Origin of the sequence: Pseudomonas sp. RW10S2, assembly GCF_014268985.1 — a bacterium.
GTDB lineage: Bacteria > Pseudomonadota > Gammaproteobacteria > Pseudomonadales > Pseudomonadaceae > Aquipseudomonas > Aquipseudomonas wayambapalatensis.
Genome location: NZ_JABWRO010000028.1, coordinates 1 through 47,993, shown reverse-complemented (window position 1 = coordinate 47,993; position 47,993 = coordinate 1). Strand labels below are relative to the sequence as shown.

Below are 47,993 nucleotides of genomic sequence, written 5' to 3'. Positions count from 1 at the left end.
AAAAAAGCCCGGCAGATGCCGGGCTTCTTCAGGTGCGGGGCATTGCAAGCCGGGGCTTACAGGATGCTCAGCGGGTACTCCACGATCAGACGCAGTTCGTCGATCGATGCGGAGCCGTAGTAGACGCCGTCGCTGGAGCGGTAGGTTGCTTGGCGTACGCGGAAGCTCAGGTCTTTCGCAGGACCTTCCTGCAGGACGTACTTGACGTCGATGTCGCGTTCCCATTCCTTGCCGTTGGTGGTGCCTTCGACGTGAGCACCGGTACCACGGGCGTAGCGGGTCATGAAGGTCAGGCCCGGAATGCCGTACTCGGCGAAGTTCAGGTCGTAGCGAGCCTGCCAGGACTTCTCGCCTTCGGCGTTGAAGTCGGAGCGGGCGATGGAGTTGGCGAGGAAGATGGTGCCGCCGCCGTCTACGCCGTAGGCGTAGTCGCCGTCACCGGTGACCTTCTGGTAGGCCAGGGTGAAGGTGTGAGCGCCAACGTTGTAGGCGCCGGACAGGCTGAATGCACGGTTGTCCAGTTTGTCGCCATCGAAGGCGCGTACCTTGCCTTCGCCATCGCTCTTGGTGTCATAGATGTTGAAGTCGAACACCAGGCCTTGTTTGTCGGACAGCGGCAGTGCCCAGTTGACGTTGGCGTAGTATTTACGCCAGTAGTCTTCGACTTTGGAATAGTAGAGGCTGGTGCTCAGACCGTCGGTCACGGCATAGGTGCCACCGAAGACGTTGGCTTCGGTCAGGCCTGGGTTCTTGATGCCGAGGTTGTTGCGACCGCCGATGCTGTCCTTGTAGCTCTGGGCTTGTGCGTCCAGACGGGTGAAGTGACCGGCGTTCAGCTCCAGGCCTTCGATTTCCTTGCTGGTCAGCAGGAAGCCTTCGGCGGCTTCCGGTAGCAGGCGGCTATCGTCAGTGGCGAAGACTGGCAGCGAGGTGAACTGGCCGCCGAACTTGAGGACGGTGTTCGAGATGCGTGCTTTGACGGCACCGTAGCCTTTCGAATAGGAATCTTCCGGGCGACCTTCGGAGTCGACAGGGAACAGGCCGGTGTTGGTGGTGCCACGACCGCCGTCGAGCTTGATGCCCAGCAGGCCGATGGCGTCGACGCCGACACCAACGGTGCCCTGGGTGAAGCCGGATTCGAAAGTGCCAATGAAGCCTTGGCCCCACTCGGCGCGACGGCTCTGTTCGTCGCTTGGGTTGTTGCGGAAGTCACGGCTGAAATACAGGTTACGCAGCTTCACGTTGAGCTTGCTGTCGTCGACGAACCCTTTGGATTCATCCTGCGACGACGCAACTGCCAGTCCGGAAGTCCCCGCTGCAACAGCCAGGGCGATCATGCTCCACTTCATCACGCGCATCGTGATTTGCTCCTTTGGTTTTAGGAAGAGTACCGCTGCGCCCAAGTGTTTTAGTTATATGGGGCAGCTCTTTCTTTTTATGTCGGCGAAAATGTATATCACGCTGACTGTACTTGGCGACATGAAAAACGGAACCTTTCGGTAAGTTTACGGTCGTGTCGCTTTTGGCTATTTCCATGTCGCAAATCACGTCCCGCTACAGGCGGGCCGTACACCCCAGCGCTGCTTCAAAGCCGTCACGATTCCGTAAAGAACACGTGCGTACTCGAAGCTCCCTGGTGAATCCCTTGTCGCTGTTGTTATTTGTCGCGTTCACCGGCTAATGCAGGTGCCGTGCCGACTTGGCGTAAAAAGAATGCAACAAGCGTGCACAAAAACGATCAGCGTTGATGAATTTTTCACAAATGCTCTCAAAACGTCCTGAAACCTCCGGAAACACGGGGTTCAGGTTGTCTGATGGTATTCCGCGATGTTGATTATCGTTTGCAAAATAAAGCTGGCTTGAAAGTCAAGGTGTTACCGCTGACTGTTGATGCTGAGTAGTTTGTACCGAGGTGGTGTGACAGGCGTATTTTTTGTTGCTTCATTTTGGTGCGAAAAGTAGCGCAGTGTTACCGCTTGTGGCACGTGCGTCTCGTTCGGGAGGCGGGCAAGGCAGTGGATCGTGTCTCGGGCTCTGCAAGCAAGGTATCCTTGCGCTCTGCCCGCGTTCGAGTCGGGTCGTGTCAGTCGATGGAGGTTTGCCGTGTTTGTCCTGGATTCGCGTCTGCAGCAGGATTCCCTGGTGCTGGGGGATTTCCCATTGTCCCGTCTTTTGCTGAGCAAGGATGCCAACTATCCCTGGTTCATTCTGGTGCCGCGCCGTGCTGATGTCAGTGAGCTCTTTGATCTGGATCTGGCCGACCAGCAGCAATTGTGGAAAGAGACCACTTTGCTCGCCGAGGCGCTCAAGGGTGAGTTCACGGCGGACAAGATGAATGTCGCCACGCTGGGCAATGTCGTCAGTCAGTTGCATATGCACGTGGTGGTGCGTCATCGCAGCGATGCGGCGTGGCCTGCGCCAGTGTGGGGCAAGGTGCCTGCGCTCGGCTACGCGCACGGGCAGGTCGATGCAATCCGCCAGCGCCTGCGTGGGTTGGCGCTTGAAGGTTTCGAGGAGGCCTGAGCCATGTCACTGGAAGCGAGAATCGTCGAGCTGGAGATGCGTCAGGCGTTTCAGGATGACACCCTTCAGGCGCTCAGCGACGAAGTGGCCGGTCAGAACCGGGTGATCGAGCGCCTGCAGTTGCAGATCGCCGAACTGATCAAGCGTCATGAAGAGATGGTCGGCCAATACGAGGCCGGAGGGGAGGAGCCTCCACCACCTCATTATTGAGGTGATGGAGGCGAGTGATCAGCGGCGTGAAACCGCGACCACGTCTTCGGCCTGCAGGCCTTTGTCGCGGTGCATTACCGAAAACTCCACGCGCTGGCCTTCCACCAGGACGCGATGGCCTTCGCCGCGGATGGCGCGAAAGTGCACGAAGATGTCATCGCCGGAGTCGCGGGAGATGAATCCGAAGCCTTTCGAGGTATTGAACCACTTCACGGTGCCGGTATCGCGCTTGCTGGCATCTTGCTGGCCCACCTGACTGGCTCGTGATTTGCGACCGCTGCGGGCGAAGCCGGCAGCCAGGTGCAGGGCCGTTGCCAGTGCCGCGCAGAGCAAGGCCGACAAGCTGCCGAGCTCTGGGCGGGCGAGGACGGTGATGGTTTGCAGGATCACCGCCAGCACCAGGAGTGCGCTGGCCAGATGTTGCAATTGCTGGCGCGCGCCGCGGTAGTAAAGCGGTACCACCGGTGCGAGGACCAGGTTGAGCAGGCCCAGGAATACCAGGTAGGCCGCTTCGGGTTGTTGCAGGAAGGGTGTGGCGTCGGTTCTGAGGCTGGGTATGAACGACAGCAGCAAAGCCGCAACGCCCGTCACCAGATGGACGATCTTGAACATTGGGTTGGCTCACATATATGGATAAGGCCGATCACGGAAGAGCTGGCAGCACGGTGCGCATGAGGTGTAGAGCGCGATCACGTGACTGTTCAGCCTATGCACCCGGCATTGTCAGTCCGCACGGGTGGCACCCTGCCTATTTAACAGCAAAGCCGGGGGCTTCTCAAACCGCAGGGGTGGTCGGGCGATGTGTTGCCTTGTGTCACATGCAGCTGCCTGCAAGTCTTGGTACAGTGTTTTCGCCCGCTTGATCGTCAAGCTTTATGGAAAGGGGAGATTCATGGCAATCGATATCGGTATCAGCGAAGAAGATCGCAAGTCCATCGTCGAAGGGTTGTCCCGCCTGCTGTCGGACACCTATGTGCTGTATCTGAAAACCCACAACTTCCACTGGAACGTCACCGGTCCGTCGTTCCGAACCCTGCACCTGATGTTCGAGGAGCAGTACAACGAGTTGGCCCTGGCGGTCGATTCGATCGCCGAACGTATTCGCGCGCTGGGGTTCCCGGCGCCGGGTTCCTATGCATTCTATGCGCGTCACTCCTCGATCAAGGAGGAAGAAGGGGTGCCTGCTGCCGATGAGATGATCCGCCAGCTGGTCCAGGGGCAAGAAGCGGTGGTGCGCACGGCGCGCAGCATCTTCCCGGTGGTGGACAAGGTCAGTGACGAGCCGACCGCCGACCTGCTCACCCAGCGCATGCAGGTGCACGAAAAGACCGCCTGGATGCTGCGAGTGCTGCTCGACGGCAAATAATGATGCGCTGGCCTGCGGCCAGACTTGTTCATAGAGCCCGGTATCGCCTAGCGATGCCGGGCTTTTTCATTATGGGGAAACCCTTGCTGCTGCTCTGCAACGCCGGAACGGCGCTTCATTGAAACACCCTGAGGCTTCTTGCGCAGGGCGTGAAGTGATCGGCAATAGGGAGCAGCACCATGGCGCAAGCAAACAGGCACGGCGGTTGGCCAGGCAGGGATTGTCATGATCCGTTCAGAGGTGATTTCGACATGTTGCAGATCGTACCGGTCTCGCGGTCGGTAAGGCTCAATGGGTTTGCCACTTGCCTTCGGCTCGAGGCGGTCTACTGGCGTATTCTGGAGCGTATCGCCGAGGCCAATCACTGTTCGGTGAGCGCTGTGCTGTCCTACGTTGATCGGGAGGTGCACCTGCGCCAGGGAGGGGTGCGTAATTTCAGTGGGCTGATTCGGGTCATCTGTGTGGCCTGGTTACTTGATCCGCCAAGTGCGCGCTGATCGCCGGGCGGGCTGCACAGCACTCCTTAACCATATATAATCCCGCTTTTTGCTGCCCCGGCAGCCAGCGTTGTGGTTGACGAGAGACTTCCATGCCCCTTTATGACTATCAATGTGCTTCCTGCGACCACCGCATGGAGGTGTTGCAGAAAATCAGCGCCGCGCCATTGACCGATTGTCCGGCATGCCAGGCGCCGGCCCTGAAAAAACTGTTGTCGGTACCCGGCTTTCGCCTGAGTGGCAATGGCTGGTACGAGACCGACTTCAAGACCGGGGCTAAGAAGAACCTGGCCGGCGACAAGGCCGACTGAGTTGAATTGCAGCGACAGGGTCTTGCACTATTAGCCCTCAGGGCGGACAAGACCTCCACCGAATACACGAATCACGAGAAGCGAAACCACGATCATGATGCGCAGCCATTATTGCGGCCAACTGAACGAGAGCCTGGACGGCCAGGAAGTCACCCTTTGCGGCTGGGTCCATCGTCGTCGCGACCACGGCGGGGTGATCTTCCTCGACATCCGTGACCGCGAAGGCATGGCCCAGGTCGTGTTCGATCCGGATCGCGCCGAAACCTTCGCCGCTGCCGACCGCGTGCGCAGCGAATACGTGGTGCAGATCACCGGCAAGGTGCGCAAGCGCCCGGACGGGGCGGTGAACGCGAACATGGCCTCCGGTGCCATCGAGATCCTCGGCTACCAGCTGAACGTGCTCAACGAAGCTGAAACCCCGCCATTCCCGCTGAACGAATACTCTGACGTCGGCGAAGAAACCCGCCTGCGCTATCGTTTCATCGACCTGCGTCGCCCGGAAATGGCCGACAAGCTGCGTCTGCGTTCGCGCATCACCAGCAGCATCCGCCGCTTCCTCGACGAGAACGGCTTCCTCGACGTCGAAACGCCGATCCTGACCCGTGCCACTCCGGAAGGCGCGCGCGACTACCTGGTGCCGAGCCGCACCCACGCAGGCAGCTTCTTCGCCCTGCCGCAGTCGCCCCAGCTGTTCAAGCAACTGCTGATGGTGGCCGGCTTCGACCGCTACTACCAGATTGCCAAGTGCTTCCGTGACGAAGACCTGCGCGCTGACCGCCAGCCGGAATTCACCCAGATCGACATCGAGACCAGCTTCCTCGACGAGTCCGAGATCATGGGCCTCACCGAGAGCATGATCCGCAAGCTGTTCAAGGAAGTGCTCGACCTCGAGTTCGGCGACTTCCCGCACATGACCTTCGAGGAAGCCATGCGTCGTTATGGCTCCGACAAGCCGGACCTGCGCATCCCGCTGGAACTGGTCGATGTTGCCGACCAGCTCAAGGACGTCGACTTCAAGGTCTTCGCAGGCCCTGCCAACGATCCGAAGTGCCGCGTCACTGCCCTGCGCCTGCCGGGTGGCGCTGCCATGCCGCGCAGCAAGATCGACGAGTACACCAAGTTCGTCGGCATCTACGGTGCCAAAGGCCTGGCGTACATCAAGGTCAACGAGCGCGCCAAGGGCGTCGAGGGCCTGCAGTCGCCGATCGTCAAGAACATCCCTGAGGCCAACCTCAACGTGATCCTCGATCGCGTCGGCGCGGTCGATGGCGACATCGTGTTCTTCGGTGCCGACAAGTTCAAGGTCGTCAGCGAGGCCCTGGGCGCGCTGCGTATCAAGCTGGGTCACGACTTCAACCTGCTCACCTGCGAGTGGGCACCGATGTGGGTCGTCGACTTCCCGATGTTCGAGGAGAACGAAGACGGCAGCTTCACCGCGCTGCACCACCCGTTCACTGCGCCCAAGTGCACCCCTGAAGAGCTGGAGGCCAACCCGGCCACCGCCTTGTCGCGTGCCTACGACATGGTGCTCAACGGCACCGAGCTGGGTGGCGGTTCGATCCGTATCCATCGCAAAGAAATGCAGCAGGCCGTCTTCCGCCTGTTGGGTATCGAGGCGGCGGAACAGGAAGAGAAGTTCGGCTTCCTGCTCGACGCCCTGAAGTTCGGCGCCCCGCCACACGGTGGCCTGGCCTTCGGCCTGGATCGCCTGGTCATGCTGATGACTGGCGCCCAGTCGATTCGCGAAGTGATCGCGTTCCCGAAAACCCAGAGCGCTGCGTGCGTCATGACCCAGGCCCCGGGCCTGGTCGATGCCAAGGCTCTGCGCGAGCTGCACATCCGTCTGCGTGAGCAGACCAAGGTCGAGTAACCAACCGCAGGCGCCCCGGATTCGGGGCGCTTCGCGCTTGTGCGCAGGATTTTCCGCGTTCCGCCCTTCGGGGCGGAACCTGTTTCTGTTTCAAGGATTTGGAGTCGTTATGGCCGGTCATTCCAAGTGGGCGAACATCAAGCACCGCAAAGAACGCCAGGATGCCAAGAGAGGCAAGATCTTCACTAAGTGGATTCGCGAACTGACCGTCGCTGCCAAGCAGGGTGGTGGTGATCCGGCCTCCAATCCCCGGCTGCGGTTGGCGCTGGACAAGGCGCTGGGTGCCAACATGAGCCGCGATATCATCGATCGTGCGGTCGCGCGCGGGGCCGGCACCAACGAAAGCGACAACGTCGAAGAGCTCAGCTACGAGGGTTACGGTCCCGGTGGCGTGGCGATCATGGTCGAGGCCATGACCGACAACCGCAACCGCACAGCAGCAGCTGTGCGCCATGCGTTCACCAAGTGCGGCGGCAACCTCGGTACCGATGGCTCGGTGGCCTATCTGTTCGAGCGCAAGGGGCAGATCAGCTTTGCGCCGGGCGTCGATGAAGAAGCGCTGATCGAAGCGGCCATGGAAGCCGATGCCGATGATGTGGTTGGCAATGACGATGGCTCCTTCGACGTCTTCACGTCCTTCAACAGCTTCTACGCCGTGCGCAATGCGCTGGAAGAGGCGGGCTTCAAGGCCGCCGACGCAGAAATCGTCATGCAGCCGACCACCAGCGCCGAGCTGGACCAGGACGGCGCAGAGAAGGTGCTCAAGCTGATCGATATGCTCGAGGACCTGGACGACGTGCAGAACGTCTACTCCAATGCGCAGATATCCGACGAGATCATGGAAAAACTCGGCTAAGGTTCTCCTTGGTCTTCAGGGTCTCTTCGCGGGCCAGTGAAATGTGTAAAGAACCGCAGGCTTTATGACGCTGATTCTTGGTATCGACCCCGGCTCGCGAATCACCGGTTATGGTGTGGTGCGCCACACGCCGCGGGGGTGCGAGTACGTGGCCTCCGGTTGCATCCGCACGGGGGGCGGCGAGTTGCATGAGCGGCTGCAGATCGTGTTTCGCGGCGTCAGCGAGGTGATTCGCCTGCATGGCCCCGTCACCATGGGCATCGAGCGGGTGTTCATGGCGCGCAATGCCGATTCGGCGCTCAAGCTTGGCCAGGCCCGTGGTGCAGCCATCGTCGCCGCCGCCGAGGCGGGCCTGGAGATCGCCGAATACACGGCCAGCCAGGTCAAGCAGTCAGTGGCCGGTACGGGCGGGGCGAACAAGGATCAGGTCATGCTGATGGTCATGCACCTGCTCAAGCTGACGCAGAAGCCGCAGATCGACGCCTCCGACGCCCTGGCCATCGCCCTGTGCCACGCCCATACACGCTCCAGCCTGGTGCCCCACGGCCTGGCCACTGCACGCCGGCGCGGTGGGCGCTTGCGTCTGTAACAGCTTCATGCCCTGATACACATTTTGTCCGGGTGACACGCTCACCCGCCGCATTTGCTGATAGGGTTGTCCGGTCACCGACCAGACGCCCGAGAGAAAGGATCCGAACGTGATTGGACGTTTGCGTGGCACCCTGGCGGAAAAACAACCGCCGCACCTGATTATCGATGTCAATGGCCTGGGTTATGAGCTGGAGGTGCCGATGACGACGCTGTACCGCCTGCCCAAGGTCGGCGAAGCGGTGACGCTGCACACCCATCTGGTGGTCCGCGAAGATGCCCACCTGCTCTATGGCTTCTTCGAGAAGCGCGAGCGTGAACTGTTCCGCGAGCTGATCCGCCTCAATGGCGTCGGCCCGAAGCTGGCTCTGGCGTTGATGTCGGGCCTCGAGGTCGATGAGCTGGTGCGCTGCGTGCAGGCCCAGGATGCGTCGGCTCTGGTGCGCGTACCGGGCGTTGGCAAGAAGACCGCCGAGCGCCTGCTGGTCGAGCTCAAGGACCGTTTCAAGGCTTGGGAAACCTCGCCGGCGATGTTCACCCTGGTGTCTGATGGCCCACTGCCGGTGGCCAGCACCTCCAGCGCCGAAGCCGATGCGGTCAGCGCCCTGATTTCGCTGGGCTACAAACCGCAGGAAGCGAGCAAGGCAGTGTCGGCGATCAAGGACAAGGCAAACATGAGCAGCGAGGAGCTGATTCGCCATAGCCTCAAAGGGATGATCGTCAAGTGATCGAAGCCGACCGCCTGATCGCCGCCAGCGGGCGCGACCGCGAAGAGGTCCAGGACCGCGCCATTCGCCCGTTGAGCCTGGACGAGTACATCGGCCAGCCGGTGGTGCGCGAGCAGATGGGCCTGTTCATCCAGGCCGCCCGTGGCCGCAACGAGTCCCTCGATCACACCTTGATCTTCGGTCCGCCCGGTCTGGGCAAGACCACCCTTGCCAATATCATCGCCCACGAGATGGGGGTTTCGGTCAAGAGCACGTCCGGCCCGATCCTCGAGCGTCCGGGTGATCTGGCGGCGATGCTGACCAATCTCGAGCCGCACGACGTGCTGTTCATCGATGAAATCCATCGCCTCTCGCCAGTGGTCGAGGAGGTGCTCTACCCGGCGATGGAGGACTTCCAGCTCGACATCATGATCGGTGAGGGGCCTGCCGCACGCTCGATCAAGCTCGACCTGCCGCCGTTCACCCTGGTTGGTGCGACCACCCGGGCCGGGATGCTCACCAACCCGCTGCGTGACCGTTTCGGCATCGTCCAGCGCCTGGAGTTCTACAGCAACCAGGACCTGGCGACCATCGTCAGCCGGTCGGCGAACATCCTGGGGCTTGCCATCGAAGACAAGGGCGCTTTCGAGATCGCCCGTCGCGCCCGCGGTACGCCGCGGATCGCCAACCGCCTGCTACGCCGCGTGCGTGACTACGCCGAGGTGCGTGCAAAGGGCCAGATCACCAAGGAGATCGCCGACAAGGCGTTGAACCTGCTGGATGTCGACGAGCGCGGTTTCGACCATTCCGACCGGCGCCTGCTGCTGACCATGATCGAGAAATTCGATGGCGGACCGGTCGGTGTGGACAACCTGGCGGCTGCGATCAGCGAAGAGCGGCACACCATCGAGGATGTCCTCGAGCCGTACCTGATCCAGCAGGGCTACATCATGCGTACACCGCGTGGCCGCGTGGTCACCCGTCACGCCTACCTGCATTTCGGCCTGAACATTCCGGGGCGCTTTGCAGAGGGCGGAGAATTTTCTGATCCTGACGATGAGTGACAGATCGAATTGGGGTTTTCGTGGTCCTAGCGCTGGCACTTTGCGATAGCGCTGGCAATACGACATTTCCCCTGAAAAAACAGTTGCCGGGGCGGATTGGCAAGCTGAGGAGTAAGCACTAGAGTATGCGCGCGCAAAATCGGCAGGACCCGTTCGCTCACCGTTGTCGCGTCTATTACGAGGATACTGACGCAGGCGGGGTGGTGTACTACGTCAACTACCTGAAATTCATGGAACGTGCGCGCACCGAGAGGTTGCGGCACCTGGGGTTTTCCCAGTCCGAGCTGGCGGAACAGAATCTATTGTTCGTCGTCCACTCCAGCGAGGCGCGCTACCACGCGCCGGCACGGTTGGACGATGCGTTGCGGGTAACCGCACAAGTACTTGAATTGAATCGCGCCAGCCTGCGCTTCGTGCAGCAGGTCTGGCGGGAAACGGATGAAACACTGCTTTGCGAAGGGCAGTTCCTGGTGGCCGCCGTGCGCGCCGACACTTTCAAACCCCGGGCCATTCCCCCTGAACTGCGCGACGCTTTCATGGCGGACGGCATGGGTACTCAATCGAACGCAGGAGAATAAGCGTGGAAGCAAACGTCGTCGACCATACCTCCATGTGGAGCCTGGTCGCCAATGCCAGTGTGGTGGTTCAACTGGTGATGCTGACTCTCGTGGCAGCCTCGGTGACCTCTTGGATCATGATCTTCCAGCGCAGCACCATGCTGCGCGCCGGTCGTCGTGCGCTGGACGCGTTCGAAGAGCGTTTCTGGTCGGGCATCGACCTGTCCAAACTGTATCGCCAGGCCGGCAGCAACCCTGATCCGGATTCGGGTGTCGAGCAGGTCTTCCGCGCCGGCTTCAAGGAGTTTTCGCGCCTGCGCCAGCAGCCGGGCGTCGACCCTGATGCGGTCATGGAAGGGGTGGGGCGCGCCATGCGTGTGGCCATCTCCCGCGAGGAAGAGAAACTCGAGCAGAGCCTGCCGTTCCTGGCTACCGTCGGTTCCACCAGCCCGTATATCGGTCTGTTCGGTACCGTATGGGGCATCATGAACTCCTTCCGTGGCCTGGCCAGCGCCCAGCAGGCCACCCTTGCCACCGTGGCGCCCGGCATTGCCGAGGCACTGATCGCCACCGCGATCGGCCTGTTCGCCGCGATCCCGGCAGTCATCGCCTACAACCGTTTCGCTGCACGCAGCGAAACACTGATCGGTCGCTACTACACGTTCGCCGATGAGTTCCAGGCGATCCTGCACCGCAAAGTACACACCAGCGAAGAGTGATCAGGTAGACATCCATGGCCCGAGTTCGCCACAAACGCAAGCCGGTCGCCGAGATGAACGTGGTGCCCTACATCGACGTGATGCTGGTGCTGCTGGTCATCTTCATGGTGACCGCACCCATGCTCAACCAGGGCGTGAAGGTCGACCTGCCCAAGGTTTCCAGCGAAGCCTTGCCGCAGGACAACAACGTCCAGATCCTCACCATCTCGATCAAGGCCGACAAAACCTACTACTGGAACCTCGGTAGCGAAGTCGATACCGACAAGCAGATGGACAAGGCGATGACCCTGCCGGAAATGACCAGCGCGGTGACCAAGATCATTGCTGCCGGCCGTGACCAGGGCAAACAGACCCAGGTGTTTATCCGGGGTGACAAGGCCGTCGACTACGGCGCGGTCATGGGCGCCATGGGCGGGTTGCAGAAAGCCGGTGTCGGTAACGTTGGCCTGATTACCGAGGCGCCCTGATGCAACAGCGAGAGCCATCTGCCTCGGAAAGCTACTTCTGGCCCAGCGTCTGGGCCATTGGCCTGCATGTGCTGGTGTTCGGCCTGCTGTTCGTCAGCTTCGCCATGACCCCCGAACTGCCGCCTTCCAAGCCTATCGTCCAGGCTACGCTCTATCAGCTCAAGTCCAAGAGTCAGGCGACCACCCAGACCAATCAGAAGATTGCCGGGGAAGCCAAGAAAACGGCTTCACGCCAGACTGAAGTCGAGCAGATGGAGCAGAAGAAGGTCGAGCAGGAAGCTGTGAAGGCCGCGGAACAAAAGAAAGCCGACGCCGCTCAAAAGGCCGAGGAAGCCCGCGAAGCCGCCGAGGCTAAGAAAGCTGAAGACGCCGCCAAGGCTGCGGAAGCGAAGAAAGCCGCCGAGCAGAAGAAGGCCGAGGAAGCGAAGAAGCAGCAAGCGGATATCGCCAAGAAGAAGGCCGAGGAAGAGGCCAAGAAGCAGGCTGAGGAAGAAGCCAAGAAAGCGGCCGCCGAGGAGGCGAAGAAGAAAGCCGCCGAAGACGCCAAGAAAAAAGCAGCCGAGGACGCCAAGAAGAAAGCAGCGGCGGCCGAGGAAGCGAAGAAGAAGGCAGCCGAAGAGGCGAAGAAGAAAGCCGCTGCGGATGCACAGAAGAAAAAGGCACAGGATGCGGCCCGCAAGGCGGCTGAAGACAAGAAGGCTCAGGCCCTGGCCGAGTTGCTGTCCGACACCACCGAGCGTCAGCAGGCACTGGCCGATGAGCAAGGCGACCAGGTGGCAGGTGATTTCGACGACCTCATCCGCATGCGTGCGGCCGAAGGTTGGGCGCGTCCGCCATCCGCGCGCAAGGGCATGACGGTAGTCCTGCAGATCAACATGCTGCCGGACGGCACGATCACCAATGTGAGCGTGGCCAAGTCCAGTGGCGACGGTCCGTTCGACAGCTCGGCCGTGGCCGCGGTGAAGAACATTGGCCGGTTGACTGAAATGCAGGGCTTGAAGCCGAACGAGTTCAATCCGTATCGTTCGTTCAAGATGACATTTACACCTGAGGATCTAGCGTTGTGATTAAACGTCTGAGAGGACTGCTGGTCATGCTCTGCTGCGTGGCAGGCATGGCCGTGGCAGAGGAAAAGAACATCCTGGTCACCAGCGGCAGCGACCGGGCCACGCCCATCGCGGTAGTGCCGTTCGGTCTGCAGGGTGGCAGCGTGCTGCCGGAAGACATGGCCGACATCATCGGCAACGATCTGCGCAACTCCGGCTACTACGCGCCCATCCCGCGGCAGAACATGATCAGCCAGCCGACCCAGGCCAGCGAAGTCATCTTCCGCGACTGGAAGGCGCTGGGTGCCCAGTACGTGATGGTCGGTAGCATCGTGCCGTCCGGTGGTCGCCTGCAGATCAGCTACGCGCTGTTCAACGTTGCAACCGAGCAACAGGTGCTGACCGGCAGTGTCGGTGGTGGCGTCGATCAGTTGCGCGACATGGCGCACTACATCGCCGACCAGTCGTTCGAGAAGCTCACCGGTATCAAGGGTGCGTTCTCCACTCGCATGCTGTACGTGACTGCCGAGCGATTCTCGACCAACAACACCCGCTACACCCTGCAGCGTTCCGACTATGACGGTGCCCGTGCAGTGACGCTGCTGCAGTCGCGCGAGCCCATCCTGTCGCCGCGTTTTGCACCTGATGGCAAGCGTATCGCCTATGTCTCGTTCGAGCAGAAGCGTCCACGTATCTTCGTCCAGCACATCGACACCGGTCGCCGCGAGCAGATCACCAACTTCGAAGGCCTTAACGGTGCACCAGCCTGGTCGCCCGATGGCAATCGTCTGGCGTTCGTGCTGTCCAAGGACGGCAACCCGGACATCTATGTGATGAACATGGGGTCGCGTCAGATCAGCCGTGTCACTGCAGGTCCTGGTATCAATACCGAGCCGTTCTGGGGCAAGGATGGCAACACGCTGTACTTCACTTCCGACCGTGGTGGCAAGCCACAGATCTACAAGACTTCGGTAGGTGGCGGTGGCGCCGAGCGTGTGACCTTCGTTGGCAACTACAATGCCAACCCGAAACTGTCGGCGGATGAAAAGACCCTGGTTATGATTCATCGCCAGGAAGGTTTCACCAACTTCAAGGTGGCTGCTCAGGACTTGCAACGGGGAAGTGTAAAGATTCTTTCTGAAACGAGTCTTGATGAGTCTCCCACTGTTGCGCCTAACGGCACCATGCTAATCTACGCCACCCGCCAGCAGGGCCGGGGAGTCTTGATGCTCGTGTCGCTTAACGGCCGTGTGAGGCTCCCACTTCCTACCGCTCAAGGCGAAGTCAGAGAACCGTCCTGGTCCCCCTACCTGAACTGATTGCGGCGTAACAATTTTGCTTAACACACTGGGGTTTCATTAGGAGTTTCACGATGGAAATGCTGAAGTTTGGTAAATTCGCTGCGCTGGCTCTGGCCATGGCCGTAGCTGTAGGTTGCTCCTCCAAGGGCGGTGACAACGCTGGCGAAGGCGCTGTTGACCCGAACGCTGGCTACGGTGCAAACACCGGCGCTGTTGACGGTTCCCTGAGCGAAGAAGCCGCCCTGCGCGCAATCACCACCTTCTACTTCGAATACGACAGCTCGGATCTGAAGCCAGAAGCCATGCGCGCCCTGGACGTTCACGCCAAGGACCTGAAAGCCAACGGCAACCGTGTTGTTCTGGAAGGTAACACCGACGAGCGCGGTACCCGCGAGTACAACATGGCTCTGGGCGAGCGTCGTGCCAAGGCCGTTCAGCGCTACCTGGTTCTGCAGGGCGTTTCCCCTGCTCAGCTGGAACTGGTTTCCTACGGCGAAGAGCGTCCAGTTGCTACCGGCAACGACGAGCAGTCCTGGGCTCAGAACCGCCGCGTAGAACTGCGTAAGTAAGTTCTTATGCGTATGTGCCGTCGTGTTGTAACCGTCCTCGCCCTCAGCCTGCCGCTTTCTGCGTGGGCTGCGGTTCCTGTAGTTGATGACAACGGAGGCAGCTATCCGCCTTCGGGTTATGGCACGAGCGGCGCCTATGCCGGGGCAGGGGCTTCGGCCCCTGCTTCTGCACAGGGTCAGTTGTTCATGCAACTGCAACAGATGCAGGACCAGATTTCCCGTCAGCAAGGCATCATCGAAGAGTTGCAGAACGATGTGTCGCGCATGAAGCAGGAAAACCTGGAGCGTTACCAGGATCTGGACCGCCGTATCAACAGTGGTGCCGCGCCAGCCGCTACACCCGATAATTCCTCCACCGGTGGCGCATCCGACGCCGCAGGTGCCGCTGCAGGCGCAAGCGCTGCGCAGCAACCGGCCGCCAGTGGCGAGCCGGCCGATCCGGCGAAAGAAAAGCTGTTCTACGATGCTGCTTTCGATCTGATCAAACAGAAAGACTTCGACAAGGCCAGCCAGGCCTTCAGTGCCTTCCTGCGCAAGTACCCCAACAGCCAGTACGCCGGCAACGCGCAGTACTGGCTGGGTGAGGTCAACCTCGCCAAAGGCGACCTGCAAGGTGCCGGTCAGGCCTTCGCCAAGGTCAGCCAGTTGTACCCCAAGCACAGCAAGGTGCCTGACTCGTTGTACAAGTTGGCCGATGTCGAACGTCGCATGGGCCACACCGACAAGGTCAAGGGTATCCTGCAGCAGGTCATCACCCAGTACCCCGGCACCTCTGCCGCGCAACTGGCCCAGCGAGACCTGCAGAAGCTCTAAACTGCATCGCTTGAAAGAAACCCGCGCCTGGCGCGGGGTTTTTCGTTAGAATCTCTGCCCTTTTTTCGTAAACACGCTGCTGCGGATAACGCTATGTCGAGTCTGCAGCAGTGCCTGACGGAGGCGGTCAGCCTGTATAGCTGTCACGCCCGTGGCGACCATGCAAGACACATTACGTATCACCGAAGTCTTTTACTCGTTACAGGGTGAAACGCGAACGGCTGGCTTGCCCACCGTGTTCGTGCGCCTGACCGGTTGCCCCCTGCGCTGCCAGTACTGCGACAGTGCCTATGCATTCAGTGGTGGCACACTGCGTACCCTCGACGACATTCTCGAGCAGGTTGCAGGTTTTCGCCCGCGCTATGTCTGCGTCACTGGCGGCGAACCGTTGGCCCAGCCCAACGCATTGCCTTTGCTTGAGCGCCTGTGCGATGCGGGCTATGAGGTTTCGCTGGAGACCAGCGGCGCGCTCGACATCTCTCGGGTGGACACGCGGGTCAGTCGCGTGGTCGACCTCAAGACCCCAGGTTCGGAAGAGGTTCACCGTAACCGCTACGAGAACATCGAACACCTGACGAGCAATGATCAGGTCAAGTTCGTCATCTGCTCCCGTGAGGACTACGACTGGGCAGTGTCCAAGCTGATCCAGTACAACCTCGAAGAACGGGCAGGTGAAGTCCTGTTCTCGCCCAGCCACCATCAGGTGAGCGCCAGCGACCTGGCCGACTGGATCGTCGCCGACAACCTGCCCGTGCGCTTCCAACTGCAACTGCACAAGTTGCTGTGGAACGACGAACCGGGCCGCTGATCAAGAGAGTGAATGACATGACTGAAAAACGTGCGGTAATCCTGCTGTCTGGCGGTCTGGACTCGGCCACTGTGGTCGCCATGGCCAAGGCCGAGGGCTACAGTTGCTACACCATGAGCTTCGATTACGGCCAGCGCCATCGCGCTGAGCTCAACGCAGCTGCGCGGGTGGCTCGCGATCTGGGCGTGGTCGAGCACAAGGTCATTGGCTTGAACCTCGATGGTATTGGCGGTTCGGCCCTCACCGACAGCAGTATCGATGTGCCTGAAGCACCTACCGAGGGTATTCCGGTCACCTACGTACCGGCGCGCAATACCGTATTCCTGTCGTTGGCGCTGGGCTGGGCAGAAGTGCTGCAAGCTCGTGACATCTTCATTGGCGTCAACGCTGTTGATTATTCGGGTTACCCCGATTGCCGCCCGGAGTTCGTCGAGGCCTTCGAGCGCATGGCCAACCTGGCTACCAAGGCGGGGGTGGAAGGTCAGGGGTTCCGCATCCAGGCGCCACTGCAGAACCTGAGCAAGGCGCAAATCGTCGAGGCCGGTATTGCCCGTGGGGTGGACTACAGCCTCACAGTATCCTGTTACCAGGCCGACGACGATGGCCGTGCCTGCGGCAAGTGCGATAGCTGCCGCCTGCGTGCTGAAGGCTTCAAGGCTGCCGGGATCGCTGATCCAACACGTTATTTTTGAAAATAATGCGATGGGGTGTTGATTTTCTCTGAGAAATCAGTAGTATACGCGCCATCCAACGGGTCGTTAGCTCAGTTGGTAGAGCAGTTGGCTTTTAACCAATTGGTCGTAGGTTCGAATCCTACACGACCCACCATATTCAGAGAAATACACGATGTACTAGGAAAGCGTGCTTAGCAGTCACTTTCTGTCATCCATATGAAGTGATGCTTCAGCGTGACTTTATATGAAATAGCCTGCCGCTTTCGGTGGGCTTTTTTGTTTATGGGTCAAAAAGTCAAAGGCATAGTGCATACTTGACCCGTCACAACTCAAATGACTGCCGATAGACCGTTGGGGCTGCGGGCTCTCCTTTCTTCATCGCATGCAGCGCTTCTTCACGTTGTCGAAGAGCGTTTTCATGGCAACGAGTTTCCAAGCTGTGCGCGACACATAAAATTGTACAGGTTGCAACGTCTGATATTGAAGCAGCATGCGTGGGCGTTTAGGTCGACGTCCTCAATAAAAACACTCGATTAGTGAATTCGGCCAGTGCATCGGATAGGTTGCATTCATTGGGCGCGATAGTGTTTTCACGTATCGATAGTACAGGCGATCAGTGGCTCTTTGTATTCTGAAATTAATAGTTATATCGCTCGTTTTCTATAATTTTCATGGCGGTTTTTTCGTGGCGCCAAACGGTTATCGCGCTTTTCGGCCGGCATACTTACTGTGTAGGTCTTTTAGATTCATGGCGTCACGTTTAGGGTTTATATTAAATGTTCGCAAGTATTCTCGACTGAACTGTGAAGGGCTTTCATAACCTACTTCATAAGCTGCCTCCGCCACACTTTTGGACTCAGATACCATTAGGCGTCGCGCCTCCAAAAGGCGTAAATTTTTCTGGTACTGTAGAGAAGTCGTCGATGTCGCAGCTTTGAAGTTTTTGCGAAAAGAAGAGGGGCTCATCTTTGCCACTTCGGCCAACTGTTTAATTGAAAGCTTTTTATTAAAGTTTTCTCTCAAAAACTCGATGGCTTTTGTGAGGCGCTGCATTTGGCTGTCTGGTATAGCGAGCTTACAGAACTCACTAGCGTAGGCTCCGTCTAGGAACCAGCAATATAACTCTTTCATCAGTGAAGGATAAAGAATCGGAAGTGAACTGGGGCGATCCAATAAATTTATCAGGCGCAGCAAACAATCTAAAAACATATCATCAAGCTTGACAACGAATGCACACGATTCGACGGGGTCACAAGAAGAAGATACTGCATCGAATTTCGCCACGACTTCGGCAACGTCGTCTTTATCAATATCCAGGGTTATGCCGATGAATGGCAAGCTCGGTGTCGCTTCGGCAATTCGTCCGCTAGCGGGTAACTCCATACTGACGACCAGGCACTCCAGCGCATGATAGTCGAGCATGTTTTCTCCAAAGAGAATCTGTTTAGAGCCTTGTAGCACCACACAAAGTTGGGGTCGATAAACTTGGCTTACCGGCATAACTTTTGCAAAAGTGCGGTGGAGGTTAAAGCCATCAATGCGTGTTGGGAAAATACCTTCGCCGCTGCCCTGGCTGTCGATGTAATTATTGACTTTCGAAAGCAAAAGGTCGATTTTTTTTTCATCTATAAGACCTACCATCACACGCCCCTCCGAAATCCAAACCTGTCAGCCAAGCCTGCCAACTCTCAAATTTGATACCAGTGCATCAGCTCGATAGGGCAGCACACCAGTCTATCTTGGCGCCACGGCCTTCAAAACACTGCTCGCTTAACTGCCTTCGATTTCCTCCAAGCCTACTAGCCCATGAGCTCAAAGCGCTTAGCACTGTTGGCCGCTATAGAGGAACTGTACCAAGGTACCGACCTCTTGATGAAGGTCATAATAGGCAAATTTTTTATCAGCTCTGGAAAAAAAATATTTAGAACAGGGTGCAGAATGCTGCTGTACAAACCCTACCTTATTGTTGCGTAAGTGGCAAACTTGTCTCCGAGTTCAGTCTGGCGGCTGAGTGGTGGATTATTGCTGTGGCTGGAAGGTGAGCAAGGGTTTAATTCAGGTGCATCTAAAGTCTTAAGAATTTCCGCCCCGTTGTCCAAGTCTGGAGGGACCATGAATCATATTTTTCGAGTCGTGTGGAGTACTGCATTGGGGCGACTTGTTGTTACGTCCGAGCATGCCGTGTCGCGGCGCTCTACAAGCAAATGTAGGGTGGCAGCAGTGGGTATCTATCTTCCTTTATTATGTGGCATGCCGGACTCCTCATCTGCGTATGAAGCAGGCGGGGGGGACGACTGTAATGGATCACCTACGAGGATCGCTATCGGTAGTAGTGCTACGGGTTGTAATGATAATGCCATTGCTATCGGTAGTGGCTCCGGCGCTTCGGGTGGTTCTGCCATCAGTCTAGGTGTCAACACGCGATCAACGGGATCTTTTTCATTGGCCATCGGTTCTGGTACACAAGCCACAGCTGATAACGCTTTTGCATTCGGGTCTGGATCGATGGCATCCGCCGCTAATACGGTTGCGATAGGACGTCTGGCAAGTGCTTCAGTGAGGGGGGGGAGTGCGCTTGGCGATAGAGCCAATGCCTCCGGTGTCATGGCTCTGTCTCTCGGTTCTTATTCTCAAGCGACTGCAGATCGCTCAATTGGATTGGGCTATAGCTCAAACGCGAGTGGCCCCGACTCATTCGCCGCGGGAAACAATGCGGCAGCCTCAGGCAGCCAATCGATAGCTTTGGGAGCAAACTCGGCAGCCACGTTCAATGGCGATATTGCCTTAGGTGATGGCGCCATGGCGTCGGGCTCCGACAACTACTCAGCTATCTCTATAGGGCGAGCATCGAGCGCGGTAGGGATGGATGCCATCGCTTACGGAAACTCTGCTAATGCTTCGGCAGACTATGCCATGGCAGTTGGAAACCTCTCAGCGGCAAGTGGTGAAGCCTCGTCTGCCTTCGGCACAGGCTCGAACGCCAGTGGAAGTTATTCCCTGGCGGCTGGCAGCAATTCGGAAGCAACTAGCCATTTGTCGACTGCTGTAGGTAATAATGCTCTGGTCATTGGGGAAGGCTCTTCGGCTTTTGGCCATGGTGCAACCGTCGGTATGCGAGACGGCGATGGCAATGACACTGCAGCTGATTTCGCGTTGGCCGTAGGCAGTAATGCGAGCGCCACTGCAACTGATGCGTCGGCAGTTGGAAACAACGCGACGGCTAGTGGAGAGGGATCTTCAGCATTCGGCTCTGAATCGCTGGCAAGTCAGCTATCGACGACCGCTATGGGTAGTGGTGCTCGTGCGCGCGCTGTGGGCAGCTCTGCGTTCGGTTCAGGCGCAGTAGCCGATGGTGAGAATTCCCTTGCCATAGGTGGCTCATCCTCATCTCAAGGCGCCAGGTCCATAGCTGTAGGCTATGGCTCTATCGCGACAGCTGCTGACGCGATTTCACTGGGTTATTTTTCCATCGTTGCGGGCCAGGGCTCTTTGAGTATTGGCACCGGTAACCAAGTTATCGGGGAGCGTTCAGGTGCAATCGGTGACCCCAGCTATGTAACGGGTAATGGGACCTATACGCTAGGTAATGATAACGGCAGTCCCAGCGCGGCCATCGCCGCCGATGATGCCGGTATTTTCGGTAATGGAAACTTTCTCGGCGATAACGCTACGGGTAGCCGCATCATCGGCAACAGTAATGGCACCGAAGATACCCCCATCAATGTCGCCGACGCTTTCATACTGGGGAACAATGCTTCAGTCACGGTGGCGAACAGCGTAGTACTAGGTTCGAACTCCATCGCCAACGGCAACACCCTCGGGGATTCACCCTTCCAGCCGCTGGATGCCGCTGGTAATACCATCGAGGTCGCAGGAACGGCACCGGTGGGGGAGGTTTCAGTCGGTGCAGCCGACAGTGAGCGGCGTATCACCAACGTTGCGGCAGGGTCGGCAGATACTGATGCCGTCAACGTTTCCCAGCTCTCCGCCGTCAACGAGAAAGCGGATTACGCGAGTCAAGGCTTTAATCTCGGTGTGAACGGGAGCAGCACAAGTAATGTTGCACCAGGTGAGGCTGTACGTTTTTTCGACGGCGCCAATATCGAACTTACCCAAGACGGCGCCAATATCACTATCGCGACCGCCCCAGACATCTCCATCGATAGTCTGTCGATCAATGGTGGTGGACCTTCTATCGACGCCAGCGGTATCGATATGGGCGGCAACACCATAACCGCGTTGGGTGACGGTGCCGTCAATGCGGATAGCACCGATGCCATCAACGGAAGCCAGCTATTCGGACAGGCCAGCAACCTAGGCAACATCATCGGTGGCAACACGACGATCAATCCGGACTCGGGCGAGATCTCCACGTCGAACCTGGGTGGAACTGGCGAAGACACTATCAATGGTGCGATTGGCGCTATCAATACCGCTGCCAACGCCGGCTGGAACTTGAGCGATGCTGAGGGTAACACCGCCAACATCGGTCCGAATGGCGGCGTGACTTTCTCCGGCGACGATAATCTTGAGGTGACGCAAACTGGCGAGGACGATAGGGGTCAGGTCGCCATCCGACTCAATCGCAATCTTGACCTCAACAGCGTCACGACCGGCAATAGCCGACTGGATGATGCCGGCTTGGAGGTAACCGCTATTAGTGACAGTGGCGATGTCACTAGCACAACGGTAGTCACCAGCGCTGGCGTCAATGTGAGCGGTGGCGAGGGTCGCGGTGGGAGCGCATTGACTCAAACTGGCCTGACCGTAGCGTCTGTGGAAGTCGATGGGGAGGGCAATCCGCTCAGCGCGGTAACCGTTGCTGCCGATGGCATTGATATGGGAGGAAGCACCATTACCGCATTGCGGGATGGGGCAGTCAATGCAAACAGCACCGAGGCCATCAATGGAAGCCAGCTATTCCGCCACGCCGCCAATGTCGGGGACATCATTGGTGGCAATACGACCATCGATCCGAACACGGGTGAAATTATCACTTCTAACTTGGGGGGCACGGGTGAAGACACCATCGATGCCGCATTGGCCAAGACTAGTAATGCGGCGAATGCAGGTTGGAACGTTACAGATGACTATGGTAACGCCGCTAACATCGGTCCGAACGGAAGCGTTGCCTTCACAGGTGACAACAACCTGAGTGTTGAACAAGTTGGTGATGATAACGACGGACAGGTTGCCATCAGGCTCAATCGGAACTTAGAGCTCGATAGTGTGACCCTACCCGGAGGCCTTAGTATCAACGCCGATGGGATCGATATGAATGGTCAAACTATCTCCAATCTTGGCGATCCTACTGCGCGGGGGGACGCCGTAAATCTGGCTTACTTCGATCGCAATCGTACGCGCTATTACAGCGTCAATGATGGTGGAGAAGAAGGCGGTAACTACGATAACAACGGAGCTACCGGCCGCGGCGCGATTGCCGTCGGTGTCGACGCCCAGGCCAGAGCCGAAAACGCGATTGCCATCGGTAGAGGAGCAACAGTAGGCACCAGCAATGGCATTGCTTTGGGCGCGGACTCGATCTCAGAGGAAGCGATCGCGACGGAAGGCAGCATGATTGCAGGGCAAATGTACACTTATGCTGGCTCGGCACCGGTCGGAAACGTGAGTTTGGGCTCTGCGGGAAAAGAGCGGACGCTGACAAATATTGCCGCTGGGCGCGTGACTTCCGAAAGCACAGACGCCGTGAATGGAAGCCAGCTATATGCAACCAATCAGGCTGTGGCAGCCGTACAGGATGATGTTTTCAGGGCACAAACTGATATCACAGCGCTCGATGGGCGTGTCACCAGCGTCGAGGGTAACATCACCAACTTGAGTGGAGACATCGAGCGCCTGGGTGACCAGGCCGTGCAGTACAGCACCAATGAAGATGGTAGCGTCGATTACAGCTCTGTCGAACTCAAGGGAGAAGGCGGAACAACCATCGGTAATTTAGCCGCTGGCGACATTGCCGAAAACAGCCGCGAGGCCGTCAATGGCAGTCAGCTTTGGGAAATGCAGAACGCCATTACTGATATCAACCAAGGTGGCAGCCGTTATTTTAGAGCGAACGCCGATGGCCCAGCCGCGCAGGCCAACGGCGCGAATAGTGTTGCCTCAGGGCCCAGTAGCGTCGCCAATGGTGACAACAGCGTTGCTATGGGTAACGGTGCGGTCGCCGAGGCAGAAGGCAGTATCGCGCTTGGAGCAGGCTCACGCGCCACCCGCGCAGGCATGAACGGTGCTGAGGAAGCCTTTTCCGGCCATAGCGTTGCATCGACTCAGGGCGCGGTTTCAGTCGGCAGCGAGAATAAAGAGCGTCAGATTACTAATGTGGCCGGCGGTACCGAGGCAACCGATGCAGTCAATGTTCGCCAATTGAGCTCGGTGCAGGCCGGGGCGGTGAATTACGACCGTCACGTAGATGGCAGTGTCAACTATAGCTCGGTCACGATGGGTCAAGCGGGCTCACCGACGCGGGTCCATAACGTCGCGTCGGGCGAGGCCGATACGGACGCGGCCAATGTAGGGCAGCTCAGGGCGATGGATCAAAATTATCGTCGCCAGATCGATGGGCTTGGAAGAAAGATCGACGATGTCAAAGATCAGGCCAATGCCGGTACGGCAAGCGCCCTGGCTGCGGCTGCCATTCCTCAAGCAACTATCGCGGGTAAAAGCATGATCGCCGTGGGCGGGGGAACGTATCAGGGAGAATCGGCAGTCGCTGTCGGCTTTTCCTGGCTATCGGATAACGGTCGGTGGACGACGCGTTTAAACCTCACGGGAGATACGCAAAACCACGCAGGCGCGGCTGTAGGCGTCGGCTTCCACTGGTAATCGAGACAAGGGGCCCTAAACCATGTCGATTCAACGGCATATTCGTTACGCAACCACCCTGGTGATGCTGGGGTGGGCCACCGTCGGCTGCTCAAGCGCAACGATTCAACAGCAAGAGCAAGAGTCGGTCTCTCCTCAAAAAAAGGCCATCGTCTTTCCCGATATGAAGAGTGCTTGGCAAACGCAAGGTAGTTATCCCAATTTGGCTAACCTTCGAACACTGCGTGACGGCATGAGCAAAGACCAGGTCTATGATTTACTGGGTCGCCCTCATTTTGATGAAGGCATGTTTGGAGAACATGAGTGGAACTTCATATTCCATATGCCCGATTACTTGGGGCGTTATCGAACCTGCCAATATCAGCTGCATTTTGATGATGATATGCTCGTGGATGGGCGATACTGGAAGGAGGGCGAGTGCGCGCGATCACTCGCGGAAGAAACGTCCGAGGATACGCGTGTCTCGGTCAGTGCCGATGCTTTATTTGACTTCGATAGTGACGCGCTTAGCCCGCAAGGCGAGCGCGAAATCGATGAGGTCGCATCGTGGGTCTTACAAGGGATGGCGGACGGATCATCGGTCGTCGTTATCGGGCATGCGGATCGACTAGGAGATGAAACCTATAACCAGTTACTCTCGGAGCGTCGGGCCGTAACTGTACGTCGTGCACTGATCAAGCGTGGCATTCGTGAGGATCGAATCTCATCATGGGGGGAAGGAGAGCGCCGGCCTGTCCAGCAGTGTTCAGAGGCCGCTTCGATAGGGGGGCAGCGTGCCTGCCTCGCGCCAAATCGTCGAGTCGATATTCAAATAACGGGTCATAGGGCGCGAAGATCGCACACCCCTTTAACAATCCAATAAGTCATTAATCCAGCAGTGACGAGGAGACCCACCCCAGTTGCTGGCTCGATTCAAGATAGACCTGCGTCCACCCCTGTCCCTCGCCCAAAACCGGAAGAGTCTGACCTCGCATCACTTGTGCAATTACCTTATAGGCCGTCGAGTTGCCCAATCGGATATTTGCAGTTTCGGTGGTCACTTGCTGACGTGGAAGGTGTGCGAGGTAAGTCTCTATGTTTTTTTGAGCTTCAGTGTTCCCTTGAGAAGCTGACATGGCAAACCAGAAAATCGCCCAGGCGTAGTCTTGCGGAACGCCCTTTCCTAAAGCGTACATTCTTCCCATATTGTTTTGACCATAAGAATCCCGAGCACGAGCCGCTCGCAAATACCACTGTGCAGCTAGCGTATCGTTTTTATCTAGACCATTTCCGGATTCATAGAGACTGCCCAAGTTATTTTGCGCTGCGGCGATCCTGTTTTGTGCCGCAAATCGATAATAAAAGATTGCTTTAGGTAAATCCCTTGCGACGCCAGCGCCAGCGTAGTAGAGATGGCCAAGCAAGAAAGCTGATTCGGCATCGCCCGAGTCAACCGCACGCTGCAGCCACCTCGCAGCCTGCCAAGGGTCTGGCTCCTGCCCATCGAGGCCCTGTAGATAGATTTTTGCCACATATCTTTGCGCTTCAACGTCACCACCATGAGCCGCAAGGGAGTACCACTTTTTCGCCAGATCAAACTGGCGTGGTACACCTTGTCCCCGTTCGTACATTTGTGCTAGTCGAAGCTGGGACCGAACTTCGCCTTCTTCGGCAGATTGCCGCCACTCATAAATCGCGGAAGCAAAGTTTTTCAGACGGTATTCGGACGCTCCTCTGTTATAGTCGGCTAGCGCGTGGTCGGGAAGTATCAAATAAATTAAGGCGGAGGTACTGATGGCGAAAAATTTCATAAGGTTATTTCATATTTGTGGATACTAAAAAATGGTCTTTTGTGTTGGGGGTTTATTTTTCGTGCGATGAAGGGAATTTTTCAGGTGCTTTGCTATCGCGCTGAATGCCTGTCAACGCACTGATACGTGCGTGTGTCATGATGCAAACAACACCCGCAGGATTCTCAAATATCGGGTAGTTGGTGTTGCAATACAGTGCTACAGAGTTAAGGACATTGTATGCTCGTGTTGTTAAGTCTGGCTGAGTAATTCTAGCCATGAAGAGCTGCCCCTCCGTGCACGCAAGAGCCTGTTTATCAGTCGTGGCCACGCAGATTTTTGCTTGATCCACTTTCGGGTCACGATCTGAGCTTTCACAGCCGAACGTCAGTATGGCCACTAATGGAAGAAGTACGTAGTTTTTCATGGGTTCCCTTACCTGGATAAGTCTGTCAACAGTCTGTTTAAATAGTTGTCAAAAAACACGGGATCGAAGGAGCGCATAAAATATTCAAAAGTAGCTCAAGGTAAAAAGCAAGTTTATTTTTGTATTTACAGTGAGGGGCTTGGAACTTTCTGGTGGATGACGTTTCAGGCAAATTTTTTATCATTGCTGGCATGTATTGGCTTTGGCAGTGGGTGGTCGTTGAATATAAGAAAAAGTATGATGGCGAGGCTGATCATCAATATCAGCTTCTCGGCTGGCTCCACGCAGGAACTTGAAATGTTCATCGCACTTCCGACTCTGCTCTCTGACGGAGAACCCACGCGTTCTTCTTTGTTCATGTCGGCGACCCAGTGCGTTGATACTGTAGGCATCCGCGCGGGACTATGCCGTCGCGAATTCCGGGCCTATGCTCAGCCTAAGTTCGATTTACATAGTCGGGTGGTGCACAGCGTGGAAGTTCTTGCGCGCTGGCAGCATCCCCAGTATGGCTTACTGCCTCCAGCGGCATTTATAGCCACGATGACCCGCGAACAGTTGCTGGATGATTTGTTCAGCGAGCTGCTGGAGCAGAGCCTGGCTTGCCAGATAAGACTCCATCGGCAGGGTTGGGAGCTGGGTTTTTCCTTGAACCTCAGTCTGCACCAACTGGCCACTCATGCTTTGTTTGATCGCTTGATCACGCGCCTGATGCAGCATCCGTTGCCGCTATCCTCGGTGACCCTAGAGATCACCGAGGACGCACCTGCTGTTCTTGCGCCTGATATCCGTCAGCGCCTCATGTGCCTGAAGACGATTGGTGTGCGCCTATCGATGGATGACTTCGGCACGGGGTACTCCTCGCTGTGGCGGCTCAGCGAAATCCCGTTCGAGGAACTCAAGTTGGCGGGGGAGTTCACTCGACAGCTCGAAGGTTCACCTCGCGCGCGTACGATTGTCCGCAATGCGTTGACGCTGGCAGAAGATTTGCATATGGAACTGATCGTCGAAGGCATCGAAACTCAGGAGCAGCGTTCGCTCCTGCTGGAACTCGGTGCCAATCACGGCCAGGGTTATTTCTGCGCCAAGCCCATGTCGATGGAATCACTGGTTATATGGCTGAAACGTCTGCAAAGATCCTAGCCCACGTTTAGGTTCAGCAGATCAGGCCCAACGGCGTTTCCCTAGGGTCTGTATGAAAAGCCTTGAGACGAAGGTCAGGCAAGGCGAAAACAGCCGAGGAACGGCCGGGGTCGCGCTCGACTTTACGGGTTGTAAATGAGCATTCCGACCGGGCTGGCGCACCAGGCTGTTTTCAACGCAGAATCACCGAGTATCAGGGTTTTTCATACAGACCCTAGGGCCTTCATGGAAAGTCTTGAGACGCTTCTTCGTCTGTGTCTCCGTAGTCCGTACCTGGTTTAACCAACGCGTGCAGATCCGGTGAGCGTGACAAACGGGAAAGCCTTGCAAATGACTTTAAAATGTTATGTTATAACCTTAATTGTAATCAGCTTTTGTCGACACGAGTGCCCTCCGCCATGGACAGACGCACCTTCCTGCAGCTGCTGTTTGCCGGCTGCACCTTGCCTGTCAGCCGCCTGGTGCTGGCCAATACCGCCGAGCAGGTTCGCGGTGCAGTATTGCGCCAGGGGGCAGAAGGCACGACCCTGCTGCTGGACCTCAGTGGCCCGATACCCGCTCGCACCTTCACCCTGGAAGCGCCACCGCGACTGGTTCTTGATCTGCAAGGCGCGGGGCTGGCGACTTCGCTTGATGGGCTGGCCCTCAAGGGCACGCCGATCAAGGCAATTCGCAGTGCAGCGACTGCAGACGGCGGCTTGCGCATTGTGCTGGACCTGCGCTCACCGGGAATTTCCGGCGAGTTGCAGACGCTCGCCCGCGGTCGGCAGTTGGCCCTGCGTCTTGGCGGATTGCCAGTTGCGGCCGCAGTGCCGACGGGCAAGACTGTCGGGAATATGGCACCGCCGCAGGGGCGTGACCTGTTGATCGTGATCGATGCCGGTCACGGCGGCAAGGACCCAGGTGCCGTCGGCAGTGGCGGTGAGCAGGAAAAGCTTGTAGCACTGGCCATCGCCCGCCTGCTGGCGCGACGCATCGATGCGCAGAAGGGCTTCAAGGCGCGCCTGGTGCGCAATCAGGACGTGTTTATCCCGCTGCGCAAACGTGCCGAAATGGCCCAACGGCTGAACGCCGACCTGTTCATTTCCGTGCATGCCGACGCGGCGCCGAGGCGCACCGCATCCGGTGCCTCGGTGTTCGCCCTGTCCGAGCATGGTGCTACTTCGACAGTGGCGCGCTGGATGGCACAACGCGAGAACGATGCCGATTTCGTCGGGGTATCCAGCGTGTTGAAAAAACCACCCAAGGACCCGGTGGTGGCAGGTGTGCTGCTGGACATGTCGATGAATGCGACCATCTCCACCAGCCTGGACCTGGGGCATTCGGTGCTTGGCCAGCTCGAAGGCGTGGCCGGTCTGCATCAGGCCCGGGTGGAGCAGGCGGGTTTCGCGGTGCTCAAGTCGCCCAGCGTGCCTTCGATCCTGGTGGAGACTGGCTTCATGTCCAATGCCCGGGATTGCCAGCGGCTGCAGGATCCTCGTCACCAGCGCAAGGTCGCCGAAGCTATTTTCGCCGGGCTCGACAAGCACTTTCGCAGGCGCGCCCCCGATGGCAGCTACCTGGCCGCGCTCGCCGCGTACCGCCTGGCCGAGCCTGGCGCCCAAGGCTGAAGCGGGCCGCTTCGAGAACGCAGCGGGCTTGCGTATACTGTGCGCCTTTACGGTCATGGGCTGAACCCTGCGACCCGCTCACGGATCGCGCACAGAGGCTTGCCAGTACGATGACGCAAGGATGGACTTCCACCACTGAGGCACCGTTGATCTCGGTCGTCGCCCCCTGCTACAACGCCGAGAAGTACCTGGAGGCGGCACTGGCGAGCATCTTTGCCCAGGACTACCCGAACTTCGAAGTCATCATCGTCGACGACGGCTCCAGCGACCGAAGCGTCGAGATGCTCCGCGCGTTGCAATCGACCTACGATTTCACCTTGCTGACCCAGGCCAACCAAGGGGTCAGTGGTGCGCTCAATACCGGCCTGCAGCATGCCCGTGGGGTCTATGTCTCGACCCCCGATCTCGACGACATCATGCTGCCGAACTCCCTGAGTGTTCGCGCCGCCTACCTGGACGCCCACCCAAAGGTCGGTTGTGTCGGTGCGTTGATCGTCTACATGGACACCGAAGGCCGCGACATCAAGGCGCAGCAACGCACCGAAATCAAGACCTTCGATTTCGCCGAGATCCTGCGTGACGCAGTGGTCGTCGGCGCGCCCGGCTCGCTGTACCGGATGGAAGCGATGCGCGCGGCTGATTTCTACGACCCGGCCATCAAGGTCCAGGATTTCCAGATGACCTTGCGCATTGCTGCCCAGGGTTACGAGATCCACGAGCTGCCGGTGTGCGTCACACGCTACCGCCGCCACCCCAACAACCTGTCGCGCAAGTTCAAGGTGCTGCTGGAGGCCGATCTCAAGGCCATCGCGCCCTACCAGCAGTATCCGGGCTATGCCCGTGGGCGCTCGGTGCTGGTGCACAAGGCGCTCAAGTATGCCGTGGTCGCCGACAAGGCCTACGCCTGGGATCTGCTGCGCAGCATTCCCCTGCGCCACTACAACAAGACCACCCTCAAGCGCATCAAGCGCCTGATGTTCCACCGTTGATGCCGATCTAGGAGCGCCTGCCGTGAAATTCTTCAGGAACCTGGCCGAGCGCCGCGAACGCAAGCGTCTGCGGGCGATGGACAAGCTTGAGCGCGTATCTGAAAAAATCCGCATGCGTTATCCACGATACAGTGTTGGCGTGGGCAGTTATGGCGTGCCAGAGGTCACAGAGTTCGGTGAGGACTCTGTGTTGCGTATTGGCAGCTACAGCTCCATTGCCGCTGGCGTGCAGATTCTGCTAGGGGGGGAGCATCGCGCCGATTGGGTCAGCAGCTATCCCTTTCCTGCCATGGTTGAGGGGCTGGAAGACATTACCGACTACGATCGCAGCAAGGGCGACGTGGTGATCGGCAGCGACTGCTGGATCTGCACCAATGCGGTGATCCTTTCCGGAGTCACCATCGGCCACGGCGCCATCGTTGCCGCCGGGGCGATGGTCACCCGCGATGTACCGCCATTTGCGGTGGTTGGTGGCAACCCGTGCAAGTTCATCCGCTGGCGCTTCGACGAGCCGGTGCGTGAAGCCTTGCTGGAGGCGGCCTGGTGGGACTGGCCGATGGAAGAGGTCAAGCAGGTGGCGCGCATGCTCAGTAGCGCTGACCTGGACGCCTTCCTCGGATACGCCAGAGCCCGTCAGGGCCGCTGAGGCTCTATCGCTCGATTGACCGACTCCAGCGTGCGTTCCACTGTGGGCGCTGCTGGTTGACCTCGTCCCAGTTCACCACCACGGCGCTCTGCTGATACTGCTGCATCGCCTCGACCTGGCCGCGGGTGCGTTCGGTGGTCGGGGTCGTGGGGTTGGACGGAATCTGGTCGCCTTCCTCCAGCGCCGGGGCTTGGGCCGCAGGCGTCAGCAGGTAGGCGGCGAGCTTCTGCGCCAGCTCCGGCTGGTCGTTGTTGGCCACCACGCATTCGGCGAAGTTCAGCACCACTGCCCCTTCCTTGGGCTGGGCGTAGGCCACCGGGATACCCTTGGCCTGCAAGGTGGTGACCTGGGTGGGCGTCAGTGGGAACAACGCGGCCTCGTCGGTCTGCACCATCTCGGAGATCTTCGCCGAGCTGGCGATGTACTCCAGCACGTTCGGCCCGACCTGCTTGGGCCAGGCCTTGAAGCCCGGTTCGACGTTGCTTTCGTCACCGCCCTGGAGGCGGTTGTACATCAGGAAGCCGTGCAGGCCGAAGGTCGAGGAGGCCAGCGACTGGAACACCAGCTTGTCCTTGAAGCGCGGGTCTTGCAGGTCGCTCCACGAGGTTGGCGCTGCCCAGCCGTTCTTCTCGAACAGGCGGGTGTTGTAGGCCAGCCCCGTCACGCCGAGGCTGACGGCCACGGCTTCTTCCTTGATGCGTGCCTTCTGCGGAATCTGCGACAAGGCCTCGCTGGGCTGCAGCTTGCTGCACAGCCCCATCGAGATGGCTCGGTACATGATGCCGTCGTCAAGCATCACCACATGCATCTGCGGCTTCTTGCTGTTGGCCTGGACCTTGGCCAGGTGGTCGGCCGAGGTGCCGGGCACGATCACTACCTTGACGTTGTTCGCCTGCTCGAAGGCCGGCAGCACCTTGTCGGCGTAGGTACGCTCCATGGTGCCGCCGTTCATGCCCAGGTACAGGGTCGGGGTGGCGGCCTGCAGCGTGGGGCTGGCGGCGAGCAGGGCCAGTGACAGGCAGGACAAGCCGGTGCCGAGCATACGTTTGACGTGTTTCATGAAAGCGACCTTCCTCTTAGTGGTTGGAGGCCAGGTCGTGACGGACCTGGAAACGACGGATGGAAAATGCCTCGATCGGCTGCCTGCTGGCGCCGTCGCAGACGAGCTCGGCCAGTGCCTCGCCGACCGCCGGGCCGATCTGGAAGCCCGCCCCGGCAAAGCCGAAGCCATGCAACAGGCCGGGTTGGGTGGTGCTGGCGCCGATCACCGGCTCGTGGTCGGGCAGATAGCCTTCGGTGCCGCTCCAGGTGCGGATCGCCTGGGTGCCAGCCAGAAACGGGTAGAGTTCGACGGCGTTGCGCAGGATCGCCAGCACCGCTGACTGCCCTGGGCGAGCGCGTTGTGCGTCGAGGGCAAAACCACGCCCGCCGCCGAGCACGCAATTGCCGCGGGCGACCTGGCGAGCATAGATGCCGCCACCCTCGACACCGGTGCTGGCATTCATCACCCAAGGCAAGGGCTCGGTGACCAGCATCGCCGGGTGGCCGGACTCCATCGGCACCGGCTCGCCAAACTGCGCCGCCAGATCGGCGGCCCAGGCACCGGCACAATTGAGCAGCCACGGCGCGCGCAGGCGCAGGCCGCTCTGGGTGTGCAGGATGAAGCGCTGGCCATCATGCTCGACGCGGCTGTCGCCGGCCTGCTCGATGACCCGTGCGCCCTGCTGGCGGGCGGCACGGGCGAAAGCGGGGGAGACCAGGCGTGGGTTGGCGTGGCCATCGTCGGCGCAGTACGAGGCGCCGACGGCGATCTCGCCGACCCAGGGGTAGCGGGCGCGCAGGGCGGCGCGGTCGAGTAGTTGCAGGTCCAGGCCGTGGTCGCGGCTGGCCGCCTCATAGCCTTGCAGTGCGACGAAGTCGGCCTCGCTGCGTGCCAGTTTCAGGTGCCCGGAGCGCAGGTATTCGCCATCGATGCCGATCAACACAGGCAGTTCGCCCCAGATCTGGTGCGCCCGCTGCGACAACGGCAACTGCGCCAGGCTGCGCCCCTGGCGGCGCACGCCGCCGTAGTTGACACCGCTGGACTGTGCGCCGCAGAACCCACGCTCCAGCAAGGTTACCGAATGGCCACGCCGGGCCAGGGCAAGCGCCGCCGACGCGCCGACGATACCGGCGCCCATGACGATCACCTCCGATTCGATCCACGGGCTCATGCGTCATGCTCCACGCCGAAGGGCAGGGGTTTGATCGGTGCCTGGGCGCGCAGACGGCCGACCTCGTGCAGGGCCTTGCCACTGCAATGGGCGATGATTTCCGCCGCTGCCGCGCCGCACATGCGGCCCTGGCAGCGGCCCATGCCGACCCGGCAGTGAGCCTTGACCCGGTTGATCTCCCAATGGCCTTCGCCGACCACGGCGCGCAGCTCGCCGACGCTGATTTCTTCGCAGCGGCACACCACCAGATCGTCCGGTGCCTGTTCGGCCCAGTGCTCGGGGAAGGGGAAGGCGGCTTCGAGCCCTTCACGGAAACGGCCAATGCGCGTCAGGCGTTTTTCCAGGGTGCGGCAACGCTGGGGGGCGACGGTTTGGCCGAGGTCCTGCAGCACCGCCAGGGCGGCGCGTTCGCCAGCCATTTCGGCGGCGTCGGCGCCCATGATCCCGGCGCCGTCGCCGGCGAGGTAGACATCGTGCTCGCTGCTGCGCCCGGCCTGGTCGCGGCGCGGCAGCCAGGCCCGGTTGAGCGTGCTCCACTCGAATGCGCAGCCGAGCAGGTCGGCCAACTGCGTTTCGCTGCGCAGCGCATGGGCAAAGGCCAGCGCATCGCATTCGGTGTCATGTAGCTGATCGCCCTTGCGCCATACCGCCCGTTGCACCTGTTGCCCGCCTTCGATGCGTTCCAGCGTCGCGCCCTGATGCACCGGCACGCCATGGGCGCTGAGCCAGGCGCGGTAGTACAGGCCCTTGCCCAGGGTTGCCGGTTGCTCGAGCAGCTCAGGCAGGGCGCGGCACTGGGCGCTGAAGGGCGCGCTGTCGAGCACGCCGAGGACCTTGGCACCGGCCTTGGCGTACTGGTAGGCGACCAGATAAAGCAATGGCCCGCTGCCGCAAAACAGCACGCGCTCGCCGATGGCGCAGCCCTGATGCTTGAGCGCGATCTGCGCGGCCCCCAGGGTGTAGACCCCGGGCAGCGTCCACCCCGGCACCGGCAGCACCCGGTCGGTGGCGCCGGTGGCGATGATCAGGCGCTGGTAGGGCAGGTGCGCGGCATGGCCGTCGCGCAGGGTGTCCAGGGCGCCGTGCTCGGCGTTCCATACCAAGGTGCCGGGGCGATAGTCGATCTGCCCGGCAAGCGCATCGAGGGTCTGGTGCAGCGCGCTGGCCTTGCGGGCCTCGAAACCATAGAGCTGGCGCGCCGGTCGCGTGAAGTTGGCCGGCTGGCGGCGATAGATCTGCCCGCCGCCCTGGCTGGCTTCGTCGATCAGGACTGGATGCACACCGTGCTCCACCAGCGTCTGCGCGGCGCGGATCCCGGCGGGGCCGGCTCCGACGATCACCACGGCGCTCATGGCCGGCGCCCCGGTTCGCGCAGCACCTGCTGCCCGGTTTCCAGCGCGGTGGCGCAGGCGCGTACGCGGCGGCCATCGCCCAGCCGTACCCAGCAGTCCTGGCAGGCGCCCATCAGGCAGAAACCGGCGCGCGGCTCGGCGCTGAAGTCGCTGCCGCGCAGGTGCGCGCCGCTGGTCAATATGGCGGTCAGCAGGGTGTCGCCGAGCAGGCCACAGGCCGGCTCGCCGTCGAGGGTGAAGTCCAGCACCGGGCGCTGGTGCTCGGCGAGGCGTTTGAACAAGGCCATGTCAGTGCTTCCCTACCAGGACCCGATCCAGGCCATAGACCCGGTCGAGCAGAATCATGGTCACCGCTGTCAGGACGATCACCAGGGCCGACACCGCAGCCATCATCGGATCGATGGACTCGGTGGCGTAGACGTACATCTTCACCGGCAGGGTCTGGGTGGCCGGCGAGGTGACGAAGATCGAGAGGGTCACCTCGTCGAAGCTGTTGATGAATGCCAGCAGCCAGCCGCCGGCGATACCGGGCAGGATCATCGGCAGGGTGATCTTGCGAAACAGCGTGAAGCGGCTCGCACCCAGCGATTCGGCGGCCTGCTCGGCGCTGCGATCGACGCCGATGGCGGCGGCGATCACCAGGCGCAGCACATAAGGGGTGATCACCACCGTGTGCGCCAGGACCAGCCAGGTGAAGCTGCCGTTGACCCCGAGCAGGGCGAACAGGCGCAGCAGCGCCACCCCTAGCACCAGGTGCGGAATGATGATCGGCGACAGGAACAGCACGTTGAGAAAGTCGCGTCCGGGGAACTGCAGGCGCGTGATCGCAAGCCCTGCCGGCACTGCGATCAGCGTCGCCAGGCTGGCGGCGAGAAACGCCAGCTGCAGGCTGTTTTTGAAGGCTTCGAGGAAGTCGGCGCGCTCGAATACCGCTTCGAACCAGCGCAGCGAGAACCCCGCCGTAGGAAGGCTCAAGGTGTTTTCCGGGGTGAATGCCACCAGGCACACCACCACCAGTGGTGCGAGCATGAAGACCACCACCAGGCTGTGGAAGGTCAGGGCCAGAGGACCGTTCTTGGACATGAGTTACCCCAGCGATTTCTTGTAGCGGCGTTCGATCATGCGGTTCCACGACAGCATGATCAGCAGGTTGACCAGCAGCAGGGCGATGGCGATGGCCGCGCCCATGGGCCAGTTCAGGTCGGCCAGGTACTGGTCGTAGACCAGCGTGGCGACCATCTTCAGCCGGCGCCCGCCGAGCAGGCCGGGGATGGCAAAGGAACTGGCGGCCAGGCCGAAGACGATCAGCGTGCCGGACAGCACCCCCGGCATCACTTGCGGCAGCACCACCAGGCGCATGACCTTGGCCTGGCTGGCGCCAAGTGACAGCGCGGCCTGTTCGGCGGCGGGGTCGAGCTTCTGCAGGCTGGTCCAGACCGGGATGATCATGAACGGCAGCATCACGTGGACCAGCGCGACGATCACCGCGAACGGGGTGTACAACAGCTTCATCGGCGCGCCACCCAGGGCCTGGATCGCGTGGTTGACCAGCCCGTCGGCGCCCAGCAACAAGCTCCAGCCGAAGGCGCGCACCACCACCGAGATCAGCAGTGGGGTGAGGATCACCACCAGGAAGATCGAGCGCCACGGGCTGCCCATGCGGCTGAGGATGTAGGCCTCGGGTACGCCGATCACCACGCACAGCAGGGTGACCAGGGCGCTGATCCAGAAGGTGCGCCAGAAGATTTCGAGGAAGTAGCTGTCGCCGAGCAGGGCCAGGTAGTGCTCGAAGGTCCAGTGGTCGGCGCGGATGCCGACTTCGTAGTCGAACACATTGAACGACAGCACCAGGGTCAGCAGCAGAGGCACGACCAGCAGGGCGGCGAACAACGCCAGTGCTGGCGCCGACAGCAGGTAGCCGCGCAGGTCACGGTGTTGCCTGGCGCAGGTGGCGGGGGCAGGCATGGCGCTGTTCATGCGCTCACCTCGTCGGCAGCGAGCACCCGCAGTAGCTCGGGCTGCCAGTCCAGGCCGACATCGACACCTTCACCGAGCGGTGCGCTGCCATCGTTGCGCCGCACCACGGTCAGTTCGCCCAGCGGTGTGCCGATGCGGTACAGCCATTGGCTGCCAAGGAAGTAGCGGGTCAGGATGCGGCCCTGCAGGCGACCGGCGCCGTTGTCGAGCAGGTCGATCTTTTCCGGGCGCAGGCTCAGGGTCAGGCTGGCGTCGCGGCTGTGTTGCACCTGTGGCAGGCCCGCGCCGTCCAGCTCGCCGGGCAACAGGTTGGCCTTGCCGACGAAGTCGGAGATGAAGCGGGTGCGCGGGTGTTCGTAGAGGCGATACGGCTCGTCGACCTGGGTGACGCGCCCGGCCTGCATCACCACCACGCGGTCGCTGATCGACAGGGCTTCGGCCTGGTCGTGGGTGACCATCAGCGTGGTGATGCCGACTTCGCTCTGGATCCTGCGGATCTCGAACTGCATCTCTTCGCGCAGGTTGGCGTCGAGGTTCGACAGTGGCTCGTCGAGCAGCAGCACCGGTGGTTCGATCACCAGCGCCCGGGCCAAGGCCACACGCTGGCGCTGGCCACCTGACAGTTCGCGTGGATAGCGTTCGGCATGCCGGTCCAGGCGCACCAGCGCCAGTACCTCGGTCACCTTGCGGCGAATCTCGGCTTCGGGCTGCTTGCGCATGCGCAGGCCGAAGGCGACGTTGTCGGCCACGGTCATGTGCGGGAACAGGGCGTAGCTCTGGAACACCACACCCAGGCCACGGCTGCTGGGCTTGGCGTGGGTGATGTCGCGTCCGTCGAGCAGGATGCGGCCGCTGCTGACGTCGACGAAGCCGGCGATCATCTGCAGGGTGGTGGTCTTGCCGCAGCCTGAAGGTCCGAGCAAGGAGACGAATTCGCCTTGTTCGATGGCGAGGTTGGTGGCGACCACGGCGTCGATCGCGCCGTAGCGTTTGCAAAGATTGTCCAGTTGCAGAAAGGCCATGACTGCGTTCCACCTGTCTTTTGTCGCGTGTCGGGCACACTTGTTGTTGGGGGCAGATGCAAGGAGGCAAATCGAGGACCGATGAATACTCACGAGGCCACCGGTGTGTTGTTCGATTTGTCCCGGTGGACGCAGAGTAGGCGCAAGCCTAGGATGGCATCAATGGCGAATTTCACTGAGTCGAGCACTATTTTCAGTTTTATTCGCTCAGTGAAATTCAGGTAAGGACAAGCACAAATTGAATTCCGATAAACGAAATCATGAAGAGCCTGGGGTCAGTGTGGTCTCGCGCTTGTTCGCGGTGCTGAGGGTATTGGGCGAGGCGCCGGTGGAGGGCATGCGGGTGATCGAACTGGCCGAGCAGGTCGGCCTGTCGCAGCCGACCGTGCACCGGCTGGTGCGCAGCCTGGTGGATGAAGGCATGGTCGAGCAGGAGGCGCGCAGCAAGCGTTATCGTTTGAGCCTGGCCTTCTTTGCCCTGGCGGCGCGGGCAGGCAACAGCGGCAACCTGCGCGATCTGGTGCGGCCCAGCTTGCTGCGTCTGTCGGCCTCGCTGGGGGACTCGCTGTTTCTGCTGGCGCGCAGTGGGTTCGATGCGGTGTGTCTGGATCGCAGCGAAGGGCCGTATCCGATCCGTACCTTCACCGGCGATATCGGTGGGCGTGTGGCGTTGGGCGTGGGGCAGGGGAGCCTGGCGATCCTCGCCTTCCTGCCGGAGGAGGAGCGCGAGGCGGTGATTCGCAACAATCTGCCGCGGCTACGGGATTTTCACCTGTACGACGAGGTGTTCCTGCGTGCGGAGGTGGAGAACGTGCGGCGCCAGGGTTATGCCGCACGCAATACCGGCGTGCTGCCGGGCATGGCCGGGCTGGCGGTGCCGATCCTCGATGGCAATGGCCATGCCGTGGCGGCGTTGAGCGTGGCGACCATCAGTGACCGGCTGGGGCCGGAGCGGCTGCCGATGGTGGTCGAGTTGCTCAAGCGCGAAACGACGGCGATCGGGCCGAGGATCAATCCGTTCGATCCGACCTTGCGCCATCCTTCGCGGGTGTTCGGGGAGTGAATGTCGCGGTGTCCCTTTCGCGGGCAAGCTCGCTCTTACCCTGTGGGGCTTGCCCGCGAAAAGAACAGCGCAGTACCGCCGATCAGGTCCTGAACTGCTCCATCAGTGCCTGCTGCTGATTGGCCAGGCGGTTCAGCGCCTGGCTGATCCGCGCCGACTCTTCGGCCTGCCCTGACAACGACTCGGTCACATCACGAATACCCGCCACGTTGCGGTTCACCTCCTCAGCCACCGCGCTCTGTTCCTCGGCCGCCGACGCGATCTGCAGGTTCATGTCGCTGATCACCGCCACGGCCTCGCCGATTCGCTGCAGGGCCGGGAGCGCCTGGTCCATGCGCTGGGCATTGTCCTGGGCCTGGCGTTGACCGGCCTGCATGGCATCGACCACATCGCGCGTGCCTTGCTGCAGGCCTTCGATCACCACGCGGATCTCCTCCACCGACACCTGGGTGCGCTGGGCCAGGTTGCGCACCTCGTCGGCGACCACGGCAAACCCTCGGCCGGCTTCGCCCGCACGGGCGGCCTCGATGGCGGCGTTGAGGGCCAGCAGGTTGGTTTGTTCGGCGATGGCGCGGATCACCTCCAGTACAGAGCCGATCTGCTCGCTGCGCCCGGCCAGTGAACGGGCTTCGTCCATGGCCGCATCCATGCCCGCGGCCAGGTTGGCGATGGTCTGGCGGGTACTGGCGACCAGTTGCAGGCCCTCCTGGCTGGCCTGGTCGGCACCTTGCGCAGCCTCGGCAGCCTGCGAAGCGTTGTGGGCGACATCCTGCGCTGTGGCGCTCATCTCGTTGGCGGCGGTGGCCACCTGCTCGATCTCGCGGTGCTGCAGTTGCATGCCGGCACTGGTCTGGCTGGCGATGGCGGCCGACTGATCGGCCGTGCCGCGTGCTTCGTGCAGCGACGCCTTGACCTGGGCGATCACCGGCTGGAGCTTGTCGAGGAAACGGTTGAACCAGCCTGTCAGCTGGCCCAGTTCGTCGTCGCGGGCGTAGTCCAGGCGTCGGGTCAGATCGCCCTCGCCGCTGGCGATATCGCGAAGGCGCTCGGCCACGGCCAGGATTGGCCGCGTCACGCCGCGGGCGGTCAGCCACACCAGCAGCAGGCCGAGCACGGCAGCGACCAGGCCGATCAGCAGGCTGGTGAGGTTGGCCTGCTGGTTGTGGGTGTCCAGACGCTGGTTGACCGCCACGGCGGGGGCGCGCAGCACCGCTTCAGGCACTTCCAGCAGCACCTGCCAGGGCGCGGCGCCAGGGATCGGTGCGAACGGATGGGAGACGCGCAGCATCCCGCCTTCCTGGCGCTCGACTGGCTGACCGGTGCGCATCGGTGCCACCAGTTCGCGCACCGCCTCACCCAGCGCCTGCTCCAGGGGCTTGCTCAACTGGCTGGCGTCCTGGCTGTGCCCGGCCAGCAGGCCGACGGGGCTGACGATGCTGACCTGGCCCTGGCCTTCGAACAGCTCCTGGCGCCCAGCCAGGCTCAGTTGCTGTAGGTTGTCCAGGCCGAGGTCCAGGCCGACCACGCCGATCACCTTGCCGTCTTCCAGCAGTGGCAGGGCGATGCTGGTCATCAGCACCTGACGGCCGTTGACTTCGTCGAAGTAGGGGTCGAGCACACAGGCCTTGGCGGTTTCCAGCGGGCAGGTCAGCCAGCGGTTGTAGGCTGAGCCGTTGGCGCCGATGCTGGTGTCGGCCAGCATCGATTCGGGCATCGCTTCGGAGGCGACGTCGCCTGAGCCTTCGCGCGACCAGTACAGCGAGAAGCGTCCTTGCTCGTTGCTGCCCAGCTCGGCCTGGCCGCTGAAACGCGCGTCCTGGTGCTCCAGGGCGTCCGGTTGAAACACCAGGTAGAGGCCGATCAGGTCAGGGTTGCCTGCCAGTGCCGTACCGGCTTCCTTCACCAGTTCGCTGCGCAACTCGTCGCCCCCGCGCGCCCTGAGCACCTGCACCACGCGGGCGAAGCCATTGCCGTACTGATAAGCGTCCATGAAATAACGCTGGATGCGCAGCGACTGGGTCTCGGCGTGGGCCTGCAGGCGCTGCCGCGCGCTTTGATCGAGCAGTTCGGTGTTGGCGGTGAACACCTGTTCGGCGCTGCGTCGGGATTGGATCAGCGAAGTGGCCACCAGCAAGGTGACCACCGCCAGCAGGCACAGCCCGGCAAGCAGGGTGATTTTCCACTGGATGGAGAGACGGCGCAGCGACATGGAGCGTTTCCTTCTCGATCAAGACAACGTCCGCGGTCAGGCGCGGGCGTTGTCGGCAGGGTGGGTCATTCGGCCACGTAGCTTGGTGGGGCGACGCGGAACGCCTTGGTCAGCCAGGCCAGGTACAGCACGCCGCACAAGGCCCAGGCGCCGCCGAACGCCAGTGAGTGCTCGTCCAGGTCGATCCACAGCACGGCGATGATGCAAAAGCCTATCGTCGGCAGCACCAGATACTTGAGGTTGTTGGTCAGGCCCTTGTTGCGCCGTTCGCGAACATAGCAATGGTTGATGACTGACAGGTTGACGAAGCTGAAGGCCATCAGTGCGCCGAAGTTGATCACCGAGGTGGCGGTCACCAGGTCGAAGAAGATCGCCGACAGGGCGATCACGCCCACCACCACGATGTTCAGCACCGGGGTGCGATAGCGCGGGTGCAGACGGGCGAACAGGCGGGCCGGGATCGCCTCGTCGCGGCCCATCACGAACAGCAGGCGGGACACGCTGGCCTGGGACGCCAGGCCCGAGGCGATGGTGTTGATCACCGTGCAGGCGATGAACACCGACTGGAACAGCTTGCCACCGACGTACAGGGCGATTTCCGGCAGGGCCGCTTCATGATCCTGGAAGCGGTCCATGGTCGGGAAGTACGCCTGGATGAAGAACGACATGATGATGAACACCACGCCGCCGATCAGGGCGATCAGGAAGATCGCGCGTGGGATGGTGCGTGCCGGGTCGCGGGTTTCTTCTGACAGGCAGGTGACGGCGTCGAAGCCCAGGAACGAGAAGCACAGGATGGTTGCGCCGGCGACCAGCGCGCTGAACTGCGTCTGTTCATCGGCGAACGGCGTCAGCGTCCAGGCCGTGCCCAGCCCTTCGCCCTGGTGCAGGCCGCGCACGCAGAGGTAGACGAACACGGCCATGATCGCGATCTGCACCGCCACGAACAGGGTATTGAAGTTGGCCACCAGGTTGATGCTGCGCATGTTGACCAGGCTGATCAGGGTGACGAAGGCCACCACCCAGACCCATGCCGGCACCTCGGGGAACATTGCCGACAGGTACAGCTTTGCCAGCAGGGCGTTGACCATCGGCAGCAACAGGTAGTCGAGCAGCGACGACCAGCCGACCAGGAAACCGACGTGCGGGTTGATCGCACGTTGCGTGTAGGTGTAGGCCGATCCCGACTCCGGGAAGCGCCGCACCAGCGTGCCGTAGCTCACGGCGGTGAACAGGATACCCAGCAGGGCCAGGATATAGGCGCTGGGCACGTGACCGGCGGTAATGCCGGAGACGATGCCGAAGGTGTCGAAAACGGTCATCGGTGCGATGTACGCCAGACCGATGATCACCACCTGCCAGAGGCGCAGGGACTTGCGAAACTGCTCGTGACGATTGGCAGGGTGCTCAGGCTGCATGCTGGCACTCCCGGCGAAGGCGGGACGAAGCGGGCGACGGGCACGGCAAGGTCGAGCGGATGGGCTCCATGTTGTTCACCTTTTATAGCGGAGCGAAGGTTCGCGCGTGGGCGCGTGATCAGTACGGGCGGGGCCGGCGAAACGGCGGCGCCTGGGGGCAGGGGCGGACAGGCATGATGGCGGCGCGGTCTTTTTTCTTGATGTGGAGGGCGCGGAGCAAGGTGGGGAAAATAAAAGACGATTGGACGGTTGGGTGTCAAGTTAAACATGACAGGTTGATTGGTTTTCAGGTTTTTATCGGCTTTTTTTTCGCTGAAAATGTGTTTTCCTGGATGTTTAGGGCAAAAAGCAGATTTTAGTGTTCGTAAAATTTTACGATCGGCGCCGTCGGAGTTATCTGTCGGCAGTTGTAGGACGCGTCGCAAGTGCAGGAAAATCTCCCGGGTGGACACCGCGCCAGGCAAGCGACAGTGCTACGCTTGGCACCCCGGTCGCGTGCTTCGCGCCACCACCAGCCCTATGGACAGCAATCGGTTCTATTCATGAAGAAATCAGTAGGCATCCTTTCCGGCCTGGCCGTCGCCATCGCCGTCGTCACCACTGCTGGCGCCTGGTACACCGGCAAACAGCTGCCGACGGAGCTGGAGCAGTCCATCGCCCGCGGTAACGCGGAGTTGCAGAAGGCGCTGGTCGGTACGGGTGGCACCATGACCATCGAGCTGGTCTCGCTGGACCAGCACCTGTTCACCAGCGATGCGCAGTACCGGCTCAAGGCCAGTGACCTGCGTATCGGCGAAGGTGCGCCGGTGAGCTTCGAGGTCGGTGTGACCGACCACATCGAGCATGGCCCTTTCCCCTGGTCGCGGGTCAAGGCGTTCAAGCTGCTGCCGGTGATGGCGGTCAGCAACAGCCAGTTGCAGAAGGATGACAACACCGCATCGTGGTTTGCCGCCGCAGGCGACAAGTCGCCAGTGGTCGGCCAGGTCAGCCTGGGTTATGGCGGTGGTGTCGAGAGCGACATCCGGCTGGCGCCGGTCAAGCTGGACGAAGGTGATGGCAATGTCCTCGACTTCGCCGGCATGCAACTGGTGCTCAAGGGGGATCGTGAAGGCAAGGCGGTGGAAATCCACGGCAATGCCGAGCGTCTGGACATGACCCTGGTTGGTGATGATCACCCGCCGGTCAAGTTGCAGTTCAATGGTTTCAAGATCGGCGGCGAGCTGGCCAGTACCGGGCACGACATGATCTATGTCGGCCACCTGAACCTGCTGCTGGCCGATCTGCAAGCCACGCTCGGGCCGAAGCAGGACGTGCTGGTGCTCAAGGGGCTGGAGCAGAACAACCTGTACAGCGCCGAGGGCCAGGACAAGCTGGGCGGGCGCCTGGAGTACAAGGTGTCCGATATCACCTACGCCGGTCGCGCGGTAGGCAGCGGGCAAATGGTGCTGAGCATGAAGTCGGTGAACATGCCGGCCACCCAGGCACTGCTGGAGTGGTATCAGACCAAGGTGCCCGAGCTGCAGGAAGCTGCTGCCCGTGGCGAGGCGGTGCCGTCGCTGAACATGAGCCCCGAGGAGACCGCCAAGGTCCAGGGCGACCTGCAGAAATTGTTGGCCGACAAGCCGCAGCTGGCGCTGGAAGACCTGTCGTTCAAGACGGCGAATGGTCAGAGCCACTTCAACCTGTCGCTGGACTTCGCCAATCCGACGTCCTTCGACCTGCCGCCAGACCAGATCGCCAAGCAAATGGTGACCCGCCTGCAGGGCAAGCTGTCGCTGTCCAAGGCGATGGTCGGCGACCTCGCCACGCTGCAGGCGCTGCTTGACGGTCAGACCGACGCCCAGGCCATCGCCCTGCAGTCGGGCCAGGCCGGGGAAATGCTCGGCATGATGGCGCTGCAGAGCGGCATGGCCACGGTCGAGGGTAACGACGTGGTGTCGAGCCTGCATTACGCCGATGGCATGGTGGACTTCAACGGCAAGAAGATGACTGTCGAGGAGTTTGCCGTGCTGATGAGCATGCACCTGGCGGCTTTGTCGCCACAGGGCTGACGATTGCCTTGAGTTCTGCGCGGGTAAACCCGTTCCTGCAGTGGTGGTGTACCTCTGGGGGCGGGTTTATCCGCGAATGTCTTATCCTGGCAAAAACACCTTTTGCATTCCCCCGATTGCCTGTAGCCTTCGCCGTCCGATAATAATCCGCGCCCGCAGAGGGGTCGCGATGGCCCGCCACTGCCGGCCATCCGGCACCGTTAGCCGATCTGCCAGGGCCGGGTGGTACACTCGACTGACGCGCACGCAGGTCCAGCGATCATGACCCAGATTTCCGAACGTCTCCTGGTTCAAGCCCACCTTGACGCCAAGCAGCCCCATCCGCTGACGCCCGCGCAGGAGGCCGATTACCGTGCGGCCATCGCTGCCGAGCTCAAGGCGCAGAATGCGGTTCTGGTTGCCCACTTCTACTGCGATCCGGTGATCCAGGCCCTGGCCGAGGAAACCGGTGGTTGCGTTTCCGACTCGCTCGAAATGGCCCGCTTCGGCAAGAACCATCCGGCTGAGACCGTGGTGGTCGCCGGTGTGCGTTTCATGGGTGAGACCGCGAAGATCCTCACCCCGGAAAAGCGCATTTTGATGCCGACCCTGGAAGCCACCTGCTCCCTCGACCTGGGCTGCCCGGTGGAGGAGTTCTCGGCGTTCTGCGATCAGCACCCGGAACGTACCGTGGTGGTTTATGCCAACACCTCGGCAGCGGTAAAGGCGCGTGCCGACTGGGTGGTGACCTCCAGCTGCGCGTTGGAGATCGTCGAGACCCTGATGGACAACGGCGAGACCATCATCTGGGGCCCGGACCAGCACCTGGGCCGTTACATCCAGAAGAAAACCGGCGCCGACATGTTGCTGTGGGACGGTGCCTGCATCGTTCACGAAGAGTTCAAGTCGCGCCAGTTGGCCGACATGAAGGCGCTGTATCCGGATGCAGCGATCCTGGTGCACCCGGAGTCGCCGGAGTCGGTGATCGAACTGGCCGATGCGGTGGGGTCTACCAGCCAGCTGATCAAGGCTGCGCAGACGCTCCCCAACAAGACCTTCATCGTCGCCACCGACCGCGGCATCTTCTACAAGATGCAGCAGCTGTGTCCGGACAAGGTATTCGTCGAAGCGCCGACCGCCGGCAATGGCGCCGCCTGCCGCAGTTGCGCGCACTGCCCGTGGATGGCGATGAACACGCTGGAGCGCACGCTGGATTGCCTGCGCAAGGGCAGCAATGAGATTTTCGTCGAGCCTGCGCTGATTCCGCGTGCGATCAAGCCGCTGAACCGGATGCTGGACTTTACCCAGGCGGCGCGTCTCAAACTCTCCGGTAACGCCTGACGCCAGACTGCCGCTCCCTCAGTGTGTGATGTCCTCGCTCGCTGTGGGAGCGGGCTCGTCCCGCGATTGGGGCGCGCAGCGGCCCCTGTCCATATCAGCGCATCATGTCCTTGACCATCCGCTGCTGCTCCATGATCTCCCGCTGGCGCTGGTCGATCTGCGAAGCCAGTGGGAAGTTGCTTCCTGCCCGGCGCTTGGCGTAGTCCAACTGCTGGATTGCCTGATCGAAATCGCCCACCAGCGTGAAGTACTCCGCCCGTGCCCGGTGCAGGCCAATCGTGTTGCCTGACAGCCCGCGCACCTCGGCTACGTCGTACCAGACATCCGGGTCGTCCGGCCGGTTCTTGACCAGGTCGTCCAGCACCTTTTCTGCTTCGGCTGGCTTGCTCTGCTTGACCAGCAGGTCGGCGCTCACCTGCTTGAGCGGGTAGTTACCCGGATACAGCCCTTGCATGCGGGTGACGCGCTGCTGGGCATCGGCCAGGCGGTTGTTGGTGATGTCCAGGTCGATCTGCGCCAGGTTGTAGGTGATGTCGTTGGGCGCCTTGGCCAGCAGCGGCTTGAGGTTTTCCCGTGCCTCGTTCAGCTGGCCACCCTTGATCTGCGCCAGGGCCAGACCGTAGCGGGCAGCGTCGAGGTTGGGGTTTTCGTCAAGCTGGGCACGGAAGCGCTTGGCCGCGAGGCCCGGCGTGCCTTCGTAGGTGAGGGCGACGCGGGCGCGGATCAGTTGGTAGCGCAGGCTGTCTTCGACGCCGCCTTTGGGCGCCTGTTCTGCGCGGTTGCGGGTGTCGGCGATACGCGATTCGGTGACCGGGTGGGTCAGGAGGAATTCCGGCGGCTTGGCGTCATAGCGGTACTGGCGGGCCAGGCGCTCGAACATGCTCGGCATGTTGCGTGGGTCGTAGCCGGCCTTTTCCAGGTTGAGGATGCCGATGCGGTCGGCTTCCTGCTCGTTCTGCCGCGAGAAGCGCCGCTGCTCCTGTAGGGCAGCGGCCTGGGTGCCGGCGATCACGCCGATCCCGGCGTCGCCGCCGCCACCGGCAGCCAGCACGATACCGGCCAGCAGCGCCGCCATCATGGGCAGTTGCATACGCTGCTGGGCCTCGACGCCGCGGGCGAAGTGGCGTTGCGACAAGTGCGCCAGTTCGTGGGCCAGCACCGAGGCGTACTCGCCTTCGGTCTGGGCGTTGAGGAACAGGCCGCCGTTGACCCCGACGATGCCGCCGGGCGCGGCGAAGGCGTTGAGCTCGCGGCTGTCGATCAGGATGAATTCCAGGCGCCGGTCCTGCAGCTGGCTGGTCTCGGCCAGCCGGTACACGCTGGTTTCGACGTAGTCCTTGAGCTGTGGGTCGTTGAGCTGGTTGACCTGTCCGCGCAGCAGGCTCAGCCAGGCGCGGCCCAGGTCGTGCTCCTGTTTCGGCGAAACGATCGCAGAGCTGGCATCACCCAGCGACGGCAGGTCGTCGGCATGGCCAGGAAGGGCCATCAGGCAGGCCAGCGTCAGCAGGGTAGGGCGCAGTAGATTCATGCACGAAGCTCGCGTCGATCAAAACCCTTACTGTAGCCCGCTCGCACCTTGCCGACCAGTGGCGGTATCCTACGGACATCGTCTGCAACACCTTATTGCGCCCGCCATGGAGACTCCTGATGATCGACACCCCGACCTGCGACGCTGAGCTCGACGCCAGCGGGCTGAACTGCCCATTACCGCTGCTCAAGGCGAAAATGGAGCTCAATCGCCTGGCCAGCGGCGCGGTCCTCAAAGTAGTGGCCACCGATGCCGGCTCGCAGCGTGACTTTCGCACGTTTGCCCAGCTTGCCGGTCATACGCTGCTTCGTGAAACGGCCGAGTCAGGGACCTACACCTACTGGCTACGCAAGGCCTGAGTCTTCTTTCCCAAGGATCGTCAATGTTCAAAGTGCTTCGCGACTGGATGCAGCGCTACTTCTCCGATGAGGAAGCAGTGGTGCTGGCGGTCCTGCTGTTCCTGGCCTTCACCGTGGTGCTCACGCTCGGCGGCATGCTCGCGCCGGTGCTGGCGGGCATGGTCCTGGCGTTTCTCATGCAGGGGCTGGTCAACGCCCTGGAGCGCTTCAAGGTGCCGACGCGCATGGCGGTGTGGTTGGTGTTCGCCCTGTTCATGGGGGCGCTGGGCGTGTTCCTGGTAGTGCTGGTGCCGTTGCTGTGGCACCAGTTGATCACCCTGTTCAACGAGTTGCCGGGCATGCTCGGCAAATGGCAATCGCTGTTGTTGCTGCTGCCGGAGCGCTATCCGCACCTGGTCTCCGACGAGCAGGTGCTGCGCGCCATCGAGTCGGTGCGTGGCGAGATCGGCAAGTTCGGCCAGTGGGCGCTGACGTTCTCGCTCTCCAGCCTGCCGCTGCTGGTCAATGCGATGATCTACCTGGTGCTGGTGCCGATCCTAGTGTTCTTCTTCCTCAAGGACCGCGAGATGATCGCCCGTTGGGTCAGCGGCTACCTGCCGCGTGAACGCAGGTTGCTGACCCGCGTGGGCGACGAGATGAATCGGCAGATCGCCAACTACATCCGCGGCAAGGGCATCGAGATCCTGATCTGCGGCATCGCCACCTATATCGCTTTCATCAGCCTGGGGCTCAACTACGCGGCCTTGCTGGCGCTGCTGGTGGGGCTGTCGGTGGTGGTGCCCTACGTGGGGGCGGTGGTGGTGACCGTGCCGGTGACCCTGATCGCGCTGTTCCAGTGGGGCTGGGGTGATCAGTTCTTCTACCTGATGGCGGTGTACGCGATCATCCAGGCGTTGGATGGCAACGTGCTGGTACCGCTGCTGTTCTCCGAAGCGGTGAGCCTGCACCCGGTGGCAATCATCTGCGCGGTGCTGCTGTTCGGTGGGCTGTGGGGGTTCTGGGGGATCTTCTTCGCCATTCCCCTGGCGACGCTGTTCAAGGCGGTACTCGACGCTTGGCCGCGGCAGGAGCCGACGGTGGCGCCACTACTGTAGGACTGTGGTGTTCTTTTCGC

The 47,993-nt window shown here is 60.8% G+C and carries 45 protein-coding genes and 1 tRNA gene; 31 read left to right on the top strand and 15 right to left on the bottom strand.

Going from position 1 to position 47,993, the window contains the following annotated elements:
• Nucleotides 1–56: 56 nt before the first annotated feature.
• The gene (locus HU729_RS08945; protein ID WP_186667183.1) at nt 57–1,358 is read right to left on the bottom strand and encodes an OprD family porin; all 1,302 of its coding nucleotides are present in this window, start codon (nt 1,356–1,358) and stop codon (nt 57–59) included.
• Nucleotides 1,359–2,103: 745 nt separating this feature from the next.
• Here HU729_RS08945 and HU729_RS08940 point away from each other — a divergent pair.
• Together HU729_RS08940 and HU729_RS08935 are read left to right on the top strand one after the other, a co-directional pair.
• Nucleotides 2,104–2,523, top strand: a complete 420-nt coding sequence (locus HU729_RS08940) for an HIT domain-containing protein (RefSeq protein ID WP_186667182.1) — start codon at nt 2,104–2,106, stop codon at nt 2,521–2,523.
• 3 nt (nt 2,524–2,526) lie between these two features.
• On the top strand, nt 2,527–2,733 hold the full coding sequence (locus HU729_RS08935; RefSeq protein ID WP_065862241.1) for a SlyX family protein: 207 nt from the start codon (nt 2,527–2,529) through the stop codon (nt 2,731–2,733).
• 18 nt (nt 2,734–2,751) lie between these two features.
• Here HU729_RS08935 and HU729_RS25960 read toward each other — a convergent pair whose 3' ends face one another.
• Nucleotides 2,752–3,345, bottom strand: a complete 594-nt coding sequence (locus HU729_RS25960) for a cold-shock protein (RefSeq protein WP_186667181.1) — start codon at nt 3,343–3,345, stop codon at nt 2,752–2,754.
• 280 nt (nt 3,346–3,625) lie between these two features.
• Here HU729_RS25960 and HU729_RS08925 point away from each other — a divergent pair, with 280 nt between their 5' ends.
• The 18 genes from HU729_RS08925 to HU729_RS08840 all read left to right on the top strand — a co-directional run bounded on the left by HU729_RS08925 (nt 3,626) and on the right by HU729_RS08840 (nt 17,100).
• Nucleotides 3,626–4,099, top strand: a complete 474-nt coding sequence (locus HU729_RS08925; protein WP_023381917.1) for a Dps family protein — start codon at nt 3,626–3,628, stop codon at nt 4,097–4,099.
• A gap of 179 nt (nt 4,100–4,278) precedes the next feature.
• Entirely contained in the window at nt 4,279–4,596 is a 318-nt protein-coding gene (locus HU729_RS08920; RefSeq protein ID WP_186667180.1) for a ribbon-helix-helix domain-containing protein, read from the top strand.
• Nucleotides 4,597–4,688: 92 nt separating this feature from the next.
• Nucleotides 4,689–4,907 (top strand): zinc ribbon domain-containing protein, encoded by a 219-nt coding sequence (locus HU729_RS08915; protein WP_063545878.1) that lies wholly within the window; start codon nt 4,689–4,691, stop codon nt 4,905–4,907.
• 94 nt (nt 4,908–5,001) lie between these two features.
• The gene (gene aspS / locus HU729_RS08910; RefSeq protein ID WP_054891002.1) at nt 5,002–6,777 is read left to right on the top strand and encodes an aspartate--tRNA ligase; all 1,776 of its coding nucleotides are present in this window, start codon (nt 5,002–5,004) and stop codon (nt 6,775–6,777) included.
• Between the two features lie 109 nt (nt 6,778–6,886).
• Entirely contained in the window at nt 6,887–7,633 is a 747-nt protein-coding gene (locus tag HU729_RS08905) for a YebC/PmpR family DNA-binding transcriptional regulator (RefSeq protein WP_186667179.1), read from the top strand.
• Nucleotides 7,634–7,697: 64 nt separating this feature from the next.
• Nucleotides 7,698–8,222, top strand: a complete 525-nt coding sequence (ruvC, locus tag HU729_RS08900; protein ID WP_054891000.1) for a crossover junction endodeoxyribonuclease RuvC — start codon at nt 7,698–7,700, stop codon at nt 8,220–8,222.
• Between the two features lie 109 nt (nt 8,223–8,331).
• Entirely contained in the window at nt 8,332–8,949 is a 618-nt protein-coding gene (gene ruvA / locus HU729_RS08895; RefSeq protein ID WP_186667178.1) for a Holliday junction branch migration protein RuvA, read from the top strand.
• The gene (gene ruvB / locus HU729_RS08890; protein WP_054890998.1) at nt 8,946–9,992 is read left to right on the top strand and encodes a Holliday junction branch migration DNA helicase RuvB; all 1,047 of its coding nucleotides are present in this window, start codon (nt 8,946–8,948) and stop codon (nt 9,990–9,992) included. Before ruvA ends, ruvB begins: the two co-directional genes overlap by 4 nt.
• A gap of 125 nt (nt 9,993–10,117) precedes the next feature.
• Nucleotides 10,118–10,570, top strand: a complete 453-nt coding sequence (ybgC, locus tag HU729_RS08885; RefSeq protein ID WP_186667177.1) for a tol-pal system-associated acyl-CoA thioesterase — start codon at nt 10,118–10,120, stop codon at nt 10,568–10,570.
• 2 nt (nt 10,571–10,572) lie between these two features.
• The gene (tolQ, locus tag HU729_RS08880) at nt 10,573–11,268 is read left to right on the top strand and encodes a protein TolQ (RefSeq protein WP_054890996.1); all 696 of its coding nucleotides are present in this window, start codon (nt 10,573–10,575) and stop codon (nt 11,266–11,268) included.
• A 14-nt stretch (nt 11,269–11,282) separates the two neighbouring features.
• Nucleotides 11,283–11,735 carry a protein TolR gene (tolR, locus tag HU729_RS08875; protein WP_012315816.1) on the top strand — a complete coding sequence of 151 codons (453 nt, stop codon included), beginning with the start codon at nt 11,283–11,285 and terminating at the stop codon, nt 11,733–11,735.
• Nucleotides 11,735–12,802 carry a cell envelope integrity protein TolA gene (gene tolA / locus HU729_RS08870; RefSeq protein ID WP_186667175.1) on the top strand — a complete coding sequence of 356 codons (1,068 nt, stop codon included), beginning with the start codon at nt 11,735–11,737 and terminating at the stop codon, nt 12,800–12,802. Before tolR ends, tolA begins: the two co-directional genes overlap by 1 nt.
• 26 nt (nt 12,803–12,828) lie before the next feature.
• A complete protein-coding gene (gene tolB / locus HU729_RS08865; RefSeq protein WP_054890993.1) occupies nt 12,829–14,100 on the top strand; it encodes a Tol-Pal system beta propeller repeat protein TolB in 1,272 nt (423 codons plus the stop codon).
• A 53-nt stretch (nt 14,101–14,153) separates the two neighbouring features.
• Nucleotides 14,154–14,651 (top strand): peptidoglycan-associated lipoprotein Pal, encoded by a 498-nt coding sequence (pal, locus tag HU729_RS08860; RefSeq protein ID WP_023381906.1) that lies wholly within the window; start codon nt 14,154–14,156, stop codon nt 14,649–14,651.
• A gap of 6 nt (nt 14,652–14,657) precedes the next feature.
• Complete coding sequence (ybgF, locus tag HU729_RS08855) at nt 14,658–15,464, top strand: tol-pal system protein YbgF (protein WP_186667174.1); 807 nt, start codon at nt 14,658–14,660, stop codon at nt 15,462–15,464.
• 160 nt (nt 15,465–15,624) lie between these two features.
• Nucleotides 15,625–16,272 carry a 7-carboxy-7-deazaguanine synthase QueE gene (gene queE, locus HU729_RS08850; protein ID WP_063546860.1) on the top strand — a complete coding sequence of 216 codons (648 nt, stop codon included), beginning with the start codon at nt 15,625–15,627 and terminating at the stop codon, nt 16,270–16,272.
• 17 nt (nt 16,273–16,289) lie between these two features.
• Nucleotides 16,290–16,964 (top strand): 7-cyano-7-deazaguanine synthase QueC, encoded by a 675-nt coding sequence (queC, locus tag HU729_RS08845; protein WP_186667172.1) that lies wholly within the window; start codon nt 16,290–16,292, stop codon nt 16,962–16,964.
• Nucleotides 16,965–17,024: 60 nt separating this feature from the next.
• Nucleotides 17,025–17,100 (top strand) — tRNA-Lys (locus HU729_RS08840).
• 545 nt (nt 17,101–17,645) lie between these two features.
• Here HU729_RS08840 and HU729_RS08835 read toward each other — a convergent pair.
• A complete protein-coding gene (locus HU729_RS08835) occupies nt 17,646–18,587 on the bottom strand; it encodes an AraC family transcriptional regulator (protein WP_186709583.1) in 942 nt (313 codons plus the stop codon).
• Nucleotides 18,588–19,808: 1,221 nt separating this feature from the next.
• Between HU729_RS08835 and HU729_RS08830 the strand changes: the two genes are divergently transcribed.
• A complete protein-coding gene (locus HU729_RS08830; protein WP_238348336.1) occupies nt 19,809–23,786 on the top strand; it encodes a YadA-like family protein in 3,978 nt (1,325 codons plus the stop codon).
• A gap of 22 nt (nt 23,787–23,808) precedes the next feature.
• On the top strand, nt 23,809–24,648 hold the full coding sequence (locus HU729_RS08825) for an OmpA family protein (protein WP_186709578.1): 840 nt from the start codon (nt 23,809–23,811) through the stop codon (nt 24,646–24,648).
• Between the two features lie 4 nt (nt 24,649–24,652).
• Here HU729_RS08825 and HU729_RS08820 read toward each other — a convergent pair whose 3' ends face one another.
• Together HU729_RS08820 and HU729_RS08815 are read right to left on the bottom strand one after the other, a co-directional pair.
• Nucleotides 24,653–25,576: an SH3 domain-containing protein gene (locus HU729_RS08820; protein WP_186709577.1), complete on the bottom strand. Its 924-nt coding sequence runs from the start codon at nt 25,574–25,576 to the stop codon at nt 24,653–24,655.
• A 52-nt stretch (nt 25,577–25,628) separates the two neighbouring features.
• Nucleotides 25,629–25,982 (bottom strand): hypothetical protein, encoded by a 354-nt coding sequence (locus HU729_RS08815; protein ID WP_186667168.1) that lies wholly within the window; start codon nt 25,980–25,982, stop codon nt 25,629–25,631.
• A gap of 156 nt (nt 25,983–26,138) precedes the next feature.
• Between HU729_RS08815 and HU729_RS08810 the strand changes: the two genes are divergently transcribed.
• From HU729_RS08810 to HU729_RS08795, 4 genes are all read left to right on the top strand, one after another.
• Complete coding sequence (locus tag HU729_RS08810) at nt 26,139–27,122, top strand: EAL domain-containing protein (RefSeq protein ID WP_186709575.1); 984 nt, start codon at nt 26,139–26,141, stop codon at nt 27,120–27,122.
• A gap of 398 nt (nt 27,123–27,520) precedes the next feature.
• On the top strand, nt 27,521–28,732 hold the full coding sequence (locus tag HU729_RS08805; RefSeq protein ID WP_186709574.1) for an N-acetylmuramoyl-L-alanine amidase: 1,212 nt from the start codon (nt 27,521–27,523) through the stop codon (nt 28,730–28,732).
• Between the two features lie 110 nt (nt 28,733–28,842).
• Nucleotides 28,843–29,721: a glycosyltransferase family 2 protein gene (locus HU729_RS08800; protein ID WP_186667165.1), complete on the top strand. Its 879-nt coding sequence runs from the start codon at nt 28,843–28,845 to the stop codon at nt 29,719–29,721.
• Between the two features lie 76 nt (nt 29,722–29,797).
• Nucleotides 29,798–30,367, top strand: a complete 570-nt coding sequence (locus HU729_RS08795; RefSeq protein ID WP_186709582.1) for a CatB-related O-acetyltransferase — start codon at nt 29,798–29,800, stop codon at nt 30,365–30,367.
• Nucleotides 30,368–30,371: 4 nt separating this feature from the next.
• Here the strand turns inward: HU729_RS08795 and HU729_RS08790 are convergent, their stop codons facing one another.
• Genes HU729_RS08790 through HU729_RS08760 form a run of 7 tightly spaced genes read right to left on the bottom strand, consistent with a single transcriptional unit; the run spans nt 30,372 to nt 36,931 of the window.
• Nucleotides 30,372–31,427, bottom strand: a complete 1,056-nt coding sequence (locus tag HU729_RS08790) for an ABC transporter substrate-binding protein (protein ID WP_186709573.1) — start codon at nt 31,425–31,427, stop codon at nt 30,372–30,374.
• A 16-nt stretch (nt 31,428–31,443) separates the two neighbouring features.
• Entirely contained in the window at nt 31,444–32,580 is a 1,137-nt protein-coding gene (locus HU729_RS08785; protein WP_186709572.1) for an FAD-dependent oxidoreductase, read from the bottom strand.
• Nucleotides 32,577–33,932, bottom strand: coding sequence for an FAD/NAD(P)-binding oxidoreductase (locus HU729_RS08780; protein WP_186709571.1), 1,356 nt, complete (start codon nt 33,930–33,932; stop codon nt 32,577–32,579). The genes HU729_RS08785 and HU729_RS08780 overlap by 4 nt, the downstream gene beginning before the upstream one ends.
• A complete protein-coding gene (locus HU729_RS08775) occupies nt 33,929–34,219 on the bottom strand; it encodes a (2Fe-2S)-binding protein (protein WP_186667160.1) in 291 nt (96 codons plus the stop codon). The genes HU729_RS08780 and HU729_RS08775 overlap by 4 nt, the downstream gene beginning before the upstream one ends.
• Before the next feature lies 1 nt (nt 34,220).
• Nucleotides 34,221–35,015 (bottom strand): ABC transporter permease, encoded by a 795-nt coding sequence (locus tag HU729_RS08770; RefSeq protein WP_186709570.1) that lies wholly within the window; start codon nt 35,013–35,015, stop codon nt 34,221–34,223.
• A 3-nt stretch (nt 35,016–35,018) separates the two neighbouring features.
• Complete coding sequence (locus tag HU729_RS08765; RefSeq protein WP_186709581.1) at nt 35,019–35,897, bottom strand: ABC transporter permease; 879 nt, start codon at nt 35,895–35,897, stop codon at nt 35,019–35,021.
• An 8-nt stretch (nt 35,898–35,905) separates the two neighbouring features.
• Nucleotides 35,906–36,931 (bottom strand): ABC transporter ATP-binding protein, encoded by a 1,026-nt coding sequence (locus HU729_RS08760; protein ID WP_186709568.1) that lies wholly within the window; start codon nt 36,929–36,931, stop codon nt 35,906–35,908.
• 238 nt (nt 36,932–37,169) lie between these two features.
• Here HU729_RS08760 and HU729_RS08755 point away from each other — a divergent pair, with 238 nt between their 5' ends.
• Nucleotides 37,170–37,994 (top strand): IclR family transcriptional regulator, encoded by an 825-nt coding sequence (locus HU729_RS08755; RefSeq protein ID WP_186667157.1) that lies wholly within the window; start codon nt 37,170–37,172, stop codon nt 37,992–37,994.
• An 82-nt stretch (nt 37,995–38,076) separates the two neighbouring features.
• On the opposite strand, the gene HU729_RS08750 is transcribed toward HU729_RS08755, so the two are convergent.
• Both HU729_RS08750 and HU729_RS08745 read right to left on the bottom strand, forming a co-directional pair.
• Nucleotides 38,077–40,203: a methyl-accepting chemotaxis protein gene (locus HU729_RS08750; RefSeq protein WP_186709567.1), complete on the bottom strand. Its 2,127-nt coding sequence runs from the start codon at nt 40,201–40,203 to the stop codon at nt 38,077–38,079.
• Nucleotides 40,204–40,268: 65 nt separating this feature from the next.
• Nucleotides 40,269–41,621, bottom strand: a complete 1,353-nt coding sequence (locus HU729_RS08745) for an APC family permease (protein WP_186709566.1) — start codon at nt 41,619–41,621, stop codon at nt 40,269–40,271.
• 542 nt (nt 41,622–42,163) lie between these two features.
• On the opposite strand from HU729_RS08745, the gene HU729_RS08740 reads away from it, so the two are divergent.
• Both HU729_RS08740 and nadA read left to right on the top strand, forming a co-directional pair.
• Complete coding sequence (locus HU729_RS08740; protein WP_186709565.1) at nt 42,164–43,672, top strand: YdgA family protein; 1,509 nt, start codon at nt 42,164–42,166, stop codon at nt 43,670–43,672.
• Nucleotides 43,673–43,933: 261 nt separating this feature from the next.
• On the top strand, nt 43,934–44,992 hold the full coding sequence (nadA, locus tag HU729_RS08735; protein ID WP_186667152.1) for a quinolinate synthase NadA: 1,059 nt from the start codon (nt 43,934–43,936) through the stop codon (nt 44,990–44,992).
• Nucleotides 44,993–45,086: 94 nt separating this feature from the next.
• Here the strand turns inward: nadA and HU729_RS08730 are convergent, their stop codons facing one another.
• The gene (locus HU729_RS08730; RefSeq protein ID WP_186709563.1) at nt 45,087–46,520 is read right to left on the bottom strand and encodes a M48 family metalloprotease; all 1,434 of its coding nucleotides are present in this window, start codon (nt 46,518–46,520) and stop codon (nt 45,087–45,089) included.
• A gap of 119 nt (nt 46,521–46,639) precedes the next feature.
• Between HU729_RS08730 and HU729_RS08725 the strand changes: the two genes are divergently transcribed.
• Nucleotides 46,640–46,879 (top strand): sulfurtransferase TusA family protein, encoded by a 240-nt coding sequence (locus HU729_RS08725; protein ID WP_186667150.1) that lies wholly within the window; start codon nt 46,640–46,642, stop codon nt 46,877–46,879.
• A 23-nt stretch (nt 46,880–46,902) separates the two neighbouring features.
• Nucleotides 46,903–47,973 (top strand): AI-2E family transporter, encoded by a 1,071-nt coding sequence (locus HU729_RS08720; RefSeq protein WP_186667149.1) that lies wholly within the window; start codon nt 46,903–46,905, stop codon nt 47,971–47,973.
• Nucleotides 47,974–47,993 lie beyond the last annotated feature (20 nt).

Coding starts and splice junctions, on each gene's coding strand:
- HU729_RS08725 (WP_186667150.1), top strand. CDS start 46,640: ATGATCGACACCCCGACCTGCGACGCTGAGCTCGACGCCAGCGGGCTG.
- HU729_RS08780 (WP_186709571.1), bottom strand. CDS start 33,932: ATGAGCGCCGTGGTGATCGTCGGAGCCGGCCCCGCCGGGATCCGCGCC.
- HU729_RS08760 (WP_186709568.1), bottom strand. CDS start 36,931: ATGGCCTTTCTGCAACTGGACAATCTTTGCAAACGCTACGGCGCGATC.
- HU729_RS08925 (WP_023381917.1), top strand. CDS start 3,626: ATGGCAATCGATATCGGTATCAGCGAAGAAGATCGCAAGTCCATCGTC.
- queE (WP_063546860.1), top strand. CDS start 15,625: ATGCAAGACACATTACGTATCACCGAAGTCTTTTACTCGTTACAGGGT.
- HU729_RS08795 (WP_186709582.1), top strand. CDS start 29,798: ATGGACAAGCTTGAGCGCGTATCTGAAAAAATCCGCATGCGTTATCCA.
- pal (WP_023381906.1), top strand. CDS start 14,154: ATGGAAATGCTGAAGTTTGGTAAATTCGCTGCGCTGGCTCTGGCCATG.
- HU729_RS08775 (WP_186667160.1), bottom strand. CDS start 34,219: ATGGCCTTGTTCAAACGCCTCGCCGAGCACCAGCGCCCGGTGCTGGAC.
- HU729_RS08945 (WP_186667183.1), bottom strand. CDS start 1,358: ATGCGCGTGATGAAGTGGAGCATGATCGCCCTGGCTGTTGCAGCGGGG.
- HU729_RS08935 (WP_065862241.1), top strand. CDS start 2,527: ATGTCACTGGAAGCGAGAATCGTCGAGCTGGAGATGCGTCAGGCGTTT.
- HU729_RS08810 (WP_186709575.1), top strand. CDS start 26,139: ATGACGTTTCAGGCAAATTTTTTATCATTGCTGGCATGTATTGGCTTT.
- HU729_RS08835 (WP_186709583.1), bottom strand. CDS start 18,587: ATGGTAGGTCTTATAGATGAAAAAAAAATCGACCTTTTGCTTTCGAAA.
- HU729_RS08765 (WP_186709581.1), bottom strand. CDS start 35,897: ATGCCTGCCCCCGCCACCTGCGCCAGGCAACACCGTGACCTGCGCGGC.
- HU729_RS08905 (WP_186667179.1), top strand. CDS start 6,887: ATGGCCGGTCATTCCAAGTGGGCGAACATCAAGCACCGCAAAGAACGC.
- HU729_RS08750 (WP_186709567.1), bottom strand. CDS start 40,203: ATGTCGCTGCGCCGTCTCTCCATCCAGTGGAAAATCACCCTGCTTGCC.
- HU729_RS08785 (WP_186709572.1), bottom strand. CDS start 32,580: ATGAGCCCGTGGATCGAATCGGAGGTGATCGTCATGGGCGCCGGTATC.
- tolR (WP_012315816.1), top strand. CDS start 11,283: ATGGCCCGAGTTCGCCACAAACGCAAGCCGGTCGCCGAGATGAACGTG.
- tolB (WP_054890993.1), top strand. CDS start 12,829: ATGCTCTGCTGCGTGGCAGGCATGGCCGTGGCAGAGGAAAAGAACATC.
- HU729_RS08815 (WP_186667168.1), bottom strand. CDS start 25,982: ATGAAAAACTACGTACTTCTTCCATTAGTGGCCATACTGACGTTCGGC.
- HU729_RS08730 (WP_186709563.1), bottom strand. CDS start 46,520: ATGAATCTACTGCGCCCTACCCTGCTGACGCTGGCCTGCCTGATGGCC.
- aspS (WP_054891002.1), top strand. CDS start 5,002: ATGATGCGCAGCCATTATTGCGGCCAACTGAACGAGAGCCTGGACGGC.
- HU729_RS08820 (WP_186709577.1), bottom strand. CDS start 25,576: ATGAAATTTTTCGCCATCAGTACCTCCGCCTTAATTTATTTGATACTT.
- HU729_RS08790 (WP_186709573.1), bottom strand. CDS start 31,427: ATGAAACACGTCAAACGTATGCTCGGCACCGGCTTGTCCTGCCTGTCA.
- HU729_RS08770 (WP_186709570.1), bottom strand. CDS start 35,015: ATGTCCAAGAACGGTCCTCTGGCCCTGACCTTCCACAGCCTGGTGGTG.
- ruvC (WP_054891000.1), top strand. CDS start 7,698: ATGACGCTGATTCTTGGTATCGACCCCGGCTCGCGAATCACCGGTTAT.
- HU729_RS08825 (WP_186709578.1), top strand. CDS start 23,809: ATGTCGATTCAACGGCATATTCGTTACGCAACCACCCTGGTGATGCTG.
- HU729_RS25960 (WP_186667181.1), bottom strand. CDS start 3,345: ATGTTCAAGATCGTCCATCTGGTGACGGGCGTTGCGGCTTTGCTGCTG.
- tolA (WP_186667175.1), top strand. CDS start 11,735: ATGCAACAGCGAGAGCCATCTGCCTCGGAAAGCTACTTCTGGCCCAGC.
- HU729_RS08805 (WP_186709574.1), top strand. CDS start 27,521: ATGGACAGACGCACCTTCCTGCAGCTGCTGTTTGCCGGCTGCACCTTG.
- HU729_RS08740 (WP_186709565.1), top strand. CDS start 42,164: ATGAAGAAATCAGTAGGCATCCTTTCCGGCCTGGCCGTCGCCATCGCC.
- HU729_RS08830 (WP_238348336.1), top strand. CDS start 19,809: ATGGATGCCATCGCTTACGGAAACTCTGCTAATGCTTCGGCAGACTAT.
- queC (WP_186667172.1), top strand. CDS start 16,290: ATGACTGAAAAACGTGCGGTAATCCTGCTGTCTGGCGGTCTGGACTCG.
- ybgC (WP_186667177.1), top strand. CDS start 10,118: ATGCGCGCGCAAAATCGGCAGGACCCGTTCGCTCACCGTTGTCGCGTC.
- HU729_RS08915 (WP_063545878.1), top strand. CDS start 4,689: ATGCCCCTTTATGACTATCAATGTGCTTCCTGCGACCACCGCATGGAG.
- HU729_RS08800 (WP_186667165.1), top strand. CDS start 28,843: ATGACGCAAGGATGGACTTCCACCACTGAGGCACCGTTGATCTCGGTC.
- ybgF (WP_186667174.1), top strand. CDS start 14,658: ATGCGTATGTGCCGTCGTGTTGTAACCGTCCTCGCCCTCAGCCTGCCG.
- nadA (WP_186667152.1), top strand. CDS start 43,934: ATGACCCAGATTTCCGAACGTCTCCTGGTTCAAGCCCACCTTGACGCC.
- HU729_RS08720 (WP_186667149.1), top strand. CDS start 46,903: ATGTTCAAAGTGCTTCGCGACTGGATGCAGCGCTACTTCTCCGATGAG.
- HU729_RS08745 (WP_186709566.1), bottom strand. CDS start 41,621: ATGCAGCCTGAGCACCCTGCCAATCGTCACGAGCAGTTTCGCAAGTCC.
- HU729_RS08920 (WP_186667180.1), top strand. CDS start 4,279: ATGGCGCAAGCAAACAGGCACGGCGGTTGGCCAGGCAGGGATTGTCAT.